The 56,272-nt window shown below is 40.9% G+C and carries 47 protein-coding genes, 1 tRNA gene and 4 pseudogenes; 41 read left to right on the top strand and 11 right to left on the bottom strand.

Annotation, left to right across the window (positions count from 1 at the left end; translation table 11 throughout):
* Window positions 1–89 precede the first annotated feature (89 nt).
* The 8 genes from scrK (at window position 90) to H9564_RS05350 (ending at window position 7,591) form a co-directional block, all read left to right on the top strand.
* Window positions 90–968, top strand: a complete 879-nt coding sequence (scrK, locus tag H9564_RS05385) for a fructokinase ScrK (RefSeq protein ID WP_191684480.1) — start codon at window positions 90–92, stop codon at window positions 966–968.
* A gap of 210 nt (window positions 969–1,178) precedes the next feature.
* On the top strand, window positions 1,179–1,589 hold the full coding sequence (locus H9564_RS05380; protein WP_191684479.1) for a VOC family protein: 411 nt from the start codon (window positions 1,179–1,181) through the stop codon (window positions 1,587–1,589).
* Between the two features lie 71 nt (window positions 1,590–1,660).
* On the top strand, window positions 1,661–2,680 hold the full coding sequence (locus H9564_RS05375; RefSeq protein WP_182581064.1) for a zinc-dependent alcohol dehydrogenase family protein: 1,020 nt from the start codon (window positions 1,661–1,663) through the stop codon (window positions 2,678–2,680).
* A gap of 157 nt (window positions 2,681–2,837) precedes the next feature.
* Complete coding sequence (locus tag H9564_RS05370; RefSeq protein ID WP_191684478.1) at window positions 2,838–3,104, top strand: hypothetical protein; 267 nt, start codon at window positions 2,838–2,840, stop codon at window positions 3,102–3,104.
* Window positions 3,105–3,309: 205 nt separating this feature from the next.
* A complete protein-coding gene (locus H9564_RS05365; RefSeq protein ID WP_191684477.1) occupies window positions 3,310–4,176 on the top strand; it encodes a PPK2 family polyphosphate kinase in 867 nt (288 codons plus the stop codon).
* A gap of 83 nt (window positions 4,177–4,259) precedes the next feature.
* Window positions 4,260–5,168 carry a hypothetical protein gene (locus H9564_RS05360; protein WP_191684476.1) on the top strand — a complete coding sequence of 303 codons (909 nt, stop codon included), beginning with the start codon at window positions 4,260–4,262 and terminating at the stop codon, window positions 5,166–5,168.
* A 152-nt stretch (window positions 5,169–5,320) separates the two neighbouring features.
* Complete coding sequence (locus tag H9564_RS05355; RefSeq protein ID WP_191684475.1) at window positions 5,321–6,646, top strand: MFS transporter; 1,326 nt, start codon at window positions 5,321–5,323, stop codon at window positions 6,644–6,646.
* 87 nt (window positions 6,647–6,733) lie between these two features.
* On the top strand, window positions 6,734–7,591 hold the full coding sequence (locus tag H9564_RS05350; RefSeq protein WP_191684474.1) for an NAD(P)-dependent oxidoreductase: 858 nt from the start codon (window positions 6,734–6,736) through the stop codon (window positions 7,589–7,591).
* Window positions 7,592–7,594: 3 nt separating this feature from the next.
* On the opposite strand, the gene nth is transcribed toward H9564_RS05350, so the two are convergent.
* Window positions 7,595–8,236, bottom strand: a complete 642-nt coding sequence (gene nth / locus H9564_RS05345) for an endonuclease III (RefSeq protein ID WP_191684473.1) — start codon at window positions 8,234–8,236, stop codon at window positions 7,595–7,597.
* Window positions 8,237–8,981: 745 nt separating this feature from the next.
* Here nth and H9564_RS05340 point away from each other — a divergent pair.
* The 6 genes and pseudogenes from H9564_RS05340 to H9564_RS05315 all read left to right on the top strand — a co-directional run bounded on the left by H9564_RS05340 (window position 8,982) and on the right by H9564_RS05315 (window position 16,269).
* Entirely contained in the window at window positions 8,982–10,406 is a 1,425-nt protein-coding gene (locus H9564_RS05340) for an APC family permease (RefSeq protein WP_191684472.1), read from the top strand.
* A gap of 188 nt (window positions 10,407–10,594) precedes the next feature.
* The gene (locus H9564_RS05335) at window positions 10,595–11,932 is read left to right on the top strand and encodes an aspartate aminotransferase family protein (RefSeq protein ID WP_404804686.1); all 1,338 of its coding nucleotides are present in this window, start codon (window positions 10,595–10,597) and stop codon (window positions 11,930–11,932) included.
* A gap of 162 nt (window positions 11,933–12,094) precedes the next feature.
* Window positions 12,095–13,416, top strand: a pseudogene (locus H9564_RS05330) (MFS transporter).
* A gap of 41 nt (window positions 13,417–13,457) precedes the next feature.
* Window positions 13,458–13,530: transfer RNA gene (locus H9564_RS05325), tRNA-Thr, on the top strand.
* A 459-nt stretch (window positions 13,531–13,989) separates the two neighbouring features.
* Window positions 13,990–15,138 carry a trans-sulfuration enzyme family protein gene (locus tag H9564_RS05320; RefSeq protein WP_191684470.1) on the top strand — a complete coding sequence of 383 codons (1,149 nt, stop codon included), beginning with the start codon at window positions 13,990–13,992 and terminating at the stop codon, window positions 15,136–15,138.
* Window positions 15,139–15,150: 12 nt separating this feature from the next.
* Window positions 15,151–16,269, top strand: coding sequence for a trans-sulfuration enzyme family protein (locus H9564_RS05315; protein ID WP_191684469.1), 1,119 nt, complete (start codon window positions 15,151–15,153; stop codon window positions 16,267–16,269).
* 68 nt (window positions 16,270–16,337) lie between these two features.
* On the opposite strand, the pseudogene H9564_RS09355 reads toward H9564_RS05315, so the two are convergent.
* A pseudogene (locus tag H9564_RS09355) lies at window positions 16,338–17,654 on the bottom strand (ClC family H(+)/Cl(-) exchange transporter).
* Between the two features lie 128 nt (window positions 17,655–17,782).
* On the opposite strand from H9564_RS09355, the gene H9564_RS05305 reads away from it, so the two are divergent.
* The 5 genes from H9564_RS05305 (at window position 17,783) to H9564_RS05285 (ending at window position 24,432) form a co-directional block, all read left to right on the top strand.
* Window positions 17,783–18,946 (top strand): cation:proton antiporter, encoded by a 1,164-nt coding sequence (locus H9564_RS05305; RefSeq protein WP_191684468.1) that lies wholly within the window; start codon window positions 17,783–17,785, stop codon window positions 18,944–18,946.
* Window positions 18,947–19,006: 60 nt separating this feature from the next.
* Entirely contained in the window at window positions 19,007–20,551 is a 1,545-nt protein-coding gene (locus H9564_RS05300; protein ID WP_191684467.1) for a gluconokinase, read from the top strand.
* A gap of 42 nt (window positions 20,552–20,593) precedes the next feature.
* On the top strand, window positions 20,594–22,906 hold the full coding sequence (helD, locus tag H9564_RS05295) for an RNA polymerase recycling motor HelD (protein WP_318241075.1): 2,313 nt from the start codon (window positions 20,594–20,596) through the stop codon (window positions 22,904–22,906).
* A 95-nt stretch (window positions 22,907–23,001) separates the two neighbouring features.
* The gene (gene ndk, locus H9564_RS05290; protein WP_191684466.1) at window positions 23,002–23,442 is read left to right on the top strand and encodes a nucleoside-diphosphate kinase; all 441 of its coding nucleotides are present in this window, start codon (window positions 23,002–23,004) and stop codon (window positions 23,440–23,442) included.
* Between the two features lie 213 nt (window positions 23,443–23,655).
* On the top strand, window positions 23,656–24,432 hold the full coding sequence (locus H9564_RS05285; RefSeq protein ID WP_191684465.1) for a VOC family protein: 777 nt from the start codon (window positions 23,656–23,658) through the stop codon (window positions 24,430–24,432).
* Between the two features lie 61 nt (window positions 24,433–24,493).
* Here the strand turns inward: H9564_RS05285 and H9564_RS05280 are convergent, their stop codons facing one another.
* Window positions 24,494–25,327, bottom strand: coding sequence for an AraC family transcriptional regulator (locus H9564_RS05280; RefSeq protein ID WP_191684464.1), 834 nt, complete (start codon window positions 25,325–25,327; stop codon window positions 24,494–24,496).
* Between the two features lie 290 nt (window positions 25,328–25,617).
* Here H9564_RS05280 and H9564_RS05275 point away from each other — a divergent pair, with 290 nt between their 5' ends.
* Window positions 25,618–27,840, top strand: coding sequence for an alpha-galactosidase (locus H9564_RS05275; protein WP_191684463.1), 2,223 nt, complete (start codon window positions 25,618–25,620; stop codon window positions 27,838–27,840).
* Between the two features lie 212 nt (window positions 27,841–28,052).
* Complete coding sequence (locus H9564_RS05270) at window positions 28,053–28,403, top strand: type II toxin-antitoxin system HicB family antitoxin (RefSeq protein WP_191684462.1); 351 nt, start codon at window positions 28,053–28,055, stop codon at window positions 28,401–28,403.
* Between the two features lie 55 nt (window positions 28,404–28,458).
* Here the strand turns inward: H9564_RS05270 and H9564_RS05265 are convergent, their stop codons facing one another.
* A complete protein-coding gene (locus H9564_RS05265) occupies window positions 28,459–29,358 on the bottom strand; it encodes a DNA-methyltransferase (RefSeq protein ID WP_404804685.1) in 900 nt (299 codons plus the stop codon).
* A gap of 345 nt (window positions 29,359–29,703) precedes the next feature.
* Between H9564_RS05265 and trpS the strand changes: the two genes are divergently transcribed.
* The 17 genes from trpS (at window position 29,704) to H9564_RS05180 (ending at window position 47,475) form a co-directional block, all read left to right on the top strand.
* Window positions 29,704–30,729 carry a tryptophan--tRNA ligase gene (gene trpS, locus H9564_RS05260; RefSeq protein ID WP_191684460.1) on the top strand — a complete coding sequence of 342 codons (1,026 nt, stop codon included), beginning with the start codon at window positions 29,704–29,706 and terminating at the stop codon, window positions 30,727–30,729.
* A gap of 370 nt (window positions 30,730–31,099) precedes the next feature.
* Window positions 31,100–32,050 (top strand): Ppx/GppA phosphatase family protein, encoded by a 951-nt coding sequence (locus tag H9564_RS05255; protein ID WP_191684459.1) that lies wholly within the window; start codon window positions 31,100–31,102, stop codon window positions 32,048–32,050.
* Window positions 32,043–33,311 (top strand): hydroxymethylglutaryl-CoA reductase, degradative, encoded by a 1,269-nt coding sequence (locus tag H9564_RS05250; RefSeq protein WP_191684458.1) that lies wholly within the window; start codon window positions 32,043–32,045, stop codon window positions 33,309–33,311. Before H9564_RS05255 ends, H9564_RS05250 begins: the two co-directional genes overlap by 8 nt.
* Entirely contained in the window at window positions 33,304–34,257 is a 954-nt protein-coding gene (locus H9564_RS05245; protein WP_191684457.1) for an IpaB/EvcA family protein, read from the top strand. Before H9564_RS05250 ends, H9564_RS05245 begins: the two co-directional genes overlap by 8 nt.
* A gap of 4 nt (window positions 34,258–34,261) precedes the next feature.
* Complete coding sequence (locus H9564_RS05240) at window positions 34,262–34,963, top strand: NAD-dependent protein deacylase (protein ID WP_191684456.1); 702 nt, start codon at window positions 34,262–34,264, stop codon at window positions 34,961–34,963.
* 441 nt (window positions 34,964–35,404) lie between these two features.
* Window positions 35,405–36,253: a DUF72 domain-containing protein gene (locus tag H9564_RS05235; protein ID WP_191684455.1), complete on the top strand. Its 849-nt coding sequence runs from the start codon at window positions 35,405–35,407 to the stop codon at window positions 36,251–36,253.
* Between the two features lie 76 nt (window positions 36,254–36,329).
* The gene (gene metG / locus H9564_RS05230) at window positions 36,330–38,357 is read left to right on the top strand and encodes a methionine--tRNA ligase (RefSeq protein WP_191684454.1); all 2,028 of its coding nucleotides are present in this window, start codon (window positions 36,330–36,332) and stop codon (window positions 38,355–38,357) included.
* Window positions 38,358–38,369: 12 nt separating this feature from the next.
* On the top strand, window positions 38,370–39,188 hold the full coding sequence (locus tag H9564_RS05225; RefSeq protein WP_191684453.1) for a TatD family hydrolase: 819 nt from the start codon (window positions 38,370–38,372) through the stop codon (window positions 39,186–39,188).
* Window positions 39,175–39,735, top strand: a complete 561-nt coding sequence (gene rnmV / locus H9564_RS05220) for a ribonuclease M5 (RefSeq protein ID WP_191684452.1) — start codon at window positions 39,175–39,177, stop codon at window positions 39,733–39,735. The genes H9564_RS05225 and rnmV overlap by 14 nt, the downstream gene beginning before the upstream one ends.
* On the top strand, window positions 39,732–40,625 hold the full coding sequence (gene rsmA, locus H9564_RS05215; protein WP_191684451.1) for a 16S rRNA (adenine(1518)-N(6)/adenine(1519)-N(6))-dimethyltransferase RsmA: 894 nt from the start codon (window positions 39,732–39,734) through the stop codon (window positions 40,623–40,625). Before rnmV ends, rsmA begins: the two co-directional genes overlap by 4 nt.
* A gap of 87 nt (window positions 40,626–40,712) precedes the next feature.
* Window positions 40,713–40,964 (top strand): Veg family protein, encoded by a 252-nt coding sequence (locus H9564_RS05210; protein ID WP_191684450.1) that lies wholly within the window; start codon window positions 40,713–40,715, stop codon window positions 40,962–40,964.
* A 140-nt stretch (window positions 40,965–41,104) separates the two neighbouring features.
* Window positions 41,105–41,956, top strand: coding sequence for a 4-(cytidine 5'-diphospho)-2-C-methyl-D-erythritol kinase (gene ispE / locus H9564_RS05205; protein WP_191684449.1), 852 nt, complete (start codon window positions 41,105–41,107; stop codon window positions 41,954–41,956).
* Between the two features lie 119 nt (window positions 41,957–42,075).
* Window positions 42,076–42,909, top strand: a complete 834-nt coding sequence (gene purR, locus H9564_RS05200; protein WP_191684448.1) for a pur operon repressor — start codon at window positions 42,076–42,078, stop codon at window positions 42,907–42,909.
* Window positions 42,910–42,918: 9 nt separating this feature from the next.
* On the top strand, window positions 42,919–44,283 hold the full coding sequence (glmU, locus tag H9564_RS05195; protein ID WP_191684447.1) for a bifunctional UDP-N-acetylglucosamine diphosphorylase/glucosamine-1-phosphate N-acetyltransferase GlmU: 1,365 nt from the start codon (window positions 42,919–42,921) through the stop codon (window positions 44,281–44,283).
* Between the two features lie 150 nt (window positions 44,284–44,433).
* On the top strand, window positions 44,434–45,417 hold the full coding sequence (locus tag H9564_RS05190) for a ribose-phosphate diphosphokinase (RefSeq protein ID WP_191684446.1): 984 nt from the start codon (window positions 44,434–44,436) through the stop codon (window positions 45,415–45,417).
* Window positions 45,418–45,852: 435 nt separating this feature from the next.
* The gene (locus H9564_RS05185; RefSeq protein ID WP_191684445.1) at window positions 45,853–46,527 is read left to right on the top strand and encodes a hypothetical protein; all 675 of its coding nucleotides are present in this window, start codon (window positions 45,853–45,855) and stop codon (window positions 46,525–46,527) included.
* Between the two features lie 60 nt (window positions 46,528–46,587).
* Window positions 46,588–47,475: a linear amide C-N hydrolase gene (locus tag H9564_RS05180; RefSeq protein WP_191684444.1), complete on the top strand. Its 888-nt coding sequence runs from the start codon at window positions 46,588–46,590 to the stop codon at window positions 47,473–47,475.
* A gap of 132 nt (window positions 47,476–47,607) precedes the next feature.
* On the opposite strand, the pseudogene H9564_RS09350 reads toward H9564_RS05180, so the two are convergent.
* From H9564_RS09350 to H9564_RS05155, 6 genes and pseudogenes are all read right to left on the bottom strand, one after another.
* Window positions 47,608–48,042: pseudogene (locus H9564_RS09350) on the bottom strand (transposase); the annotation flags it as partial.
* Between the two features lie 353 nt (window positions 48,043–48,395).
* A pseudogene (locus H9564_RS09410) lies at window positions 48,396–48,689 on the bottom strand (IS5/IS1182 family transposase); the annotation flags it as partial.
* Between the two features lie 74 nt (window positions 48,690–48,763).
* Entirely contained in the window at window positions 48,764–49,750 is a 987-nt protein-coding gene (locus H9564_RS05170; RefSeq protein WP_191684443.1) for an IS30 family transposase, read from the bottom strand.
* A gap of 192 nt (window positions 49,751–49,942) precedes the next feature.
* On the bottom strand, window positions 49,943–50,764 hold the full coding sequence (gene yidA, locus H9564_RS05165) for a sugar-phosphatase (RefSeq protein WP_191684442.1): 822 nt from the start codon (window positions 50,762–50,764) through the stop codon (window positions 49,943–49,945).
* Complete coding sequence (locus tag H9564_RS05160; RefSeq protein ID WP_191684441.1) at window positions 50,754–52,127, bottom strand: HD domain-containing protein; 1,374 nt, start codon at window positions 52,125–52,127, stop codon at window positions 50,754–50,756. Before H9564_RS05160 ends, yidA begins: the two co-directional genes overlap by 11 nt.
* Before the next feature lie 5 nt (window positions 52,128–52,132).
* Complete coding sequence (locus H9564_RS05155; RefSeq protein ID WP_191684440.1) at window positions 52,133–52,957, bottom strand: lipoate--protein ligase family protein; 825 nt, start codon at window positions 52,955–52,957, stop codon at window positions 52,133–52,135.
* Between the two features lie 74 nt (window positions 52,958–53,031).
* On the opposite strand from H9564_RS05155, the gene H9564_RS05150 reads away from it, so the two are divergent.
* The 3 genes from H9564_RS05150 to H9564_RS05140 all read left to right on the top strand — a co-directional run bounded on the left by H9564_RS05150 (window position 53,032) and on the right by H9564_RS05140 (window position 55,884).
* Entirely contained in the window at window positions 53,032–53,511 is a 480-nt protein-coding gene (locus H9564_RS05150; RefSeq protein WP_318241076.1) for a DUF1934 domain-containing protein, read from the top strand.
* A gap of 44 nt (window positions 53,512–53,555) precedes the next feature.
* A complete protein-coding gene (gene rpoE / locus H9564_RS05145) occupies window positions 53,556–54,101 on the top strand; it encodes a DNA-directed RNA polymerase subunit delta (RefSeq protein WP_191684438.1) in 546 nt (181 codons plus the stop codon).
* Window positions 54,102–54,273: 172 nt separating this feature from the next.
* Window positions 54,274–55,884 carry a CTP synthase gene (locus tag H9564_RS05140; protein WP_191684437.1) on the top strand — a complete coding sequence of 537 codons (1,611 nt, stop codon included), beginning with the start codon at window positions 54,274–54,276 and terminating at the stop codon, window positions 55,882–55,884.
* 169 nt (window positions 55,885–56,053) lie between these two features.
* On the opposite strand, the gene H9564_RS05135 is transcribed toward H9564_RS05140, so the two are convergent.
* The coding region (locus H9564_RS05135) for an IS30 family transposase (RefSeq protein ID WP_191684436.1) at window positions 56,054–56,272 on the bottom strand (219 nt) is incomplete at its 5' end.

The raw sequence follows: 56,272 nt of genomic DNA, 5'->3' as shown, positions 1-56,272 counted from the left end.
TGTTTGGCCTTCTTGGCAAGCCAGGATACGAAGAAGTCGGCAAGAAGTTGCGGGCTGAAATGGATGAGAATAAGTAAGGAGGAATTGTTATGTTATTAGGAAGCATTGAAGCCGGTGGGACAAAATTTGTTTGTGCCGTTGGTAATATCAACTACCAAGTTCAAAATTCGATTCATATTCCAACAACGACTCCTGAAGAAACGATCCAAAAGTGTATCGAATGGTTCGATCAATACAAAGATGATTTAAGTGCCATTGCTATCGCCTCATTCGGGCCAATCGAGATCCGGAAGAGTTCACCAAAGTATGGTTACATTACTAATACCCCGAAGAAGGGGTGGCAAGATACTGATTTTGTTGGCCCATTTAAAAAGCATTTCAATGTTCCGATTGCTTGGACAACGGATGTTAATGGATCAGCATACGGTGAATATGTCCTCTCAACTTTGTTTAATAAGCAGATTAATTCACTTGTTTACTACACTATCGGGACTGGTGTTGGTGCTGGTGCTGTAATTGACGGTAAATTTGTTGGTGAATTAGGCCACCCCGAAATGGGACATATCCGGTTAAAACGTCACCCTGACGACCTTGACTTTAAGGGAATTTGCCCATTCCATGGCGACTGTCTTGAAGGACTAGTTAGTGGTCCAACATTTGAAGCCCGCCTAGGCAAGAAGGGTAAAGACGTCCCGTTGACTAATCACGTTTGGGACATCATGGCTTACTATGTTGCCCAAGCTGCTGTTGACGCAACCCTGATGTTCCGCCCAGGACAAATTGTCTTTGGTGGTGGTGTTGTTAGTGAAGAATTCTTGAAGAAGGTTCGCCGTGAATTCAAGAAGCTTCTTAATGATTACGTTGAAGTTGGTGACCTTGATAAGTACATTACCATGCCATTAGCTCAACACAACGGTTCCGCTACCATCGGTGACTTTGCCCTTGCATTAAAGGCAGCAACAAATTAGAAAGTGTGAGCCCGTTAAAACTTTCCGGTGGCTAACGATTTCTCCACCGAACGGCGTCTTGTCGTCGGAGGTGGAGGTCGTTAGCTTGAGGAAAGTTAGGGCGAACAGATCTTGACTCAGTTGCAGTAGGAAATTCTGGTGAAGCGCAGTAGCGAATAACTTACTAAACTAAATAAACTAAAAAATAATCATTTAAAGGAGGTGAGACTTATGGCATTTAACAAGAGCTTAGCAGGTTACTATGACGATTTGGCCCACGTTGGGATCCCAACTGATGACTTGAAGAAGACAATTGCTTTCTGGGAAAAGTTAGGTTTCAAGAAGCAAGGTCAATTTGATACTGATGACCAAGGACACCAAGTGGTATTCATGAAGGTTGGTCACTTGATGTTGGAAATTTGGGACAGTGATGGTGCTGTTCACAAGACTGGCGCAATTAACCATATCTCATTAAACGTTGAAGACGCAGATGGTGCATTTAAGGCTGCTAAAGAAGAAGGATTCGATGTTAAGGAAGACGAAGTTCAACACCTTGATTTCTGGAAGCATGGAATTAAGTTCTTTAACATTGTTGGCCCAAACGATGAAACCATTGAATTTTGTGAAGTTGTTAAGGATTAATCCCCACTAAAGGTCTTATCCCTTAGTTCAGATCGACCCTAATCACTTTGTTAGTGTAGGAGGAATATCTGATGAAAGCTTTAGTAATGACTGGTAAGAAAAAGTTAGAAATTGATGACAACTACAAGAAGCCAGAAGTTAAGCCTAATGAAGTTTTAGTTCATACTGCCTGGGCTGGTATTTGTGGAACCGATAAGGCTTTGTATAATGGCCTTCCTGGTTCAGCTGATGCTGTTCCACCAATTGTATTAGGACACGAAAACTCTGGTGTAGTTGCTGCTGTTGGTAGTGAAGTTGAAGACTTTAAAGTTGGTGATCGGGTTAGCGTCGATCCAAACATCTATTGTCATAAGTGTTTCTATTGCCGAACATCCCGTCCAGAACTTTGTGAACACCTTGATGCTGTTGGTGTTACCCGTGACGGTGGCTTTGAAGAATACTTCACTGCTCCAGAAGAAGTTGTTTATCATGTTCCTGACAATGTTTCACTTGAAGCTGCAGCCGTAATTGAACCAATTTCATGTGCAATGCACGCTGTTGACTTGCTGACTACTCACCCATACCAAAACGCATTGATTATTGGTGATGGCTTTGAAGGTCAACTAATTGCTCAAATCTTGAAGGCTCGCGGTGTTCGTGAAGTTACTCTTGCCGGAACCGTTGACGAAAAGCTTGAAAACAACCGGAAGCACTTCGGTTTTAAGACCATTAATAACATGACTCACCCAGAAGAAGTAAAGCAGGATTCATACGACATTGTTGTTGAAGCTGTTGGTTTACCAAAGACCCAGGAACAAGCCGTTGAAGCTGCTCGCCGTGGTGGTCAAGTATTAATGTTTGGTGTTGGTAACCCTGATTCAGAATTTAAGGTAAATACTTACAAGGTTTACCAAAAGCAATTAACGATTCAAGGAACCTTCATCAACCCTTACACTTTCGAAGACTCAATTGCCTTACTTCAATCCGGTGACGTTGATCCATTACCATTAATTTCTAATGTTTTGGACTTCGCTCACGTTGAAGATTTTGTTAGTGGTAAGTTAGGTAATATTTCAAAGGCAATTGTTAAGGTTGCCGGCGAAGATGCCTAAGTTATGTTGTTAGGGTAAGCGTATTTTCTACATCTTATTTCAAATCTTTTTCCGAGGCTTTTTCACCATTTGGCGTGGACAAGCATGTCTTTCCAAATTTGAGCTTTCATTGATTAGATATAGAAAATTTATTTTATAAAAAGAGGAACGAGAGAGAATGAAAGAATCGAAGTTTATCAACTGGTTAGGACGGATTGCCAGTATAATTGCCATTTTAATGTATGTATCTTACATTGCACAGATTTACAATAACTTGCATGGAAATTATGGTGCACCGCTTCAACCGTTTGTTGCGGGTATCAACTGTACTCTTTGGAGTATCTATGCATTCTTTAAGGAGAACCGTGACTGGCCAGTGTTCTGGGCCAATTTCCCAGGAATCTTCTTTAGTTTTGCAACATTCTTGACTTGTTTCCCTTGGTAAAATAGGTCAAATAACTTCACATATTAATTCGACAAGGGAACGTGATTTTACTTTCACGTCCCCACAAGTAATAGGACTTCAGAGTTCGGTTTTATCGAGCTTTGGAGTCCTATTTGTATAGGCTGGCATATGTAGTTAAATGTCAGTAATGATTGTAATAACAGTGCTAGAATGAAGGTAATAATTGAATCTGGAGGCCAAAAGAATGGATTATAAGTTCACAGGTGATGATTTTGATATTAAAAAGGCGCCAACTAAAGTTAAAGACAGCGCTGATGAATTAGAGAAAATTAAGAAACAGATTGATGAAAATCTTTATCATATTCGCCATGCACAAAAGATGATGTACGCGCGGCATAAATATGGGATCTTAGTTGTCTTTCAAGCATTGGATGCGGCTGGTAAAGATAGTATGATCGCCCATATTTTCTCCGGTGTCGATCCAATTGGCTTTAAGGTTGCTAATTTCAAGCAACCGACATCGACAGAGCTCCGTCATGATTACCTTTGGCGGATTAATAAGGAATTGCCGTCCAGGGGAGAAATCGGTGTCTTTAATCGGTCATACTATGAGGACGTCCTCGTTTCTCGTGTTCATCCAGAAATTATTTTAAATGCCAATTTGCCAGGAATTGATTCTTTGAGTGATGTTGACAGTCATTTCTTTAAGGAACGTTACCAGGATATCCGTGATTACGAAAGGTACCTTTCACGAAACGGCTTTGTGATCTTTAAGTTTTTCCTTCATATTTCAAAGGGAGAGCAAAAAAAGCGCTTTTTGCGGCGAATTAACCTTCCCAAAAAGCACTGGAAGTTCTCTTCATCTGATATTCGTGAACGTCAATACTGGGATCAGTACCAAAAGGCATATGAAAAGGCAATTAATGCGACCGCAACCAAGAAGAACCCGTGGTACGTTGTTCCTGCAGATGATAAGTGGTATTCACGATTAATTGTTTCAGATATTCTAACCAAGGAAATTGAAAAGTTACCGTTAGCTTATCCAAAATTATCTCCAGAAGAAGCGGCTAAATTAGATTCAGCAAAAGAAGAATTATTGAACGAGAAGTGATTTTAGTTACAAAAAAATTCATTTTCTTTGCATTTGGGGTTATAATGTGATTCATGAAGTAACTTATGATTGGGGGATATTGAATGAAAAAGTGCCCATGGTGTAGGAAAAATGTCCCACAAGAGGATCGAATTTGTCCTTCTTGTGGATATGATTTTAGTCGCGGCGAAATGAGTTCTTTCTATGATCAACGGCAACAAAAGCAGGCTAAGAGTAAGATTCGCCATAAAAATGAAATGGTGATTGTTGCTGCTTTGGCAATTATTGCTGGTGGAAGCTATATTTTTAATAACCACCAGGAACAAACTGAGGCCCAACAAAATATTCAACAGACTACAAAAACCATTGCTGAATCTTCGACAAGTAGTGATGCGGCTGCAAATAATTCGAGTGAGAGTTCTGCATCAGAATCAAAGAAGTCTTCTTCACAATCAAAGAAGGTTGAGAGTAAGAAGAGTTCGACTAAATCTTCCCAATCCAAGAAGAGTATAAAGAAGCAGGCAGCTAAATCCTTATCTTCAAAAGCAACTAAAAAGAGTAAAGCAAATGCTACAAAGAAGAGTAGTGGAGAAGAATTAAAGGCCAACATGAAGCCAAATGAATTTGCGGCTGCAGTTGCTAGTTATGCTGCTCAAAAGAATGTTTCAAAATGGAAGAATGTTGTTGATAATTCGAATAATGGTATCCTGATTAAGGAAACTACAGAACCAAACATTGTAAATTACTTATCCGCAAAGGGAAGTGGCACGGTTTATGTTGCCTTTAACAGTAAGGATAGTAATAAGGAGGTTGTTTATTCAGCCTATACGATCAACCAGGATGGTAGTGTAAATATTTACGAATTTGGTACGCCAAATGCACCACATACAGGAGATATCTATAATCCAGTTGAGACTGTCTCACAGCAAGATTTGATTAAATACTTGAATAGTCATAAGCAAGCAAAGAATGTTCAACAAATGGCTCAAAAAGTTGGGATTGCTCACGAATAAGTACGAGTAATATCTAAAAAACGGTAACGTGATTAAAATTATTAGTTTTAGTCAAGTTATCGTTTTTTTAATGTCATTTTAGTGTATAATTCGCTATGTAAGCGCTGTATTGATGGGGAGAAAGTTTACGAAAAATGTAGGAGATGGTAATTATGTTAAGTTTTTTAAAACCGCGGCAAAAAGCACAAGTGCCTCCTAAGAAAGCTCACACCTTATTTGAGAGGTATAAGTGGATGTCGCTATTTGGAGTTTTTATTGGCTATGCTGCTTTTTATATTGTGCGGAATAATTTTACATTATCAACGCCACAGCTAAAGGCATCCCTAGATCTTTCTAAAGGACAAATTGGGATGTTATCTAGTTGCTTGCTGATTGCTTATGGTTTGGGTAAAGGTGTTATGAGTGCATGGTCGGATAAGGCTAACCCAAAACGTTTTATGGCTACTGGATTAATTATCTGTGCCCTGTTGAGTATGTGTTTAGCATTTTTTGGCTTTAGTCTGTGGTCATTAGCTATTATTTTAATTTTATTGGGGCTATTCCAGGGGATGGGAGTTGGGCCATCCTTTATTATTCTTTCAACCTGGTTTAGTAAAAAACAACGGGGATTTGTAACATCGATTTGGAATACTTCACATAACTTTGGTGGGGGATTAGTTTCACCACTTGCTGGTTTCATGTTGGGGATTGTTGGTGCTAGTCATTGGCGATTTGCAATCTATATTTTCCCGGCATTAGTTGCTATTGCAGTTGCATTAATCGTACTGGTTTTTGTTAAGGGTCGTCCAGAAGAAGAGGGATTGCCACCGCTAGACGAAACTAAAAAAGAGCAAGGGAATATAGATTATCATGATTTAAGTTCTTGGCAAATTTTAACAAAGTATGTCTTTAATAATCCTGGTGCTTGGCTTGTTTCATTTATGGATACATTTGTTTATATGATTCGTTTTGGAATTTTAACCTGGTTACCAATCTTCTTGATTCAAGCAAAAGGGTTCACCCATGGTCAAATGATGGTTGCTTTTGCCTTCTTCGAATGGGCTGCAATTCCGTCAACATTACTAGCAGGAATTATTTCTGATAAGTTGTTTAAGAGTTACCGGATGCCACCAGCAATGATTGCCCTCGTTTTAATTGTCTTTTGTATTTTTGGCTACTGGAATAGTAAGTCGGTAACGGCGGTTACTATTTATGCAGCGTTGGCCGGATGCCTAGTTTATATTCCTCAATTTCTTGATTCTGTTCAAACGATGGAAGTTGTTCCGCCATTTGCTGTTGGTTCAACCGTTGGGCTTCGCGGATTTATGAGTTATGTCCTTGGCTCAACGCTTGGAACCAGTCTTCTTGGGGTTGCAGTAGATCATTATGGCTGGAATGCTGGTTTAGTTCTTTTGATTGTTGCAACGGTTCTTTGCCTAGGATGTGCTATTGCATTACATATCTTCTCGTTAAAAGAACGACATATTACATCCAAATAAATAAAATAAGTCCTCAATATTTGAATTACAAACGTTGAGAACTTATTTGTATAATATTAGATAAGTAATATTTTAAGGAGTGATACGATGAAAATTGGTTTTATTGGTACTGGTGTAATGGGGACCGGAATTATTAATAACCTTCTTAAACACCAGGAAGTAACAGTATATAACCGAACAAAAGCTCATGCAGCAGCGGTGATGGAAAATGGTGCAAAGTGGTGTGATACGCCAGCTGAGCTAACAAGGCAATCAGATGTTGTTTTTACAATGGTTGGCTTCCCAACAGACGTTGAAGAATTATATTTTGGCGAGAACGGGATTTTAGCTAATGCTCATGCAGGCCAGTACCTTGTTGATATGACAACTAGTAAACCTTCATTAGCAAAGCAAATTGCCAAAGAAGGGACTAAACAAGGAGTCCATGTCTTAGATACACCAGTTTCCGGTGGTGATATTGGTGCGAAGAAGGGGACACTTACGGTAATGGTTGGTGGTCAAAAAAATGATCTTAACACATTACAACCATTATTCGAGCAATTCTCTTCCTCTGTCCAGTATTTTGGTGATGCAGGAAGCGGCCAAAATGCTAAGATGGCTAATCAAATTATGATTGCGGGAACAATGTTAGGGATGAGTGAGGCGTTGGTTTATGCGAAGGCTGCTCAACTTGATCTTCATGAGGTAATGAAAACACTTCAATCGGGTGCAGCCGAGAACTTTAGCCTCGGCACTTATGGTCCACGAATTTTAAAGGATGATTACACTCCAGGCTTCTTTGCTAAACACTTTCTCAAAGACTTACGAATTGCACTCGAAGAAGCACAAAAGATGGGAATCAAGGGACCGATGACAAGGGAAGCAACTCGGTTATACGAGAAGCTAGTTAATGCTGGTTATGGTAATGATGGAACCCAAGCATTAGTTAAATTATGGTGGGGTTAAATCCTAAAAGACATTATCTTGACCATATTTACAGATTGGTAAAAGAGGACATTTATTACATTTTGGATTTCTCGCTGTACATTGGTAACGACCAAAAAAGATCATTGCGTGGTGGGCGTCAAGCCATTCGTCTTTCGGGACAGCTTCCTTTAGTCGCTTCTCAATCTGAAGAACAGTTGCGTTTGGCTTAACCATTCCTAAGCGTCGTGCTACACGGCTAACGTGGGTATCAACTGGGAAGGCGGGAATGTGGAAACATTCAGCGAGGACAACGTTAGCAACCTTTCGGCCTACTCCTGGAAGACTTATTAATTCTTTCATGGTATGAGGAACCTGACCGTTAAAATTGGTGACAATTCCTCGTGCAGCATTAACAAGGTATTTAGCCTTATTGTGGTAAAGACCAAGTGATTGAATGTAAGGTTCAACATCTTCTGGTTGAGCCTTAGCAAGTGACTTGGGAGTTGGGAAACGAGCAAAAAGTGCTGGAGTAATCATATTCACTGATTTATCCGTTGATTGCGCACTTAAGATGGTTGCTAATAAAAAATGGAAGGTTGTATCAGCTTTTAATGTTGTTCCGGCTTCAGGATACATGGCACGCATTTGGTGAATTGCATCCACAATTTCCTTATTTGTAAGCATAGAGACATCTCCTTATAATTTGTCTTATTATAAAACAAATAATTACTTTTTAGAATGATTAGTTATATTAATCTATCGATTGATATATATGCAGCGGCGCGGGATTGCAGCATTTTAACAATAAATATTTCAAAAAATGTTGCGCTTTCATTTGACATCTATCCCATAAGAATGCATAACTAATAGTGAACAAGCAATAAATATTATTATTGCTTGGTTATAACTAGAAGATCTAGCGCTTTAGTGGTTTCACTAAAATATTGTAATATTGGCAAATGACTTCTAGTTATCATGTTTAAACTGAATTTAATTTAATTGGTAAATACTTTATCCTCAACTAGAATCATCGTCGCCTCCCCATGACTATGGTTTCATAAACATTAAGTGGTTGTTGCTATGACTTGGGTACACACTATCTAAACGCTTACCCCCTAAATAAACCTGAGTTATAAGTGGCCTTCAACCAGCCTAATTAAATTAGTGATGCTTAGACATGCTCAATGAGACCTGCTAGATTAATCTCTATACAAAGGCTTTCCAGAATCCCCCATTTCTGGAAGGCTTTTTTGTTTAAATAATTATTTTTTAATTAAATTGATAATTAGAATTTTTTCATAATTACTCAATTAAATAAAAATAGAACATTTATTTAAATTACAATTGACCAATGTGCAATCGGTTGTTAGAATAAGTTAATGTTTTCTTATTATTCTAATCTAAATTTAATAGAGAAGGAGGAATGGTTATGAGTTTTTGGAAAACAATTACCCGAAAAGAAGACCCGCGTGTCTATGCTAATAAAGACGGCCATTTGGTTCGTTCATTGAAGGTGCGAGACTTTTTAGCACTTGGGGTCGGTACAATTGTCTCCGCCTCTATTTTCACTCTTCCTGGTGAAGTAGCGGCAATGCACACCGGACCATCGGTTGCAATTTCATTTTTACTTGCGGCGGTGGTTGCCGGGTTAGTTGCATTTGCCTATGCGGAAATGTCTGCAGCGATGCCGTTTGCAGGTTCAGCATATTCGTGGATTAACGTTGTTTTTGGTGAATTCTTCGGTTGGATCTCTGGTTGGGCGCTTCTTGCAGAATATTTTATCGCGCTAGCCTTTGTTGGGTCTGGACTTTCGGCCAACTTCCGGGCACTGATTGCACCAATGGGGTTGAAGCTCCCGGCATCACTGTCAAACGCGTTTGGAACTGATGGCGGAATCGTCGACTTAGTTTCAGTTGTTGTGATCGCCTTGGTTGCTGCTCTGATTTCCCGTGGGGTTTCTCGGGCAGCACGGGTTGAAAATGTTTTGGTTGTCCTGAAGGTTTTCGCCGTTCTCCTGTTTATTGTAGTTGGTTTGACTGCTCTTCATGCTACCAATTATGTACCGTTTATTCCTAAATATCACGAAACGGCAAATGGTCCTTTCGGTGGTTGGCAAGGAATCTACGCTGGTGTTTCAATGATCTTCCTATCGTATATTGGTTTTGATTCAATCGCGGCTAACTCTGCGGAAGCAATTAACCCACAAAAGACGATGCCACGAGGAATCCTCGGTTCACTTGCGATTGCCGTAATCTTGTTTGTGGCAGTTAGTTTGGTCCTTGTTGGGATGCTCCCATACGGAAAGTACGCTAACAGTGCTGAACCAGTTGGGCTTGCGCTTCGTGCTGCTGGCCATGCTGGTGTTGCAACGGTGGTTCAGACTATTGCTGTTGTTGGTATGTTTACCGCATTAATTGGGATGAGCATGGCTGGTTCACGGTTGATCTACTCATTTGGTCGTGACGGGATGTTACCGAAGTGGCTTGGTAAGCTAGATGAAAGCAACCGACCAAACCGGGCATTGTGGACTTTGACCATTGGTGGAATTTTGATTGGGGCATTCTTCCCATTTGCTTTCCTTTCACAATTGATTTCAGCTGGGACTTTGATCGCATTCATGTTCGTATCAATCGGGATTTACCCACTGCGTCGTCGTGAAGGTAAGGACATCAATAACCCAGCATTCAAAGTGCCACTTTATCCTGTTCTTCCAGCTCTTGGTTTTCTTGCATCATTGCTGGTCTTCCTTGGACTGGATTATCAAGCAAAAATCTACGCCGGTGGTTGGTTCGTCCTTGGTTTAATCATCTATTTTGCCTATGGCATGAAGCATTCATACTTGAACAAAAAATAGAGTGCGAGCCAGCAGAGAACTTGCGGAAAGCTAGCGATTTCTCCTGACGGAGGCGTCTTGCGCCTAGGAAGGAGGTCGCTAGCTCTAGCAAGTTCCTGGCGAGCAGATCTCGACAATGCTGCCTGAGATCGCTGTCATCAGTATTTTAATCAAAAGCATAAGTAGGGGAGGGATTGCTAATGAGTTCAATGGAAAATAACCATCAAATCTTAGCGAAAGAAAATGAAGCATTTGCAACTGCAGCACGGGTTAAATATTACGATATCGTTATTGATAGTGGACGAGGCGCGATTTTAACCGATGTTGACGGTAACCAGTACATTGACTTATTAGCAAGTGCTAGTTCCACTAATACCGGTCATTGTCATCCGAAAGTTGTTAAAGCTATTCAAGAGCAGGCTCAAAAGATCATTCAATATACACCGGCATATTTTGCTAATAGTCAGGCAGCTCGTTTGGCACCACGCTTAGCAAAGTTAGCACCAATGTCAGGTCCAGTTGAAGTGGCATGGGGAAATTCTGGATCGGATGCAAATGATGCGATTATCAAGTTTGCACGAGCTTATACCGGACGCCAATATATTGTTTCCTTTACCGGGGCGTATCATGGATCCACGTATGGTTCAATGACACTTTCCAGTGTTTCGCTTAACATGGCACGGAAGATGGGGCCGTTGCTTCCAGGAGTTGTTAAGGTGCCGTTCCCTGATCCATGGGATAAACTTCCTGATGAAACCGACGAACAATTTGTTGATCGTTATTTCAAGATGTTTAAATTACCTTTTGAAACTTATCTTCCAGTTGATGAAGTTGCTGCAATCCTAATTGAACCGATTCAAGGTGATGGTGGGATTGTTAAAACACCACCGGAATTCATGAAGAAGATTTACCAATTCGCTAAGGATAACGGGATTCTTTTCGCAATTGATGAGGTTAATCAAGGAATGGGACGGACTGGTAAGTGGTGGTCAATCCAGCATTTCGGAATTGAACCAGATCTGATGTCAGTCGGGAAGTCTCTGGCTTCAGGGATGCCGCTTAGTGCCATTATTGGACGAAAAGAAATTATGGAATCTCTTGGTGCACCGGCCAATGTTTACACCACTGCGGGTAATCCAGTGACAACTGCTGCGGCTAATGCCACCCTAGATGTAATTCAAGAGGAACACCTCCTTGAACGATCAACAAAACTTGGTAAAAAAGCTCAGCAATTCTTTGAAGGCGAGCAAGCAAAGTACGATTTTATCGGTGATGTGCGAATGTACGGCCTGGACGGTGGAATTGATATTGTAGATCCGCAGACAGGTAAAGGTGATACTGAAGCAACAACGCGGATCATGTACCGTGTCTTTGAGCTTGGTGCCATTATTATTAGTCTGCGTGGGAATATTCTTCGTTTCCAACCACCGCTAGTAATTACTGAAGAAGAGCTGGATCAAGCTTTTGCAATGCTTGATCAGGCATTTGCTGAGGAAGCTGCTGGAAAGCTTTCCCTCCCAGAAAATGCTGAAGAACTAGGCTGGTAGAAACGAATAAATTCTTTATAACTAAAAATAATCCCTTATAATTATTTTGTTAGATAACTGACAAAAATTATAAGGGATTATTATTTTGGGGATGAGAAGAAAGTGAAAAAAGACGATCAAATTCCAGTAAAGGTAATTGCCGCAATTGTTGCAACGGGATTGATGTCCTTTTGTGAGGTAATCGTTGAAACCGCGATGAATGTAACGTTTCCGATCTTGATGTGGGAGTTTAATGTAACGACTAATATGGTGCAGTGGATGACGTCTATTTACCTGCTGGTTGTTGCCATTATTGTACCGTTATCGGCAGTTCTCAAGAGTTCGTACAGGACGAAAACTCTCTTTACGGTTGCTAATCTATTTTTCTTTAGCGGTCTATTAGTTGATGCCTTTGCGCTAAATTTTGTCCTGCTACTTTTTGGTCGAGCGGTTCAGGGGATCGGAACCGGAATTGCGTTACCCTTGATGTTTAATATCATTATGGAACAGGTCCCCCAGAGTAAGATTGGTTTCATGATGGGAATCGGAAACCTCATTACGGGAATTGCTCCAGCGATTGGACCGACTTTTGGTGGGAGCGTCGCTAGTAAATTGAATTGGCGGTGGTTTTTTTATATTCTGATTCCATTATTAATTATTTCGTTTCTTCTTGGTCGTTGGGGGATCCAACAAAATCTGCAATCAGGAAACAATGGCTTGATTTTCTCAGCCTTTTGATGATTATCTTTATGTTTACTGGGCTGGTTGACGGCTTTAGTAATGTTGGAAGTATGCCCCTAGTGAGTTGGAATGTCCTCGGTGCCTTTATCTTAGGAATAATTGGGCCGGTTAGCTTAACCTGGCGTTCTTTAACGATCACTACGCCAACGCTGGATCTTCGTTTGTTTACAAATTATCGTTTTACGGGACATGTTATTGGATTCTTCTTAACCCAGATTATGTCACTTGGCTTTGCATTTCTCTTGCCAAACTATATCCAGTTAGTTAATGGTAATACATCAATGGTTGCGGGTTTGGTGGTTCTTCCAGCGGGCTTTGCCGGAGCAATCTTTGCACCACTTGGCGGAAAGATTTTTGACCGATTTGGTGCTAGACGGCCAATCCTTTTTGGAATGACACTTTGTTTCCTTTCTCTTCTTAGTTTTGCTGTAATTAGTCGACAGATGAGTAATACGGCGATTGCACTTATCTATATTTTTTACATGGCCGGAATGGGGATGTGTATGGGATGCGTAATGACGAGTGCTCTTCAGAGTGTTGGTTCCACAAAAACGACTCAGGGGAATGCCATCTTAAATACCCTTCAACAATTCGCTGGTGCCATGGGAACGTCAATTTCCGCAATGATTGTTGCTAGCAGCCAGTCACAGTTAAAGGTTAGTCGTTCACTTTCAACAGCAATCGGAACGCAGCACGCATTTATTGTTCTGACAGTCCTTAGTTTAATTGTTTGGGTGAGTTATTACCGGAGCGTTAAAGACTAGCTTACTTGCAAGTGATTAACAATTTCGGTTATACTTTAATCGCCGTCTTAGCTCAGATAGGTAGAGCACATCCATGGTAAGGGTGACACGGCGGTTCAACTCCGCCAGACGGCTTTTTATTTGACACAATTTTCTCACAGAAAAAGCAGAATATTCTAAAAACGTGTTGCAACAAAAAGGTCACCATACAAATAAGAGGATCTAATATATTTTGAGTTGATTTTTACTTGACATTTGTATAATTAGGTCCTATATTATTAGAAAATTCTAATTATTTTATAATAATGTGTTGATGAGAAGAGTAAGGGTAACTAACTTCTAACAGTGACTACTAATAGTGAGAAGGTAGGTAGTTGGTTACCGTGAAGATGAGCTCGGAGCAATGATGAATGGTCAGAACGACTGGCTATGATTCCGGAAGGATCCGTTACCATCCCTGGTATTTAAGAATACTTTCTTAAGTACTGTTGAGGCTGATAGTAATATCAGTGAATTTGGGTGGTACCACGTTATTGACGTCCCTAGGTGAGATTTCTTGCCTAGGGCTTTTTTTAGTTAAGGGGGGAAATAACAATGACTGAATTTAATACCAAATTAGTCCATCAACCGGTGCAACATGATAATAATACCGGTGCCGTTACCGTTCCAATTTATAAGGCTACGACCTTTAAATATCCTGCGGTGGGTGCACAGGTCAAAGACGATTATTCACGTTCAGGCAACCCGACACGACGAGCGGTTGAAGAGCAATTAGCTACTTTAGAGGAGGGAAATTACGGCTTTTGTTTTTCATCGGGAATGGCAGCGATCCATGCCGCACTGGCAATCTTTAAAAAAGGTGATCACCTGATCGTTGGTGACCAGATTTATGGCGGGACATTTCGGCTACTTCATGAATTTTTTAAGCGGTGGGGGTTAACGATTACCGCTGTCGATACTCGGGACTTAAGTGCGATCGAAAAGGCAATTCAGCCAAATACCAAGGCAATCTATTTCGAACCAGTTACTAATCCGTTACTTCAGGTAAGTTCAATCAGTCGGGTTTCCCAGTTAGCGCATCAATATAATTTATTAACAATTGTTGATAATACCTTCTTAAGTCCTTATCTGTTGCGGCCACTTAATCTTGGCGCAGACATCGTCATTCATAGTGCAACAAAGTATCTTTCGGGGCATTCCGATATTTCCGCAGGAGCAGTGGTAGTTAGAGACCAATCTTTGGCAGAACGGGTTTACTTTATTCAAAATGCTCTGGGTGCAGTTCTTTCTCCTGAAGACAGCAATGAGCTAGCACGGGGAATCAAAACACTGGGAATACGTCTTGAACGTCAAATGGAGAATGTAAAAAGGATTATTCATTACCTTCAAGAATCAAATGCGGTTCAAAAAATTTACTATCCTGGGCTAGCCGATCTTCCGGGATACCAAGAATTACGAAAAGAGGCCCGGGGAGCTGGAGGAGTATTTTCATTTGAGCTTACTGAACAGGTTAACCCGAGTGAGTTCGTTAACCACCTTCAACTATTTAAGTTAGCAGTTAGTTTAGGTGCCGTAGAAAGTCTAGTGGAGCTTCCAAGTAAGATGAGTCATGCTGAGTTAACCCTTGAAGAACAACTTGCTGCTGGGATTAAGCCGGGATTAATTCGGATGTCTGTCGGAATTGAAGATTACCGTGACCAAATTATTGATATTCAACAGGCACTTGAAAAGGCCCATAATTAGGAGGAAATCTTTATGTGTAAACAATCAATTGAAACAATTACTGCCCAAGCAGGAAGTCACTTAGATGGAAATAAGGCGGTTGCTTTACCGTTGTATTTTTCCTCAAATTATCGTCATGAATCACTAGCGGAGGCGAAAAGTTTTGATCCTCATCAAGGCTACACTTATTCACGAGTTGCTACGCCTAACCGTTCTGTCCTTGAGCAAACAATGGCAAAACTTGAAGGTGGCACTGCTGGATTTGCTCTTAGTTCAGGGATGGCTGCTATTCAACTAGCTCTCAGTATTTTGAAGACAGGTGATCAATTAATTTCTTTGGATGACTTGTATGGTGGAGACTTTCGTTATTTTCGTTATCTTCATAAACATGTTGGGGTTGATTTTGAGCAGTGGGATGGTCAACGAATTAGTGATTTACTGCAGAAAATTACTCCACGAACAAAGATAATTTGGTTAGAAACGCCGTCTAATCCGACAATGAAAAAACTGAACATTACCAAAATTACGGCAGCGGTTCACCGTAAAAATGCGCAAATTTTGGTGATCGTTGATAACACTTTCTATACACCGGTTTATCAGCGACCACTAACTGAAGGGGCGGATGTGGTTGTTCACTCGGCAACTAAGTACCTTTCTGGACATAATGATCTTTTGGGCGGGATTCTGGTTTGTAAGGACCGGAAGTTGGCAAAAGAATATTTTGAGTACTATATTACGACTGGTGATACGCTTGATTCTTTTGATTCATGGTTGTTATTGCGAAGTCTGAAAACTCTAATAATCCGAGTTAAGCAGCACACGAAAAATGCCCAGGCAATTGTTAAATACTTAAAGGATGAACCCCGGATTGAAAAGGTCCTTTATCCGGGGCAAGGTGGCATGATTAGTTTCTATGTAAAGGATGAAGCGGATGTAACAAAACTCCTTGATAATGTAAAAATTATTACTTTTGCCGAGAGCCTTGGTGGAGTTGAAAGTCTAATTACAATCCCGTACTACCAGACACATGCCGATGTTGAAATTGAGCAACGGCAACGGTTAGGAATTACCCCAAAGTTGCTTCGGTTGTCGGTAGGACTTGAAGCAGCTGATGATTTAATAGAAGATTTAAAACAAGCATTGAATTCTTGATAAAAATAATGACCTTTAGAGTTCAGACTTTGCCAAGCTCTAAAGGCCTTTTACGTATTATATAAATTTTATTTCTTGAATATTTCCTTCCGCAATGAAGCATAGATTGGTTGACCACCAAGTAAATTGCTAATGATGTAAGCAATGAACGTTAAGATTGTCATTGGAAAGACTTGATCAACGGAGCCAACCATTTCGGTTAACAAGGTAATCGCGGTGAAGGCTGCTTCTTCAATTGCACCAAAATAAGCAGCCATTGAAATGACAACGATGTTAAGAAAACAACTTGGAGTGATGATTCCCTGGTGAATCAAGATGACAGCGGCGATTGCTCCTAACAGGGCACCAAGGACAAGAATCGGCATGAAAATCCCGCCTGGTACTGAAGCACCATAACTAATCATTGAAAAATAGAACCGAATAACTAAAAATAATACAAGGATGGGTAATAATTTTAATATATTTCCGGAAGTGTTAAGACTACCAATATAAGCAATGAACTTATGACTTCCGCCAAGGATTTTAGTGTTCCATAACCCAATTGGATAACACTGTGGTAGATATTCGGAAACTTTACTTTGCTGTACCACCAACGAAGGTTTAGGAGGGCATATTGGTAAACATAGGCTAAGATACCAAGAATGACACCTAGGACGATTAGCCAAAGATAATTTCCTTCTGGGAGGTTTTGGTGAAGTGGCAAGTATAAACAAGGACGAACGCCAAAAAAAGAGAATCGTAACAAGATCCGCTGAAATTGCCGAAGCTAGCGCAGTAATACATGTCTGAGGTTGAAAATTAAACGTAATTTCTTCCATTAAAAAGATGGTGCTAGCAAGTGGGGAGCTAAAGGCAGCCTAAAGTCCCGCGGCAACGCCACATTCTAGCAAGAACCGTTTTTCCTGGGAACTAATCTTAGAATGTTCGCCAAATAATTGCCCAACACAAGCACCCATTTGAATACATGGTCCTTCTCTTCCAATAAATAACCCAGGACAAATTGCCAGTAAGCCACCGACGAATTTTCGCCAAAGGACGCTTCCAGCATTCATGTGGTGCTCATTTAAAAGGACTGCTTCAATTTGCGGTACACCAGAACCAACTAGGTCAAGGAGACATGGCTTTAAGATTTTACTGAGGAGAAAAACGATTAATAAGGTGACTAAGATATAAGGGACTAGTGACCAGAGGTGGTTCGCCATTAGTGGGTAGATAAAGGCAAGGAAGGAAAATGTTTGATCGATAATCCACCGAAAGGCACTAACGATCAAACCAGTAATTAAGCCAACAAAAATCCCTCTTATAATCAAAGAAACGAAGCTTAATGACATAAGGCTATTTAAAATATCACGGGATCGTTTAATTGACTGTATTGTAGTATTCATAATAATGCTCCCCCTAAATATTAGCCTAATTATAACACTCAGCTCGACTGGAATTGAGATGTTGGGCTATGGTAAACTTGAAATTATGATAGAAACAGTTCGTAATTCCGTGTTAAGGAGGTAGTTAGATGGAGTTTATCGCAACGCTAGCTGGGTTGCTTTTGGCAACACAGCTAGTTGCCCACTTATGTCGACGGGTTGAAATCCCTGAGGTGATAGGACAAATCCTAGTAGGGATTGTTGCGGGGCCAGCGCTATTAAACTGGGTACACCTTAATTCAATGATGAATGAATTCCAAGAAATTGGGGTAATTATCCTGATGTTTATTGCTGGGCTGGAAAGTGATCTTTCACTATTAAAAAAGTATCTTAAACCAGCAGTAATTGTTGCAATTATTGGTGTTATTGTTCCGGTTATTGTAATGGCTCCTGCAAGTTATTTCTTTGGCTTTACACCACTTGAGTCAATGTTCATTGGGGTTATCTTTTCCGCAACTTCGGTTAGTATTTCGGTGGCGGTCCTTCGTGAGTTCAAACGATTAGATAGTCGTGAAGGAGCAACGATTTTGGGAGCGGCAGTTGCCGATGATATTATCGGGGTAATCCTTCTGAGTATTATGATTAGTGTGGTTAACCAAGCTGAAGGAAAAACCGGTGGACAGCCGCTTTGGATGATCCTCCTTTTACAGGTACTGTTCTTTGGAGGAACTTACCTTGTTGTTAAGTGGTTAGCACCATACTTGATGCATCTTAGTGAACGACTATTAACAGTAGCATCCCCATCAGTAATGGCGATGATTATTTGTTTAGGGATGGCAGCAATTGCTGACTATGTTGGCTTGAGCGGTGCTGTTGGTTCCTTCTTTGCCGGAATTGCAGTTGGAAGTACTCACCGAAAAGAAACGATCAACCGCAGCTTTATTCCAATTGGTTATGCAATGTTTATTCCACTATTCTTTGTTAGTGTTGGGTTAAACATGCGTGTTGATCGTTTGAGTGAATCAATAATCTTTGTAATTGTGATGACTATTTTAGCTTGCTTAACTAAGCTTGTTGGTTGTGGTGCTGGTGCCTATATTTCTGGGTTTGATTTCAATAGTTCGTATGTTGTTGGTAGCGGGATGATTGCCCGGGGTGAAATGGCACTGATTACTGCACAAATTGGTTACCAAGCCCACTTGTTGTCCCCAATGTATTACTCTGATGTAATCACAGTAATCATTGTGGCTACTGTATTAGCACCATTTATTTTGAAACATTCATTGGTTAAGGCAAGAGAAATTACCGCATAAAATCTTATATCATTTAAGGGCTGAAAAAACGGCTCTTTTTTAATTAGAGAGGGAAAATAGATGAAGTATTTATTAGGAGTTGACGTGGGCACGACCACGACTAAGGCAGTCTTGTATGATGAAAATGCCACAATTATCGGTCACTTTTCTAAGGGCTACCCGCTTTACCGTGATCCACAAGGGATGGCAGAACAGGATCCCGAGGAGATTTTAGCAGCGGTTGAAACGGTAATTCGAGAAGCGGTATCCCAGGCAGATTTAGAAAAAGGCCAACTACTAGGAGTATCTTTTTCGACTGCTAACCAAAGCCTCCTTCTATTGGATAAGTATTTTCATCCCTTAACCCGGATAATTACGTGGGCCGATACTCGTGCTTGTCATGTTGCTTCACAATTGAAGGGCTCTTCGGTGGGAAAGAGCATTTACCAAACAACGGGGACACCAATCCACCCGATGTCGCCACTGACTAAATTGATTTGGTTACAAAAAGAACACCCGGAACTTTTCCACAAAATGACTTATGTTGCGGATATTAAATCATATATTTTCTGGCGACTATTCAAAAAATTTAAAGTGGATATTTCTGTTGCAAGTTGTACGGGATTGATGGATATTCATTTCGGAAAGTGGGATAAGGAAGCTCTAAAGGTAGCTGGGATTAGTGAAGACCAGCTACCGGAGATTGTTGAACCGACTGCTCAGGAAACGACCATGGTAGAGGAAGAACGGCGGAAGATGGGAATTCCACCCGAGACACCATTTGTATATGGAGCCTTCGATGGAGCCTTGTCTAATATTGGTGTGGGGGCAACTACGGCTAACCAGGTTGCCATAACAATTGGGACTTCGGCGGCAGTGCGGGTAATGACTGATCACCCGGTGATTGATCCCAAAGAACGACTGTTTTGCTATGCAGTAGATCGGAAACACTGGCTCGTTGGTGGCCCGCTAAATAATGGTGGGGATATTTTTCAATGGGCAACTCATCAATTAGTCGATCAAGAAGTCTTAGAAAAAGAAAAGTTTGATCGATATACCTTAGCTAACCGCATAATTAAGGATACGCCAGCTGGAGCACATGGGCTCCTATTTCATCCATACCTTGGCGGCGAACGCGCTCCAATTTGGAATGCCAACGCCAGGGGGGATTTCTTTGGCCTAACTGTCTTACATACCCGAGCCGATATGTTACGAGCAGTTCTTGAAGGAATTAATTTGAATATTGCCCTTGTTTTTGAAACGGTAACGAGCCTAGTTGGTAAGCCAGCGATCGTGACAGCAACAGGTGGCTTTGCTCGTTCGGTGGTATGGCGGCAAATGTTAGCCGATGTTCTTGACTATCAGGTTAATGTTCCCGACGCGTTTGAATCAGGATGCCTAGGTGCAGTTAACTTATTGATGCAGAGCTTGGGGATGGTAAAGGGCTACCAGGGCGTGACTAATTACATTGGCCGGGAGAGTAAGTATCAACCGGCTCCAGAACAGGTGACGATTTATCGAAGGCTTTTACCAGTATTTCGTCAGGTTGAAGAGCTTCTTACCCCTGCTTATTCGAAAATTGCTAATCTCCAGGATGAAATCGGATCGCTTCATTTGCCAGATTAAAGAGTGCTACAATAGTAAGACTAGTTTAAGGAGGGGTTTGAAGTGAATGAAGACCAAGAGCGACAATTAGAACAGCAACGGGTTGATTTAGTGATGAAGCAGATTGATAAGCAGATCACTGAAACCAAGAAGGCCCTTGCTGACGCCCATCAGGAAACACGGGCAGTTGAAAAGAACTACAGCGAAAACGCCTCAATTAACCGGTATGAAATTGATGATATTGCCGAATCACGGGCCATGATTGAACAGCAGCGGCAGTTGGTTTCGCGGGCAGTTGAAAGTGAAACGATCCTCCGCCGGCAATTAAAGACGTTACAAAACCTTAAGCGAACCCCCTACTTTGGTCGGATTGATATTCAGGATCCGGGAAAAGATAAGCCAGAAACGTTGTATATTGGGACTGCGTCGTTAATGAACGATGATAAGACTGCGTTCTTGATATATGACTGGCGGGCACCGATCTCTGGTGTTTACTATAATGGAACTCTTGGTGAGGTCCGGTACGAAACGCCAAATGGTAATCGGGAAACCATCCTTGTTAAGAAACGGCAATTTACGATTAAGGATGGTCGAATTATTAACATGTTTGATACGAATGAAACGGTGGGGGATGAGCTTCTTCAGGCTGCCCTCGGTGAGCAAAATGATCAATACATGCATAATATTGTGGCCACAATTCAACAGGAACAAAACGATATTATCCGCGATACCCATAGTGATCTCCTGTTAGTCCAAGGGGTTGCCGGTTCCGGGAAGACTTCGGCAATATTACAGCGGATCGCTTATTTGTTGTACCATAGTCGGACCGCGTTAAATGCTGATCAGATTGTGTTATTTAGTCCTAACCGCCTGTTTAGCCACTATATTTCGCAAGTTCTTCCTAGCCTTGGTGAACGAAACATGCGTCAAGTAACAATGTCAGGTTTCGTTCGTCGGCGCTTTGAAGGCTTACAGGTAGAAAATATTTTCGAGCGGTATGAGAAACGTCAACGAGCATCAAAACAGGATCGACGAATTGCGGATTTCTTAGAAAGCAAAACAGCAATGTATGATGTCCACCGGTACGCAACCCACCTACTTGATGAACAGCTACAATTTAGCAATATTACATTTGAGGGACGGGTCTTCTTTACCGCTGAACATATACAATCACTGTACCGAAGCCAACCTAATGCCATGAAGGCTGCTAATCGCATGGTGCAGTTAAAGAATCAATTAATCCGGGAATTACAGCGTCGGGTGAAGGTGGAGGCAAAAAAAGATTGGGTTGCTAAGGAACTTGATAGCCTTGACACCCAACAACTTCATAACCTGTATGGTAAAAAGTCGGTTGACGATTTCAAAGATGAGAATGAACAATATGCTTACTTAGCCTATCGTTGGACTAAGCGGCGTCTCCGGATTGTTGCTGATGCCATCTATAATGACTACTTTATTGATATTTATAGTCAGTACGCTAGCTGGCTTCGTCAGTTGCCGCTTCCTGATGACATTCAACGAGTTGAATGGGATAAGATGATCGCTAATTATGATGATGAATTGGAATTACACCGTTTAGAAATGATGCATGCAGCTCCATTAATGTACTTACGTGACCTATTGATAGGGACGGGGCAAAACCATTCCTTTAAGTATGTCTTTATTGATGAGATGCAAGATTATTCTGTAGCAATGATGATGTATCTTCGCCATGCCTTTCCGGGAGCAAAGTTTACCGTTCTGGGCGATAGTGAACAAGCCCTATTTAAGCCACTTGAGTTACCCGAAAAGATGCTGGAGCGGTTAAGTAATACCCTGGCTGCCAAACACCCTAATTTAATCTCGTTACGGCGAAGCTATCGTTCAACAAAGGAGATTACCGACTTTGCTAAATCTCTGCTACCGGATGGGGACCAAATAATGTCATTTACCCGCCATGGGGAACGACCGGCGCTCTTGGTTCGTTATTCCGATGAGTCTGTTGATCAGGCTCTCCAAATGAGGGTCGGAAAGTATCATGAACAATACGAAACGGTAGCTGCCCTCACTAAGAATCAGGAACAGGCCCAAAAAGTTTATCGTCAGTTACGGCGACAATTTACCAAGGTCCACTTATTAGATATGAATGATACAGCGTTACCGGACGGAATTTTAGTTCTGCCGGTTTACTTAGCGAAGGGACTCGAATTTGATTCCGTAATTGCCTATGATGTATCCCAAACGAACCTTCAGGGAACCGATGAAGTGGGGATGATTTATACAATGGCTACTCGGGCAATGCATGCTCTCACGATGATTAGTAACGGAAAAGTAAGCCCGGCAATTAATGAAAAAGCTAGTCAGCAGCTCACAATTGAACATGAGTTAACCAGGTAAAATAGTAGTAAAATTCGTGAAAAAGCGCTTTCATTACGTATAAAGTTATGTTAGTCTGTATATGTTAGATTGATATGTGAGGAGATGTTTTCGCCATGGTTAAAGACGAATACACATTAGTTTTAGTAAAGCCCGATGGTGTTAAAACCCGTCATATCGGGGAAATTATTACCCGGATCGAACGCAAGGGCTACAAGATCGAAGCACTAAAGATGATTCAACCAACAGAAGAATTACTTCGCCAACACTATGCCGATAAGGTTGATAAGCCATTCTTCCCAGAATTGCTGGAATACATGACTGAAGGACCAATTGTTGGGATTGTTGTTTCAGGAACTAACGTTATTAAGGCAATCCACAACATGGCTGGTGCAACTAACCCTGTTGAAGCCGAATGGGGAACTATTCGTGGTGACTATGGTCGTGAATGGCCAGATGGTAACCTTCGTAATATTGTCCACACTTCTGATGAACCAGCATCCGCTACTAAGGAAATTAAGATTTGGTTCCCAGAATTTGAATTTGAACAAGGCTAATCCAAAAAAATAGCGAATTAATTAAAGATGAAAAATGATTCGAATGGAGTCATTCTTCATCTTTTTTATTTTTTAATTTATAAAGTAAAACTTATTGTTAGTGTCTTTCACTCAAATGGATTAGGATGAAATTAATTAGACTAGGAACCGAGTCAGATCCTCGGATCTTTCTAACTAAAATAAAGGAATTGAGTAAAGGAGCGGTGATTAGTGATGACAGAGACATTAAATTGGGATCATACTGTGGCTGATGTAACGGATTTGCCAGCTGCAATTGATTATTTCAACAGTAAGGGTTTAAGATTTATCGCTGGTGGAAAATACGAAGCGTGGGGAACTGAAGATGCCCGTGACTATTTTGGGTTAAACTATTTAGAATTGATTACTGTAGCTAACCCGGAAAGGGCACACTCGTTCACGTATGAGAATAATTCAAGTATTTTTACTGCGGTTGAAGATTATTTTAATGGCCTACAGAGATTTACCACGATTGCCATTTGGACAAATGATATTGCTGCTACTCTTCAGCGACTCCAAGAATTAGGATTAGAGGTTGGTGAAATCATCAATGGTGAACGGTTAACACCAACTGGTAACCTTATTCAGTGGCAAATGTTTTGCATTAATGGTGAGCTCGCCCATTACCTACCAGCACCATTCTTCATTCAATGGGGACGAGACGATGATTCACGACGCGAAAACCTCAAGAGTCAAGGAATTATTAAGTTCCACCCAGCCGGTGAATTATTTGTAAAGCGGGCCATTTTCTACGTTACTGATCCGCAAGAAGCAGCTAAGCAATGGTCAGCGATTTTACAAAGTGAAGTTACTCGTGAAGGAAAAGACTTTATTGTTACGCTGGGTGACAAGGAATTAAAGTTTGAACATGGTGATGAGAACCGCTTATTTAAGTTGATCTACCATGGTGCAAAGGAATCTCAACAATTAAGATTAGGTCAGATTCGGTTAGATCTAGAAAAAGAGAAATAGAATTTAAAATTAAGAAGCTGGAAATTAACTCTTTTGAGAAGGCTAATTTCCAGCTTTCTGATTAGTATGGTCGGTTTTGACGATACATTTTTGGACTAAAGCCACTATAGCGTTTGAAGGCCTTAGAAAAGGTAAATTCGTCCTTATAGCCGACACGGCGAGAAATGATCTGAATCGGATCATCAGTGTTCCTCAATTGCTGTTGTGCATCTGTCATCCGTAAGTGCGTTAAATACTTTTGTGGTGAAATATTCATCTGCGTTTTGAAAAGGGAGTAGAGGTAGCTTCGTGAGATGTTAAGGTGGTGGCAAAGCTCCTTGATGGTACAATTGCTATCTTGATAGTTTTCTTTTAAGTGGTAATTGGCAAGTTGAAGTGATTGCTGTGCTTTAGTAGTAGCGCGCGAACTCTTAGACGGATATTCTGTAACCAGGTGATAAAACATCTGATAGTTAAGTGCTTCGACAAGAATATCGTTAGCAAGGGAGCTTGGCTTTTGTAGAGTAGTGAATAATTGGTGAAGACTAGCGAAAAATTGACTATTTTGAACTTGCCGTAAGTATCGTTGTTTACCCAGTACAGAACCATTAAGCATTGTTTTAATCTTGGTCCCAGAAAGACCAATCCAAAAATATTTCCAGGGATTTTGACCATCGGCTTGGTAAAAACAGGGAACACCCTTTGGCAAGATGAAGAGATCACCCTTCTTGAGGGTGACCGCAGGATGATTAGCGGACGAAAAGGTGCCCTCACCATCCAAAATATAGTGAATGACGTAATTATCCCGGACGTTATTACCACGATAAAAATAATTAGGGGGACAGGCATACTGACCAATAAACAGGATATTATTTTCAAAACTTTTTCCGGTGAGACTCTTGTACTGATCGTCCATTAGAAAAGCTCCTTTACCTTTGAATATGGCTATTTGTTAATAGTAATTATCTAAATACTGGTTATTATATTACGATTAATAAAGATAACATGTCAATTTGTCCTTAATAATGTATGCCATTTTTTACGATAAAATCGCCATGGAATGGTTAAGTAAAATTCAATACAATATATTTAGAATATGTAAGCGGCTACAATAACGAAAAACACTAAGAAATTAACTAGTGATCCGGTTTAATTAAGACTATAATTGAAATGTAAATGCTTACAGAAATAAAGAGGTTATTAAAAATGGGCATCCATGTTAATGAAGAACATAAATTATTCCATCTTCAAACAAAGAAGACTAGCTATATTTTTAAAATCTTAGAAAACGGTAATGCTGGTCAGCTATATTATGGGCCACGGATTCCGGTAAAGGCTGACTATGCTAACCTAGCCAGTCGGGAAGAACACGATTGTACCAATACCCTAACGGTTGAACAAAGTGACTTCCAACTAGAATTGATTAAGCAGGAATATGCAGGTTTAGGTAAGGGTGATTATCGTTACCCAGCTTACCAAGTTACATATCCTAATGGCTCACGGACTTCTGAATTTGAATACACTGGCTATGAAATTAAGGATGGTAAGGAACGACTTGCTAATATGCCATCATCATTTGATGATCAGGGAGACGATTCACAAACTCTTACGGTAACCTTTAAGGATGAATTAGCTAACCTTATTCTCCAGCTCCATTACACCGTTTTTGAAAAAGAAGATGTAATTGTTCGGAGTGCGACCTTCATTAACCATGGTCAAGAATCCGTTATTCTTGATCGTGCTCTAAGTCTGCAATTAGACTTACCAGATCATGATTATGATATGCTTCAGTTCTCAGGAAGCTGGGCGCGTGAACGTCACTTAATCCGGACATCACTTCGTTCAGGAATTCAAAGTATCGGAAGTTTACGGGTTGCTTCAAGCCACCAACAAAATCCATTCTTTGCTTTAGCCCGTCCTCATACTGATAATAACCAAGGACCAGCTTTTGGGTTTAACTTTATTTACTCCGGTAATTTCCTTGACTCTGTAGAAGTGGATCAATTTGATACTACCCGTGTATTGGTAGGAATTAATCCAGATGACTTTAGCTGGAAGCTAACTAATGGTGAGAGTTTCCAGACTCCGGAAGCGGTAATGACTTACACAAGTGATGGCTTGAACCAAATGAGTCAACAATTAGGGGCATTTTACCAAGATCACCTCATTAACCAGAACTTTGCCCACCAGGATCGCCCAATTTTGATTAACAATTGGGAAGCGACCTTCATGGACTTTAATGAAGCTAAGTTGATGAAGATTGTTGATAAGGCTGATGAACTTGGAATTGAAATGTTTGTCCTTGATGATGGTTGGTTTGGTCACCGGGATGACGACAAATCAAGTCTAGGTGACTGGTTCGTTGACCAAAAGAAGTTTAGTAACGGAATCAGTGGCTTTGCAAACAAGGTTCACGAAAAGGGAATGAAGTTTGGCCTCTGGTTTGAACCAGAAATGATTTCAATTGATAGTAAACTTTATGAAAAGCACCCAGATTGGATGATTGCTACGCCAGGACGTCACGGGACACCGGCACGAAACCAATATGTTCTTGATATGACGCGCCAAGAAGTCGTTGACTACCTATACGACCATATTAGTGCAATTATTAAGCAGACAAAGCTTGACTACATTAAGTGGGATATGAACCGGAATATTACCGAAATGTATGGCGCTAAGTTGGCTGCAGATCAACAACTTGAGTTCCCACACCGTTACATCCTAGGAGTTTACCAACTGTATGCTCGTCTAACCGAAGCATTTCCAAAGGTCCTCTTTGAATCATGTGCTTCAGGTGGTGGCCGGTTTGACCTTGGAATGATGTATTACGCTCCACAAGCTTGGTGCAGTGATGATACTGATGCTATTGAACGTATCAAGATTCAAGACGGAACTTCTTATGGATACACCCAAAATATGTGGGGTGCTCATGTTTCAGCAGTACCAAATGATCAAGTTGGTCGTCTAACTTCACTAGATACCCGTGCAGCAGTTGCCTACTTTGGTGACTTTGGATATGAATTAGACATTACTAAGATGTCGGCTGATGAATTAGCCACGATTAAGAAGCAAGTAGCCTTCTACAAACAATATCGGCACCTCTTCCAGTTTGGTAAGTTCTACCGTCTCGATAACCCAGATACCAATAACGATAATGTTTATGACTGGGAAGTCGTTAATAAAGACAAGAGTGAAGCCATCTTAGCTCGCTTCCAAATTCTTAACGGTGCTAACCCAGCTTATATTCGGGTTTACTTTGAAAGACTCGATCCAGAAGCAACTTACACCGTTAATGACGGTAAGGAACGTTTCTCCGGTGCTGAATTAATGAACGCTGGTTACTTTGTTTCCCGGATTATGGATCGGACTAAGCCGGAGAAGGATCCTTCTGATTTCAGCAGTCGGCTATTTATCGCAAAGAAAGCATAATAACTAATAAATATTCAGTGAATTGAAAAACACGTTGCAGTGGTTGCAGCGTGTTTTTTAATTGTCCTTTTTTGCAACTATAATATAGTTGCAAAACTAGTGTGAATAAAATATCCTTAGAGTAAGATCATTTAAGGAATAGCTTAATGAGCAAAAAAGAGAAGTTATCAAGTAAAAGATATTGTTAATCATCTTAAGAGGGAGGGACTGCTATGACTAATAAGCTATTAAAATATAAGGGGTATCAAGGAACAGTTGAATATTCGTTAGAGGACAAGGTACTTTATGGTAAAGTTATTGGCATTAGGAGTCTGATTTCATATGAAGGAAAGACAATTGATGAATTAGAAACAGACTTTCGCGAATCGCTTGATGATTATCTTGAGATGTGTGAGAAACATGGCAAAAGACCAGAAGTTAGTTATAGTGGAACCTTTAATGTAAGGATTCCTTCAAAGTTGCATGAAAAGGTTGCAATTTATTCGGCAGCTAATCACCAGTCTTTAAATGCTAGTGTAGAAGAAGCACTTAAAGATTTTATCGATAAAAAAGATGAACAGTAAAGAAAGGCTACAGACATATTTGGATTGTAATGTCCGTAGCCTTTCTTCAACTTAATTAATCTTTCTCTTTCAAATACTTCTTTTGGAGTGCCAGACTGTTTCGTGGCCAGAAAACTCCATCGGCGTAACCTTGAATATGGGAATCATCACTAGCTTTATCAAGACGATATTGTCCCCAAGCACAATAAAGGAGACTTTGTTCAATCCCGATAAAGTGACGGTCAAGCTTTTTAGCAGTGACTAAGCTGGATCCTGCGCCGGCAAATGGATCGAGAATTAAATCTTCAGGGTTAGAACTGGCAAGGATTACCTTTGCCATTAGCTTTTCTGGCTTTTGGGTAGGGTGGTTAGTGTTCTCGGGCATTGACCAATACGGAATTGAAATATCATCCCATAAGTTGCTGGGCATGGTATCACGAAATTTACCAGCCTTAGTCACTTGCCAGTCCTTAGCATGGCCATCTTCTTTGTAGGGGGCAATTACCGGACGACGTTGTTTAACCTGGTCAACATTGAAGGCATAGTTATGAGGATCAACAGTTAGGAACCAAATATCTTCGGAACTATTTTTCCAGTTAGTGAGGGCGCCCCGTCCCTTTTCACGTTGCCAAGTAATACGGTTCTTGATCGTAAAGTATTTCTCAAGGACTGGAGCAAGTACGATACTGGTTTCCCAATCCGCAAAAACATAAATGCTAGCGGTAGTCTTTAAGAGTGGCTTCAATTTCTTAATCCACTTTTCGGTATATTTTTGGTATTCGGCAGGCTTCATTTGTTTGAATGTCATCCCATCATACTTCTTATTAAGGTTGTACGGTGGATCGACAAGGGCAAGATCGATTGAATTAGCAGGTAAGTGGTCCATGATTTGAAAGGAATCCCCGTTAATTACCTTATCAGTAGCTTGGGCAAGAGAGAGATTCTTTTCTTTTTTGAACTGAATAATCTTTGCTATTAAGTCTGCTGGTGCATCAGCTAAACTAAAGTCAATCGTTTTGTTGCGCTTGGATTTCACAATGTTGCCTCCCGTATCAATGCTAAATCATACTTCCATTATACAAGATTCGCTGCCCTAATCTTGATTTTTCATCAGAGAATGGCTTAAAATAATTGGTAAATAAGTAGTGCGAGTGAAGCGAGGGATGGTTGGTGAAAAGATCCCCAAAGCACGAATTGGTTACAATTAAAAATAATCTTTGAGTGGCAGCAATGCGCTGCAATTTAGGTGGTACCGCGCAAATGATGCGTCCTATTAGTTTAAATGACTAGTAGGACGCTTTTGATTTAAGGAGGAAACATTATGGCTGAAGAAAAGAAACACACGATCTTAACTGGTGACCGACCAACCGGGAAATTACATATTGGTCACTATGTTGGTTCATTGAAAAACCGGGTTCGTTTACAAAATACTGGTGATTACGATACCTTTATCATGATCGCAGACCAACAAGCGTTAACTGATAATGCCCGCGATCCAGAAAAGATCCGGAAGAGTTTACACCAGGTAGCTCTTGATTACTTAGCAGTTGGAATTGATCCTAAGAAGTCAACAATCTTTGTTCAATCACAAATTCCGGCCTTAAGCGAATTAACAATGCACTACCTTAACCTAGTAACTATTTCACGGTTACACCGGAACCCAACCGTAAAGACTGAAATTAAACAAAAGAAGTTTGGGGAAAGTGTTCCGGCCGGCTTCTTTATCTACCCAGTTAGCCAAGCAGCTGATATCACTGCCTTTAAGGCTGATACTGTACCAGTTGGTGATGACCAAGAACCAATGCTGGAACAAACTCGGGAAATTGTTCGCTCATTTAACCGGATTTACAATGAAGATATTTTGGTTGAACCACAAGGAGTCTTCCCACCAAAGGGTGAAGGGCGAATTCCTGGACTTGATGGTAATGCTAAGATGAGTAAGTCCTTAGGAAACTGCATTTACCTTTCTGATAATGCTGATACTGTTCAAAAGAAGGTAATGTCAATGTACACTGACCCAACCCACATTAAGGTTAGTGATCCGGGCCATGTTGAAGGTAATACGGTCTTCACTTACCTTGATATCTTTGATCCTGATAAGGAAAAGGTTGCTGAATTAAAGGAACAATACCAAGCTGGTGGCCTTGGTGATGTTAAGATCAAACGTTACTTAAATGAAGTTCTTGAAGCTAAATTAGAACCAATCCGTAAGCGTCGTGAAGAATACGCCAAGAACATCGATTACGTTGATCAAATCCTTCAAGAAGGTTCCGCTCGCGCCAATCAAGTTGCCAACCAAACTCTCAAACAAGTCCGCGATGCAATTGGGATTAATTACTTTGATTAGAGTGCGAAGCCGCAAAAACCTTCCGGTGGCTAACGATTTCTCCACCGAACGACGTTTCGTCGTCGGAGGTGGAGGTCGTTAGCTCGAGGAAGGATCGGCTGAGCACATTTCTACTCAGTTGCCTAGAACCGCTAGCTCTAGCAAGCCCCTGGTGAGCAGATCTCGACTCAGTTACCTACGAACGAAAACTCTAACTTAACAAAAATGACCTCTTGTTTTGAATAAACGGGAGGTCATTTTTGTTAAATCGTAAAATTCCGCATTCTTCCAATTGTTAACAGCTCCCACTTGGTTGAAGAACATGGTATCATTAAAGGGATATTGAATTTCGCTTTTTTTCTAAACAAAATACAAATTATCGGAGGTGAAAATGGTGGAAGAAAACCTCGCGATTGTTGATCTCGGCTCTAATTCGACAAGAATGGCAATTACTAAAATTTCTCCTGATGGTCGTTTCCGTGAAATTAAACGGGTAAAGGAGAATACCCGTCTTTCTGAAGGGATGGGCCGAGAGAAAATGCTTCAGAAAAATGCAATGGATCGAACGATTGCTGCACTAAAAAAGTTCAAAAAGATTTATTCTACAATCCCTAATATTAAGGTGCGGGCAATTTCAACTGCGGCAGTTCGCCAAGCCAAAAATCGCCAAGAATTTTTGAACCGGGTTGAAAATGAAGTTGGTATTCATCTGCAGATCCTTTCCGGGAAGAAAGAGGCATATTACGATTATTTGGGTGTCATTCGGACACTTAAGCTCAACCACTGTTTAATTTTAGATGTTGGCGGTGCGAGTTGTGAATTGATCTTGGTTCAGCAACGACGGGCGCGGGACTTGATTTCGCTTCCTGTGGGTGCTGTTAACCTCTCTGAGCAATTTCATTTAGGGGGATATGTTCGTTCCGCTGATCTTTTCCGGGCACAGGTTTCAATGAATAACCGTCTGACAAAGATCCCATGGCTTCGTTACGCAACAAGAGTTCCAATCGTTCTCTTGGGTGGAGCTAACCGGACATTGGCACGAATGACACGGGCGTACCACCATCGTGGTCGACGACATATTTCTGGATCAATTCATGGATACCAATTATCTTCACGGGTTGTTTTTGCAACTTATCGAGAATTATTAAATAGAAATCTCGCCCAGCGACGACGGATGCCAGGTTTGGAACCAGAACGGGCCGACATTATCATTGGAGGAATGTTACCGCTAGTATCACTTCTTCAACGGAATAGTGATGGTCGAGTGATCTTTTCTGAAAGTGGTGTCCGTGAAGGAATTATTACGGAGTACGTTAACCAAAGGAAGAAAAATCATGAGTAAGACACAATGGTCACACGGCTTTTACAAGCTAACTCCAGAACAACGGCGACAAATTTTAGCCGATCAATACCACTTTTCTTCAGCCGAACAGTCATTGTTAGTTGAGCATGCAAGTGAGTTAGGTAATGATCTAGTTGAAAACTACATTACTGATTATTCCTTACCTGAGGGTGTTGTTACTGGTTTAGTGGTTAACAGTAACAGCTATACTTTACCCTTAGTTGTTGAAGAGCCGTCAGTAATTGCAGCAGCAAATAATGGTGCTCGGCGGATTGCAAAGTCGGGGGGGTTTCATACTGAAACTTCTTCCCGTGCATTAGTTGGCCAAGTGGTAATTGATCAAGTTAATGATCCGGTAAAGAAAATTGCTTGGTTGAAGAATCATGAAACAACTTTTCTTGAGATTGCCAACGCCGCTCATCCATCAATGCAAAAGCGCGGTGGCGGTGCTAAGAAGGTCCGCATTCGGCAAGTAGGACGTTTTATAAGTGTCGACCTGTTAATTGATGTTTGTCAGGCAATGGGAGCCAATACGGTTAATACGATGGCAGAAGCAGTTGCCCATTATTTAAGCGAAAACGGGAATAATGTAGTTACTGCGATTCTCAGTAACTATGCCACAGATAGTTTACAGACAGTTACTTGTCAGGTTGCCTACCCAGATCTTGCTACTAAGCAAATGGGTGGTACTGAAGTTGCTAAACGAATTGCCGATCTAAGTGAATTAGCTCAGGTGGATCCATACCGTGCCGCAACTCACAATAAGGGAATTATGAATGGGATTGACGCTGCTCTGATTGCCAGTGGTAATGATTGGCGGGCAATCGAGAGTGGAGCTCATGCTTATGCAAGCCACGATGGCCAGTACCGTAGCCTGAGTACCTGGAAAGTTGTTGATGATCATCTTGAAGGAAGGATGACCCTTCCGATGCCGGTTGGTGTAGTCGGTGGTTCAATTGGCTTGAATTCGCTAACTAAACTGAATTACCATTTAACTGGAATCAAGACTGCTCAGGAATTAGCTGCCGTAATTACTAGTTTGGGGTTAGCACAAAATCTTGCAGCAATTCGTGCCCTAGCAACTACCGGGATTCAAGCAGGACACATGAAACTTCAGTATCGTTCTCTTGCAATTAGCGTCGGTGCTAAGCAAACAGAAGTTGAACAACTAGTAACAAAACTTAGTCAGCAGTCACATGTTGATCAAGAAGTTGCCAAGCAGCTTTTGGCAACCATACGAAAGGAGTCTTCCAATGAGTGAAGAGCAAGAAATTAAATTAAATGAGGCGAACAAGGCCCTCCTCGATCAGGTAAATGAATTATATCCAGAAGGTTCGGTTTTCGTTCAATTTAAGGGTGAAAAATCCGGTTACGTTCGTCACGATCAAGCAACCCAACAAACAATTCCTGGAGCATTAATAATCTTGGTAACCGACTTAACTGAGCCAAATTACACCGCTTCTCACGAACTTCTTCATTTGCTAATGCTTCTTCGGGGCTTCCCACAAATCTTCTTCCAACTTTCTCTTGGAGATCGAGAATTAGATGAACAGATGATGATTATGTCGACTGATCTCTATAATGTTGCGATGCACCGGGTAGTAGTTGCTGAACAGCGGAAGCACGGTTTCATTAACGACCAGGTTGAAGAAGAATACCTAAAGGGGATCAAACACACCTTAACTCCCGAAAGTGAGGATGACGATGAACGAGCATTACGGTTACTAACCCTGTTAGATGCTCTTGTTTTCTTTGGGGATCACCTTGCTAAGTATGAGGAAACGTTAGAAACTAATTATCCGCAAGCTTTGGCAGCTGCCAAAAAGATCTATGCTGAAATTACCAAGAAGCAGATCAAGAATGCCTTTGATATGTGGCGGTTAATTGTCAAGATCTACTCCTTGTATGATCAGCAAATGGAAGAGTGGGGATTGCCTGCATTAAACAATAATAAGTTTACAACCCTTTCCCCAGTGCTAAGTGAACGGCAACTACGTCTTGAAGTTCGTCAAGTCTTTGAAATTTTTAATTCTGGGATGAAGGATCGTAAGACAGGAAAACCAGCTTATGTTGGCCTTCGGCGGAATATTGACCAAAACTCCTTCACGACTGCCAAACATTCACCTGAAGAATTTAAGAAGATTTATGATCAACCAGTAAAGGAATTCTTAGAACAAAACCATATTCCATATATCATAAGGAAGTAATTTGATGGAACAAAAAGTACAACAATTATTTGATGATGCACAACGAATTGTTTTCTTAACGGGTGCTGGTGTATCAACCGCTTCTGGGATCCCCGATTTTCGGTCCGCAAATGGTTTATACACAAAAGACCGAAATGCGGAGTATTACTTAAGTCACCGTTACTTTGAAAGTGACCCAGAAGGATTTTATAAATTTTGCAAGGAAAATTTATACTTTCCGGATGCTAAGCCAAATGTTATTCACCAAAAGCAAGCGGCATTGACCCAGCAGGATCGGGCCACAGTAATAACCCAAAACATCGATAACCTTTATGAAGAAGCTGGTACAAAACACCTGATTGATTTTCATGGGAACCTCTTCAATGTGTACTGTGAGAAGTGTCACGAGACGGTACCAGTGGAGGGGTATTTGAAGAGTCGTCTTCACCAAAAAGATGGTGGTGCTTTGCGGCCTGATATTGTCCTTTATGATGAAGGAATAAGGCAAGAGGACATTATTAACTCTGTTCGGGCAATGCAAGCAGCCGATCTGGTAGTAATTGTTGGTACTTCAATGAAGGTCTACCCGTTTGCAGGACTATTGGAATACCGAAATCCTGCCGCAAAAGTCTTGGCGGTAAACCAAGAAGCCCTTCAGTTACCGTGTGAGTTCGAAATGATCCAAACGGACGCGACAAAGTTCTTTGACGAACTAAAAGTTAAATAAAAAAGAAGCTGCCGGACGCAAATCAATAGGACTAAACGCAACCAAGCAGCTTCTTTTTTAATTAGAATAAATAATTAATCGAAATGGATCACTTTGCCAGCGACCTTAAATGGCACCCCTAGATGACGTTTTTCGTTACCACGCTTCTTTAGTGAAAATACATCCCGAATAGTCTTTGTAGTTAATGACATTTTGATCGCTCCTTTCATATTTGGACACTTATTGTTTCCATATTCAAGATATCATGGATAATTCCAGAATGGAACAACTCTAAGAGACCGTTTCATCTTGAGAAATGGCAGTTTTTGTATATTTTGCGCTGAAATAAGGGAAATGTGCATAAAAGTTATCAAATCAGCACTAAAGGTAAAGAATAAATGAGTATAAATTTATTTTAGGAAAAATAAGAAATTACTGAGAATGGATGGAGGAAAAAAGTAAATGAAAATTACGATGGGACTAACAACCTGGACTGAACACCCAGCGTTAATTAATGAGCAGCAACGTCCCGTAACGCTAAATGAATACGCACAGCATATGCCAACGGTTGAAGTTGATACTTTTTTCTATGCTTTACCTCAGATGGCGACAATTCAAAAGTGGCTGTCCCAAGTCCCCAGCGAGTTTCAATTTATCATTAAAGCACATCAGGGGATGACTCTTCACCAGCGAAACCAAGAAAAGGGTGAATTAGCATTATTATTTCAACAATACCGGCGGACAATTGCACCACTGATTGCTGCAGGACAGTTGAAAACAATCCTCTTTCAATTTCCACCATACTTTGATTCTGAAGTAAAAGATATTGAATATTTAAAGCTAATTCGTGATTGGATGGGTGACTTACCAATCGCGGTTGAGTTGCGGAATAATTCATGGTACCGTCCAGGAGTGATTGATTCACTGGTTTCGTATTGCCAAGACCTGAAGTTTACGTTGGTAGCGGCGGATGAACCTCATGATACGGTAACCTCTGTGCCGTTTTACCTTGCAACTACTAACCCTAAACTAGCGATGATCCGTTTACATGGGCGGAACCGGAAAGGCTGGGATAATGCGGGAAAAGAATGGCGAAAGACCCGGACACTCTACCGTTATAACCACGAAGAATTAGGTGACCTTGCAAAGAAGATTAATCAGGTTAAACCACAACCACAGGAACTCTGCGTAATCTTCAATAATAATTCTGGCGGGGATGCAGCACCCAACGCCCTCCAACTACAAAAAATAATGGGGGTTAAGTTTACTGGACTTGCTCCACGTGATCCCCAACAACTTGATCTCTTTTAAGGTTGGAGTAGGTTGTGGATAATGCTATACTAAAGGTTAATTGAAATTAGGAATTGATAAGAAAGAGGGGCCTCATATGGCTGAACAAAAACCAACTTATTACATTACGACGCCAATATACTATCCATCTGGTAAATTACATATTGGTAATACATATACAACCGTTGCTTGTGATGCTGAAGCACGTTACAAGCGCTTAATGGGTTACGATGTCTTCTATTTGACGGGGACTGATGAACACGGTTTAAAGATTGAACAAAAAGCCGAAAAGCTTGGAATGAAGCCACAAGAATACGTGGATAAAATGGCCGCAGGAATCAAGCGACTCTGGAAGACAATGGAGATCACTAATGATAAGTTTATCCGGACAACGGACGACTTCCATGAAAAGGCTGTTCAAAAGATCTTCCAAAAGTTTATTGATCAAGGCGATATCTACAAGGGAAAGTACAAGGGCTGGTATTCAGTTGATGATGAAGAGTACTTTACCGAAAGTCAATTAGCTGAAGTTTACCGTGATGACAACGGTAATGTGATTGGTGGAAAAGCCCCATCTGGACACGAAGTTCAACTGGTTGAAGAAGAATCATACTTCTTCAAGATGAGTAAGTATGCCGATTGGTTGATGAACTACTATAAGGAACATCCTGACTTTATCGAACCCCACACCCGGGTTAACGAAATGGTTAATAACTTCTTGAAGCCAGGTCTAGAGGATCTTGCTGTTACCCGGACTTCCTTTAACTGGGGGGTTAAGGTACCAAATGATCCAAAGCACGTTGTTTACGTTTGGATTGATGCTTTATCCAATTATATTACGGCCCTTGGTTACGGTTCGGATGATGACAGCTTGTTTAAGAAGTACTGGCCTGCTGATGTCCACATGGTCGGAAAGGAAATCGTCCGCTTCCATACAATTTACTGGCCAATTATGCTCCATGCTCTTGGACTACCACTACCTAAGCACATCATTGGTCACGGTTGGTTGACGATGAAGGACGGTAAGATGTCAAAGTCAAAGGGGAACGTGATCTATCCTGAAACCTTAGTTGAACGCTACGGCTTAGACGCTACTCGCTATTACCTTTTGAAGGCAATGCCATTTGGTAATGATGGGGTCTTCAGTCCAGAAGACTTTGTTGATAAGGTTAACTTTGACTTAGCAAACGATCTCGGAAACTTGTTAAACCGGACTGTTGCTATGATTAATAAGTACCAAGATGGTAAGTTAGTTGCCCAAAATGATGCGACAACTGAATATGATGCTGACCTTGAACAAACAGCTGAGAATGCAATTGCTGAATTCAAGGAAGAAATGGATAAAGTGCACTTTGCGGATGCCTTATCAGCAGTTTGGAAGTTAGTTGCCCGGGCTAATAAGTACATTGATGAAACCGAACCATGGGTATTGGCTAAGGACGACAGCAAGAAGGCAGAGTTATCAGATGTAATGACTCACTTGGCCAAGAGCTTACGGGTAATTGCAGCTTTGATCCAACCGGTAATGACCCATGCACCAAAGGAGATTATTACCCAATTAGGTCTTGAAGGTACTAACCTTGACCTAACTGAACTACAATTCAATGATTTCCCAGAAACTGCTCAAGTAGTTGCGAAGGGAACACCGATTTTCCCTCGGCTTGATGTTAAAGAAGAGGTTGAGTTCATTAAGAGTCAAATGAGCGCTAACCAAAAGCAAAAGGGACGTAAGGCAATGGAACAAGCAAAAAAGGAAGCGCAAAAGACGATGAGTGAAGAAGAAACAACTGGTAAGAAGCAGATTCGGTTCGATGTTTTTGAAAAGATTGAACTAAAGGTGGCCCAAATTACTTCGGCAGACCACGTTGAAGGTGCTGATAAACTTTTGAAGTTCCACATGGATGACGGAACTGAAGAAGGACGGCAAATTCTCTCAGGAATTGCCCAATGGTACCCAGATCCGTCAGTCCTTGTTGGGAAGAAAGTTGTGATTGTTGCTAACTTGAAGCCACGGAAGATGCGTGGAGAAATTAGCCAAGGGATGCTTTTATCTGCCGAAAAAGATGGCAACGTTACTGTTGTGACCGTTCCAGATTCATTGATTCCTGGAATGAGTGTCGAATAGTCGGACTTACTAATGAGTAAACAACATAAAAACTGGCGTCAGGTTTACGATTCGCATACGCATCTAAACGATGACGCCTTTTATGATGATGTTCCAGCATTCGAAGCACGTGCAGCTCACTATGGGGTCACCCAGATGAATATTGTTGGTTCGAACACGGTTTTAAATGAACGAGCATTAAAGCTAGCTCATGAATATGAAAACCTGCATGCGATCATTGGTTGGCATCCGGAAGATATTCGTTCTTACAATGAGGAAGCTGAAAAGAAACTGCTTAGTCAATTAAGCGATCCCCAAGTCGTTGGCATTGGTGAAATTGGGCTAGATTATTTTAATGATCAGGAGTCACCGCACGACCGACAACAGGAAATTTTTGCCCAACAACTGGAAATTGCTCGACAATTGCACTTACCAGTTTCAATTCACGTTCGTGATGCCCTCGATGATGCTTATGCAATCCTGCGTGATTCTCATATTGACGAATTTGGTGGAGTAATGCATAGTTTTAACGGTTCGCCCGAAATGGCTGAAAAGTTTATGGATTTAGGGATGGCAATTTCTTTTAGTGGTGTGGTTAGTTTTAAAACTGCAGAAGACGTTCATAAAGCAGCATTAGCTGTTCCACTAGAACGGATGATGGTTGAAACAGATGCACCTTACTTAACGCCAATCCCGTATCGGGGGAAAGAAAATGAACCGGGCTTCACTAAGTTTGTGGTGGATGCAATTGCCAAATTAAAGAACGTTGATGCTGAATTGGTAGCATATAAGACCTTCCATAACGCAGAACAACTATTTTTAACAAAGAGAGAGCTAAATGAAAAAGATTAAAGAAGTAATCGTCGTTGAAGGAAAAGACGATACCAAACAAATCTTAAAGGCAGTTAATGCTGATACTTATGAGACGAATGGTTCGGCATTATCAGAAGTAGATATTGCCCGATTAAAAAAGCTTCAAGCAACTCGGGGGCTGATTGTGTTTACTGACCCCGATTTTAATGGGGAACGGATCCGCAAAATGATTAGTAATGCTATTCCAGGAGTTAAGCACGCGTTCATTCGTCGTGATCAGGGGGTTCCGGAATTTAAAGGTAGCCTTGGTGTTGAGCACGCAACGCCAGAAGTGATTCGGAACGCCTTAGAAAAGCTTTATACCCAAGGAACAACAGAAAACGCGGAAATAACCAGTGCTGATTTAAAGGCGGCCGGATTAACCGGAAGAACAAATTCACGTTACCGCCGAGAACGTCTCGGGCAGCTTCTTGGAATTGGCTATGGAAACGGAAAGCAACTTTTGAAACGGTTAAATATGTTTCAAATTCGTCGAGATGACTTTGAAAATGCAGTTCAACAATTAGACCAGGAGGAAACAAAATGAGTGAGTCAACACAAATTGGTAACCGCAAAGCGACCTGTTCAATTTTGAATGAGTATGGGATTCACGCTAAGAAGGGGTTTGGTCAGAATTTCTTGACCGACCCAGAGATCCTTCACCGAATTGTTGATGCTGCAGAAGTAACAAGGGAAGATAACGTAATTGAGATTGGTCCCGGAATTGGTGCCTTAACCGAACAACTGGCTAATGCTGCTAGTCAGGTTGTTGCGGTAGAAATTGATCAGGATTTAATTCCGGTCTTGGAAAAGACGTTAGCTGATCATGATAACGTAACGGTGATCAATCAAGATATTTTGAAGGCAAACTTACCTGAATTGATTCAACAACAATTTACTGATCCGACTAAGCCGATTAAGGTGGTTGCTAACTTGCCGTATTACATTACTAGCCCAATTTTAATGGGGCTCCTAGCTAGTCCCGTTGAATGGACATCAATTACAGTAATGATGCAAAAGGAAGTAGCCCAGCGATTAACCGCCAAGTCGGGGACAAAACAGTATGGAGCATTAACATTAGCAATTGAATACCAAATGGATGCAGAAATTGCCTTTAATGTTTCGCGACATTCGTTTATTCCAGCACCGAATGTTGATTCTGCGATTGTGGTTCTTAAGCAACGTCAACAACCACTAACGGTAAAACCATTTGATAAGCAAAAATTGATGGGCTTTATCCGGGGATGCTTTGCTCACCGGCGGAAGAGTCTGTGGAATAACTTACAAAGTGTAATTGGTAAAGATGCCGAAACAAAAGAAAAAATGACAAAAGTTTTAGAACAACTTGAGCTCTCACCACAAATTAGGCCAGAAAAGCTAACTTTAAGCCAATTTATTGAACTATTAAATGCACTTCATCAAGAAAATTTAATTTAAAATACGATTGAATTATTAATATAGTTGTGATAAAATTTTGACTTTTAAGCTAAATGAGCGTATAGTTCAGCCTGTGAGGTGAGATGTGTGGCTAAAAGTATTTTAGAGATTAAGCAAGAACTCGAAGGGCGTGTTGGTCAACGAGTTTTAGTAACTGCTCAAGCAGGCCGTAAACGGGTTGCTAAGCACCGCGGAGTACTTAGTAAGACGTATCCAGCAATCTTTGTTGTTCATGTTAATGAAGGACAAGGAGAGATTAATCGGATCACTTACAGTTATACTGATCTCTTAACACAAAATATCGCGATCGATTTCGAAGATGAAGAAGCACAAGCGTAATATAGTAAGAGGATTATGAAAAATATTCATTTTTTTCATAATCCTTTTTATTTTTAGAAGACATTCTACATAACTTCTTTACTAAGGCCTCCTCTGCTATAATCAAGATAACTATTTGATTAAACTGGGAGGTGTTTTGGATGCTGATCACTGAAAAAGCGCCAGCGAAACTTAATTTAAGCTTGGATTCACCAATGCGGTACCTTGATGGGATGCCCAAGTGGGATATGGTAATGGTTTCGGTTGATTTGGCAGACTACGTTTCAATCGAAATCTCCGATCAACCAGGAAATATAAAGGTTTATACAGACAGTAGCTTTCTTCCAAATGATCAACGAAACCTCGCGTTTCAAGCAGCTAATATTTTACGAAATCGATTCCACAGACGAGAAGCATTAACGATCAATATTAAGAAAAAGATTCCGGTTGCGGCTGGGTTAGGTGGTGGCTCATCGGACGCCGCTGCAGTATTGAGGATCCTTAATTCGGCATGGAAACTTGGCCTTTCACTAGAAGAATTGGCGCGTTTATCATTATCGATTGATTCAGACGTTCCATATTGTGTTTATGGAAAGTTAGCACACGTGACTGAGCATGGCGAAAAGATCGAACTATTGCCCCAGCAACCTCATTACTGGGTGGTTATTGCTAAGCAACAAATAAGTGTATCGACACCACAGATGCTTCGGCAGATTGACTATACGCAGATTAATCACCTGGAGAACGAAAAATTAATCCAAAATTTACAAAATGGTGATTGGCAGGAGGCAACTAAGTATATGGGAAATGTATTAGAGCCTCTGACAATGCGTTACTATCCAGAAATTAAACGGTTAAAAGATAAGATGTTGTCGTTGGGAGCGGATGTTGCCCAGATGAGTGGGACGGGTCCTTCGGTTTTTGCAATCTGCCATACAGAATCACGAGCACGGCGAGTTCAAAATGGGATCCGTGGCTTTTGCAGAAACGTCAATATCGTTACTCTTTTATAATTTCACTGACTGGACTTTTCTAATGCTGAAGAAAAGTCCAGTTATTTTGATAAATATTAAGTAAAAGCCGAACATTTATGTTAAAATCAAAGGCGATTAATACTTTTGGAGGATTAGATATGAAGGTTAGACGTAGTAACCGCCTTGTCGATATGACAAGATATTTAATGGAACACCCTCGTTCCCTTGTTTCCCTCAAATTCTTCGGGGAACGGTACGATTCTGCTAAGTCTTCAATTAGTGAAGACCTTAGTATTATTCGTCATACTTTCCATTCATGGGGAATGGGACGATTGGAAACAATTCCTGGTGCAAGCGGTGGTGCCGTATTAACACCGTTTTATTCAAAGGAAAATGCGGAAAAGGCCATTGCTGATCTTGTTGATGCGGTAAGTGATGATACCCGGCTATTACCTGGGGATTATGTTTACCTTTCAGATTTGATTGGTCGGCCTGATATCTTACGTCGTGTTGGTCGGTTAATTGCTACCCAATACGTTGATAAAGATGTCGATGTGATTATGACAGTAGAAACTAAGGGAATTCCGATTGCCCAAAGTGCTGCGATGTATCTGAATAAGCCATTTGTAATTGTGCGGAATAGTTCTCACATTACAGAAGGGCCAACAGTTAGTGTTAATTACGTTTCGGGTTCTGTAAAACGAATCAAGAAGATGGAATTATCACGGCGGACCCTTTCAGCTGGAGCAAACGTGGTCGTGGTTGATGACTTTATGAAGGGTGGCGGAACCCTTAACGGGATGAAGTCATTGATTAAGGAATTTGACGCGAACTTAGTTGGAATGACTGTTTTAGCCGAGGGAGAAGTTTCCGGTAAGCGACTGGTTGATAACTGCACTTCACTGATTAAGGTAAATGCGGTAGACGATGAGAAGAAAACGATCCAGGCTAGATCAGGAAGCTTTATTAAAGATGTTTTTGAGAAGGAGTAAGGTAGCAAAATGAAGCGGAACGCGATTATTTTGGCAGCCGGTAAGGGAACCCGGATGCGGTCAAAGTTATACAAGGTTTTACACAAGGTATGTGGCAAGACAATGGTAGAGCACGTGGTTGGTCAACTCGAAAAGGCTGATATTAATAATATTGTGACTATCGTTGGCTTTGGTGCTGAAAGGGTTGAGGAAGTTATCGGCAACCGGACTAAGTTTGCTTTGCAAAATGAACAGTTAGGAACCGGCCATGCGGTGATGCAAGCTAAAGACCTTTTAGGAAATGAAGATGGTGAGACCGTTGTGGTTAGTGGTGATACACCATTATTTACCGCTGATACTTTTAAGAAGTTATTTGAATATCATGAACAACGTCATGCTGCTGCAACGATTTTAACTTCTGTCGCCCCTGATCCAACGGGTTATGGCCGGATTGTTCGGAATGAAGTTGGGATCGTTGAACGGATTGTTGAACAAAAAGATGCCACTCCTGAGGAACAGGCAATTCATGAAATTAACACCGGTGTTTATTGCTTTGATAATGAGAAGCTTTTTGCTGCATTAAAGAAAGTTAATAATGATAATGCACAGGGTGAATACTACCTTACTGATGTAATTGAAATCTTGAAGAAGGAACAAGAGATCGTTACTGCTTATAAGATGGCCGACTTTGATGAATCAATGGGGGTCAACGATCGCGTTGCCCTAGCCCGTGCTAATAAGATCATGCGTAAGCGGATTAATACCAAGTTAATGAAATCTGGTGTTACAATGATTGATCCAGAAACGACATACATTGATGATGGCGTTAAGATTGGTCAAGATACTGTTATTGAGGGTGGCGTTGTGATTAAGGGGAACACCACGATCGGTAGTGACTGTTACATTAGTGCTCATTCACGAATTGAAGATTCAACAATTCATGATGGGGTAACAATCACTTCATCTACGCTTCAAGAAGCCGAAATGCATGACGGTAGTGATATTGGCCCTAATAGTCACCTTCGTCCAGCTGCAGAAATTGGCAAGAATGTTCATATTGGTAATTTCTGTGAGGTTAAGAAGGCCTTTATTGGCGAAGGGACTAAGGTTGGTCACTTAACTTATATTGGTAATGCCACCCTTGGTAAGAACATTAACGTTGGTTGTGGAGTTGTCTTTGTTAATTATGACGGTAAGAACAAGCACCACACAAACGTTGGTGATCACGCCTTCATCGGTAGTAATAGTAACCTGGTTGCTCCAGTTAACCTTGCTGCGAATGCCTTTGTTGCAGCTGGCTCAACAATTACGAATAACGTTGAAGAATACGACATGGCAATTGCGCGTGCACGTCAGGTTAACAAGGAAGATTACGCCAAGAAGTTGCCTTGGTAAGATTTCTGCTCTTGCTTTTTATGCGGCAAATTTATATTATTGAAGTGTTGATATGATAATGTTTACCGCACACGTAATATTATTTAATCCGAAGCTGTAGGCATTGATGTCACAGCTTCCCAGTTTTGAATTAATCCAGTGGAGGATGCAATGACTACTAATCATTATTTTGACCCTAAGTTGAAGATTTTTGCTTTAAATTCAAACCGGCCGCTTGCCGAAAGTATCGCTAAGCATGTTGGTGTTGAATTGGGTAAATTGTCTGTTGACCGTTTTAGTGACGGTGAAATCCAAATTAACATTGAAGAAAGTGTTCGTGGTGATAATGTTTATGTTATTCAATCCACGTCAGCACCGGTCAATGATAATTTGATGGAATTGCTGATCATGGTTGATGCTTTGCGTCGTGCAAGTGCCAATACCATTAATGTGGTAATTCCTTACTATGGTTACGCACGCCAAGACCGGAAAGCGCGTAGTCGTGAACCAATCACTGCTAAGTTAGTTGCTAACATGCTACAAAACTCTGGCGTTGACCGGGTAATCGCTTTGGACTTACATGCTGCTCAAATTCAAGGGTTCTTTGATATCCCTGTTGATCACTTGATGGGAGCACCATTATTAGCTGAATACTTTATCAAAGAAGGCGTTGCTCAAGATGCCGTTGTTATTTCACCTGATCACGGTGGTGTTACTCGGGCACGGGCATTGGCTGAATTCTTGAAGTCACCAATTGCGATTATTGATAAGCGTCGTCCACGAGCAAACGTTGCCCAAATTATGAACATTATTGGGGATGTTAAGGGGAAGAAGTGTATCATGATTGATGATATGATTGATACCGCCGGAACGATTACCCTTGGTGCTCAAGCATTAATTGATGCTGGTGCCAAAGAAGTTTATGCTTCATGTACTCATGCGGTCCTTTCTGGCCCAGCAATTGAACGGTTATCTAAGTCACCAATTAAGGAAGTTGTTGTGACTGACTCAATTCAATTACCAAAGGAAAAGCAGATTGATAAGATTAAGCAAGTTTCCGTTGCCCCACTTATTGGTTCTGCAATTAAGCGGATTAACGAAAACCGTCCTGTTAGTCCTTTGTTCAAGCAAGTATTTAAGAGTGCTGAACTTTAATATATTGAAAATGAAAAAAAGTGGTTGCTGTTGAATCGGCAATCACTTTTTTATTTTCTGTTGTTTCATTGCAATATGGTCAAAATGTTGGAGTAAACTAGAAATTGATTTATCAATTTCGTCTGTGAACCCCACGCAAGGATGAGTAGGTTTTTGGCTATCAACTTGTTGATGACAAAAGCCACTCAGTTACTGCGCTTCATCTGAGTTTCCTAGATTTTCTTCTAGGCAACACAGTAAAAATGTGTTCGCCCTAGCCTTCCTCGAGCTAACGACCTCCACCTCCGACGGCAAGACGCCGTTCGGTGGAGAAATCGTTAGCCACCGGAAGGCTTTAACGGGCTCACACTCTAATTTTTTCTTAAGCCTTTCTCTCAGGAAGGTTGGTAGAAAGTGGGAATGGTATAATTAGGGATGGAAAAAGGAGGAGTAATTATGACAGTAAATAAGTTCTTCAAGAATATTTCGGTAGGGGCTGCGGCGGTAACGTTAGCTTTGACACTGGCTGCTTGTGGTAATAGTCAATCAACTAGTTCAACGAAGAGCTCATCTACTAGTAGTGCTCAATCGTCTGAAAGTGATTCAACAAAGGCAGTTCGTTCAGCAAATCGTTCAATTCATAATAATGATTTTCAAGCTGCTTACGATAAGTTGAATAATACTGAGAACCGTTCGACTGAGGCTAATAACTTAAAGGGCGATTTACAAAACTACCTAACTGCAAAGCAGGCATATGATAATGGCAATTACCAAACTGCAGCGAATAGTTTAAAGCCGTTGAAATCTACTAGTACCGCAATGCGTGATGCATATACGAGCTTACGGTCAAAGATTAACAAGAAACAAAACGTTAAGGTAAAGAACTCCTCATCCAGTCAACAAGTAGCTAACCAACAGGCATCTGATAAGACAAGCGATAGTGTTATTGAATCATTTGCTAACAAGATGGGCTTCACAGGAGAAAAAGGCTACTCAATCACGCCAACTTCTGCTAACGGCAACGTATATAAGTTAGAAGTACGGCAAAATAATAGTGATAATACGGTTGCTAACTTAATCGGAATTTACCAGTACAATAGTCAAACTGGCGCCGTTACTAAATTGCAATAATTTTAATTTCAAGGTAGGGCGAAACCCCTGCCTTTTTCTTTAGAAGGTGGGGAAAAGCTAATGTGTACAGTATTAACGTTAGATCAGGGAAAATTATTCGGGCGGACGATGGATTTTCCACCGCGGACTCCATGGCGATTGACATTTCTTCCTGCTGGTCATAAGTGGTCACCTGTGGGTCAGACATTACAAATTCAGGATCAATACGCAATTCTGGGAGGAATGCGTCTCGTTGGTGATCACTATCTGATCGGTGATGGAATTAATGCGCGTGGGCTTATCTGTGCTGAGCTATTTTTCCCTGTTGCTGCTGATTATGGTTCACGCCAACAGGGTAAATTAACATTAACTCCGCAAGACCTTATTCATTGGATCCTGGCAAAACACGCGACTGTTCAGGATGTGGTTAATGATTTGCAAAATGTAAGCGTGATTAAGGAAAAATGGTTTGATAATCAGCAATATCCATTCCACTGGTTGCTGATGGACTCGACCGGGACATACGGAATTGAACCTTTGAATGGTCAATTAGTAGTTTTCAAAAATTCGATTGGTGCGTATACAAATACTCCTGCTTATCCAGAACAAGTAAAAAAACTCAATGATTTCTTTGGTAATGGAGAAGATCCCAAGTTTACTTCACAGACAAAGACTTCATTATTAACAATGAAAAAGTCGGTTACTGGTCGTAATTCTAGTGATCGCTTTATCCTTGCAGCCCAGGCACGGTGGCAAAATAAAATTTCAACAACTAAGGAGCTATCTTCATTTCTTCAATCAGTGACGGTTCCCAAAAATGAACACCACCTGCATAACTATACCCATTATCAAGCAATCATTAACCAGCAAAGCGGGGAGTACCGTTTTCAGAATCAGATTACGGGTGAGATAACTAGCTATAACGTTAAGATAAACGCGGACCAGAAGGAAATTCAGCGTTTTGAATAGTAAAAACCGAAGAGGTTGGGAAAAAACTAATAGTTTGCTGGCTTCCAATAAGAAAATCTGAACTATAATTTTCAGTTTTATGAAATTACAGTTCGGATTTTTTCTTTTTTCAATCAATTTGACTCCCTAATGAGCCATTAATTTCCCTAATTTAGTTAAATTCATGGTCATTAAGACCAAGCCAATATCATTTTCCACACCTTGTTGTCCACGAAGATGGGTTCGGCGTACGCCAAAATCCCTCTTCATTCTGCCAAAGACTGGTTCTACGTCAAATTTTCGACGACGATAGATTGCTTTGCCTTCTTCAGAAGAGAGGGTATCCTTAATTTTAGATTTGAAGTAATTCCAAGTGGGGTTAACGTTCATTTGACGTTGGCGACCACTTGGTGTTTTCGCCAATTGATCTAACCTGACGGTTAGTTGATGCTTATCGGCACGATAAAGTTTAAAGTCACGTTTAAAACCATACTTATCTGTCCGTCGACTATAGCGATAGAAGCTAAAACGCACGCCCTGATAATCAATGAAATAATCATCTTTGGCGTTATATTGCCAGTTTTGTGGCCGAGTTGGATCTTTTTTAAGAAACGACGACGTTGTTTCTTAACGGAACAACCTTTAATCACTTTAGGTTCTTGTTTAATTTCTTCGTTTAATTGATCGATCTCATTTTCGAGCTGTTCGGTAATCTCTTCCATACCAGTTGAAGACTTAAGTGTTTCCGGTTTCATTGCCTGAACAACTTTCTTTTCAACTAACTCATCATAAAGTTCAGCAACGTTTGCTTGGAGCTTAACATGATATTTTTCAACTGCTCGTCGCCAGGTAAAGGAGTATTTATTGGCATCAGCTTTTACTTTAGTACCATCAATGAAAAAGGCATCATGTTTAATCAAACCATGGTCAGCTAATGCCATAGTGAAATAAACGAAAGAACGTTTAATTAATCTCGCCGCATAATTACTACCGCGGAAGTTATTAATAGTATGATAACTGTAGGTCTGACGAGAATAAGCAAAAAGTAAGATTTTCAGCATAATAGCTGGATGGGAAAGCGGGCGACCAGTAGTCGCCACATCTGCTTCTAGTAAAACTTCTTGAGGAATTGAATCAACAAAATCATCAATTAAACGTGTAATATGATCTTTGGGAACTTTAAACTCATAACTTAGTGCGAATTCAGTTTGCCCTGTGATATAATTTTGATACATGTAAATCATTCCTTTATATTTGTTTTTAGGGGTAATTACATCATATCAGGAACGATTTTCTGTGTGGCGAATTGTCAAACTAAGTGCAACGGTTTATCAAAAAATACTTCATATGGGGTTTCATAATTTAACACTTTGCGCGGACGTTGATTTAACTGCTTTTGGTAGTGTTCAACGTCCTGTTCTGTATAATTATCAATATCTGTTCGCTTGGGAAAATATTCCCGGATTAATCCATTTGTATTCTCATTTGTTCCACGCTGTTCAGGGGAATATGGATTGGGCCAATAGACAGTAACGCCTAATCTTTCGCTGATTTCATCAAGATGAAGAAATTCGGTCCCATGATCTGGTGTAATAGAATGAACAAATTCTTTAGGAATGGCCCCTAACAGTTCAACTAAGCCTTTATTTATCTCCTGCGAGGCCTTTCGCGCAACCTTTTTGATAGGAGTAAGCCGACTAAGCCGATCGACAACCGTTAAAAGGATGGAATGACCCGTTCGCCCAATCACAGTATCGATTTCCCAGTCACCAATACGTTGACGCTGGTTGATAAAACCAGGGCGCTCATGAATTGAGATGTAGTCCGTCTGTACTTCTCGATGTCGTCTAGTATTCTTTGAATGCCGCGTCCGATGTTTATGTCTGAGATGGCGCTGAATACCGGTATCGCCATGTGAGGAGTACTTCTTACCTAAATTGTGTTGATAGGTATGACGGTAGATTGTGTTGTAGCTAACACACCATTGATGTTCCTTATTAAAGCGAGCGGTAATCTGCTCTGGTGACCAGTGCAGATCTAAGATGTAATGAACAATTTGACGGCGTAGTTGTGGATGGCTGTCTAATAGCCGCTTCTTGTGACAATTCTTTCGCTTTTGATGATAGTCATTTTCTGCTTTACTTGGGGAATAATGACCTGCACAACGTTTTAATTCTCGTGAAATAGTGCTTGGATTTCGCCCTAGCCGTAACGCAACAGCCCGGATAGATAACCCCTTAGCTTGTAAAAACATAAGCATTTCACGTTCTTTTATAGTAAGATGGTTATAGCTCATACCGGATACCTCGAATTGTTTGATTTGGTCGTTAAACATATTCTACCCGGTATGGGTTTATTTTTTTACTTTGTGTTGCATTTCAATTGTTAATTCGCCGTATACAAAAAGCCGAATAATGAATCAATTTTAGATTCATTATTCGGCTTTTTAATTTGATCGGGAGTTTTTTCCCAGCCTCTTCGGTTTTCTTTAACGTAATACATATTTTTCAACGGCCTTACCAACACCATCATTATTATTGGTATCGGTGATTACATCAGCAACGGCCTTAGTTTCTGGGACTGAATTACCCATTGCAACGCCGATGCCAGCGTATTCGATCATTGAGTTATCATTTTGGGCGTTACCGAGAGCCATGACTTCGCTTTGCTTAATACCGAGCTCCTTAGCCAGAGCCTCAAGGGTACTTCCCTTGCTTGCTCGGTGGTTGACGATTTCGAGGTAAAAGTCTTCGCTCCGAATAATTGTAAAGCGTCCAGCAAACTCTTTACTGAACTTTTGCTGAATCTTATCTAACTCTTCCTTATCGCCGAGCATCATTCCCTTAGCCAGAACGTATTGATCCTGCGAGTGGGCCATTTCATCAAGTGACCGTACCCGAACCGGCATGCTTACCAAATCAGATTCGTGGATTGTCCACGGACTGAGATCGCGGTTGGTTGTGTAAATATAGTCGCGTGATTCAAATTGTGACTTAACGTTATTCTTGGTGCAAAATGCTTGCCAATCAACATAATCATTAAAAGATAGGGTATAGTTAACAATTACTTTTTCGTTCGTTGACTGTGCAAGGGCACCGTTAAAACTAACCACATATTGATCATCCTGGTGGTTTAGCCTTAATTCAGTAAGATAGGCGTCCACTCCCGTCATCGGACGACCTGTACATAGGACTACTTTAACACCTTGTTGTTTAGCTGCCTCAAGGGCTTCCTTTGTTCGAGGGGTAATTTGACGTTGATCGTTAATCAACGTTGCGTCAATATCAATTGCGATTAATTTAATTGCCATTATTATTCTCCTTTGGATTAACGACGTGGTTATTTTGAATATAGCTTTGAAATTCTTCGTAAATTGGTTCGAAAATTTCAATATCCTGGTGTTCGTTAAGCATTTCTTTCGGGAAGAAGAACCGTTGATCCCCAGCTTCCTTACCAGAAACACTCGCAACTAGGGTACTAACTTGCGATAGTTCAATAAGTTTGCCATTAGGTTGGATCAATTCAATTTGGGTTTGCGGATTTGAATCTTGCGGATTGTAGGTATCGTAGGGAAGCTTAAAGCTATCATTGACGGCGGTGTAGTAATCGCTATTAAATCCAGCCGTCTGAATAAGCTTTCGCAGCTTTGGTAAAAGCGGTTTTGATTTTTTGTCATAAAGGGCGGATTTAAGTGGCCGCCGATTAAGGAACCTTCTTGCAAGGTCATTTAAGATGTCATCCCGTGACTGGGTCCAGTGGTTAAAGTAGGTTGTGAGGACCCCGTCATCAAGAGCAAGGTAGTCGTCCAAGGTAAAGTGATTATTGAAAAACGGCATCAGCATATATGGTGTGAATTCTGGCTCGAACTCGCTCGGGTGCTGGTAGATATAGTTTGCCCGCTTCAATAGGTGGTCGAGAATTACTTCCATTGAACGGGAAACCGGGTGGAAGTAAATCTGGAGGTACATTTGTAGACGACTGATGATGTAGTCCTCAACCGCGTGCATTCCTGAAATATCAAATGCAATCCCACTTTTAATTGGACGCATCATTAGGAGCACCCGGTCAAGATCAAACTTTCCGTAGTTCGTCCCGGTGTAGTAGGAATCGCGTTGCAAATAGTCCATTCGGTCGGCATCGACTTGACTAGAAATCATTTGAACGACTTGCGGATTATGGTAGGTGTGGTCGATGACACTGGCAACATCTTCGGGGAAAGTCGGTGAAACCCGACGAAGAATCCGGTTTACGTTAGTTGATGGACTAGTAATAATTTCCCTGGTAATTGCTTCGTGATTTGTGTGAAAGATATGTTCAAAAGTGTGTGAATACGGTCCATGCCCGAGATCGTGTAGAAGGGCAGCACAAAGAGCAACGGGACGTTCACGATCGTCCCAAAGTCCATCATTTGGTTCTCTCGTTGGGTAATTACGCTGAAACCTGTTGCACATCCGGCGGGTGATTTCATATACACCAAGGCAATGACCAAACCGTGAATGTTCAGCACCATGGAAGGTTAAAGATGACGTTCCTAATTGTTTGATCCGGCGTAACCGTTGAAATTCAGGGGTGTTAATTAGGTCAAGCAGGATCTGGTTATCAACGATAATCTGGCCGTGAATTGGATCCCGAAAGACCTTTTCCTTAGCTAATTGTTCATCCTGAAAGGACATTTTGCTTATTCCTCCTTATGAAGGCGTTCTTGAAGTCGATTGATTGTGGTCGATTCTTGCTGAAGATACTGGATAAATTTGTTTGACCACATTACCTGTTGCAGTTGTTGGCTTCCCCGATCGGAAAAGACATTCAGTAGACGTTGATTAGCTTCTGTTAGGCTAAGTGGTTTACCAAGCAATTCTTCAATTGTTGTCATCGCGGTTGGCCAGATGTCAGGGAAATGCCACTTGTTTTCGACATTTTGAAGCCCACGGGTATAGAAGTCACGAATGGTTTCACCACGAAGCATTTGGGGACCGTTAATGCTTAGGTACAGCATAACGACTACTCCTGACCGATTCCGCCGTTGGGACATTCCGCCAATCTTTTGACCATTGACGCTGAGATCGAAAGTTCCCGGGCAATATGAATGTGTGATTTCACCAGTCTTAATTGTGATTTCAGGGAAAGCAGCACTAACGACATCAGTCATTACTTGGTAGGCTCCGTCAATTTCTAATTCACTACCGTTAACGTGCCAGGGAATAAAAATGGAAAAATTAAGGATCCCTGAATCACTGGCAACGGCGAGGCCTCCAGAGTTACGGATAAAATAATGGAGACCTTTACCATCAAGATAGTTCAGAGCTTTCTGGAGGTAAGGAAGTCGCTGGTCCTTCAATCCTAGAATCACGGTATCCTCTAGAGTCCATGAGTGGAGAACTGGGGATGATAGCTGTTCACTTGCCCGCAATAAGGCGTTTGTATACGCGAACGAAGCAAGGTTATTTTCCGGATTAAGTGGTTGAGAAAATGTTTCGACGTGTTGGTTTGAGATATTAATCATAGCTAATTCTTCTTTTCTATAAATACTGGCATTATTTAACATTTTCATTATACTAAACTAGGCAGAATAATAACATTCGGAGACGAAAAACAGTTATAATCAGGACAAGAAGCTATAAGGAGGTCCTAAATATCAAACGTTCAGTACCAGTTCATGTTCGGTTAACGACCACGATGGAGCAGGATGGTCAACGGGATCAATATCGGTTTGATGAAGAAGGGCAATTCGTTGAATTAAACGGGAAATATTACCTCCGTTACCAAGAACACCAAGATGGAACCGTCACCCCTGTTCAATTCCGTTTAGATACGGACCAACTTCACCTAAGACGAAGCGGGGTTCGTGAAACTGATTTTGAATTTCAATTAGCCGAGCCAACCAAAGCTCGTTACCGGACAGAATACGGAATTATTGGAATGATGGTCACAACAAACCGTCTAGAAGTAGAATTTGATCCCCAAAATGTTAATGGATCAATTGATTTGGAATATCAACTAACTGCAAACGATCAATTAATCGGAACTTACCAAGTTCAATTGCAATTTGCTGCTTAGCATTGTATACTGTAATTTAGACTTTTGAAGGGATGTGCACCAATTTGGATTTAAAGATTTTTGACGGCCAAGACAAATCAGAACTTTCAATGATCGAAGTTGCCCACGCTATTCTCGCACACCACGGCGAGGCAATGGCATTTGTTGATTTAACTAACGAAGTTCAACAATACCTTGGTAAGAGTGATGAAGAGATTCGTGAACGACTTTCACAGTTTTACACTGATTTGAACATCGACGGCAGTTTTATCTCCCTCGGTGATAACACTTGGGGTCTACGTGCATGGTACCCATATGAATCAATCGACGAAGCAACCGTTGGTGAAAATGAAGACGAAGAAGAGGACGATCGTCCAAAGACGAAGCGTCGTAAGGTTAATGCTTTCTTAGCTGATTCTAATTCTGATGATGACGTGATTGATTACGATAATGATGACCCTGAAGATGAGGATCTCGACGATCAAGATGATGACGACAACACAGATTATGATGATGACGACGATGATGATTACAGTGATGACGGTCTTGATGACGGCATCGAAGGTCAATTATCTGAACTACATGACGATGACGACGATGATGAAGAATAATTTTTAATATTTTGTTCTTGACTATCTAGTGGCGAGCCTGTATTATCTTTCTTGGGCGCTTGTGAAATGCAGGTAATCGTTCGTTAAAATGATGGCTCCCTGTTTCAATGGAAATGGGGAGTCTTTTCTGTTTATTAACCCCATTAAAAAACAAAAAGGAGAAAATTACGCGATGACTAAATACATTTTTGTAACCGGTGGAGTTGTATCATCACTAGGTAAAGGGATTGTTGCTGCTTCCCTTGGTCGCCTATTAAAGAACCGTGGCTTAAAGGTTGCCATTCAAAAATTCGACCCTTATATTAACGTTGATCCAGGAACTATGAGTCCATATCAACACGGGGAAGTTTTTGTTACCGATGATGGTACTGAAACTGATTTGGATTTAGGTCATTATGAACGATTTATTGATAACGACTTAAACAAGTACTCAAACGTTACTACTGGTAAGATTTATTCTGAAGTATTGCGCAAGGAACGGCGGGGTGATTACTTAGGACGGACCGTACAAGTTATCCCTCACATTACTAACGCTATTAAGGATAAGATTAAGCGTGCCGGTGAAAGTACTGATGCCGAAGTTGTTATCACTGAAATTGGTGGGACAGTTGGGGATATTGAATCTCAACCATTCATGGAAGCAATTCGTCAAATGAAAGAAGAAGTTGGCGATGACAATGTCTTATACATCCACACAACATTAGTTCCATACCTCCGTGCAGCTGGTGAAATGAAGACTAAGCCAACACAGCACAGTGTTCGTGAATTACGTGGCTTGGGTATCCAACCTAACATTCTGGTTGTCCGGACTGAAAAGCCAATCACTGATGAAATGCGGACTAAGATTGCATTGTTCTGTGATGTTGATCCAAAGGCTGTTATTGAATCAATGGATGTTAATACCCTTTACGAGATTCCGTTGAACTTACAAAAGCAAGGGATGGATCAATTAGTAGTTGATCACTTTGATCTTGATTGCCCAGTTGCTGATATGCGTGAATGGACTAACATGGTTAACCACATTGAAAATGATCTGAAGAAGACTGTTAAGATTGCCATGGTTGGTAAGTACACTGACTTACAAGATGCTTACATTTCAGTTAACGAGGCTCTTCGTCATGCGGGATACCCAGTTGATGCTAAGGTTGATATCGATCACTTCAATGCTGAAAACATCAACGAAGATAATGTGGTTGATACCCTTAAGGATTATGATGGGATCCTTGTTCCTGGTGGATTCGGAAGCCGGGGAATTGAAGGAATGATTACCGCAATTAAGTATGCTCGTGAAAACGATGTTCCTTACTTGGGAATTTGCCTTGGAATGCAAACAGCATGCATCGAATACGCACGGGATGTTCTTGGATACAAGGATGCTAATTCAACTGAATTTGATCCAAACACTAAGCACAACATCATTGACTTGATGTCAGACCAAGAAGATGTTGAAGATATGGGTGGAACACAACGTTTAGGTGCTTACCCATGTAAGTTAAAGCCAGGAACAGTTGCAGCAGCTGCTTACGATAATCAAAAGATGATCAGTCAACGGCACCGTCACCGTTACGAATTCAATAATGATTACCGTCAAGAAATGGAAGACAATGGTTTAGTTGTTTCTGGTGTTAATCCAGACCGAAACTTAGTTGAAGTGGTTGAATTACCAGACAAGAAGTTCTTTGTTGGTGCCCAATACCACCCAGAATTTAAGTCACGGCCAAACCACCCAGAAGGATTATTCAAGGCCTTTGTTAAGGCAGCTGTTGAAAACCAAAATAATTAATTTTTAAGTGCTCTCAAGGTAGGTGAGAATTCCGATTTATCTTGGGAGCTTTTTTATAAAAAATAACCGGGTATCTGTCAACTGGTATGGTTGACTAAAAATACTTCCTACGAAAATGTAGGGGTATTTTTTTATGAAAGGCAGATTGCAAGAAATAACTTGAACGAATTTAGTAATGTAGATTAAGCAAGAAGAACTCGATTGGTGTATGCCAATTAAGACATTTAAGTGGCCGGGAATTCAGATACCAATTGATTTGAACCAGTTGGTAATCACTTAGTTCTTCAATGGCTTGTCCCTTGGGAATAAACCGTCGCAAAACTCGGTTACGGTTCTCATTACTACCGCGTTCATGTGGTGAATAAGCATGGGCAAAATAAACCGGAGT

It is taken from the genome of Limosilactobacillus avistercoris (assembly GCF_014836425.1).
GTDB lineage: Bacteria > Bacillota > Bacilli > Lactobacillales > Lactobacillaceae > Limosilactobacillus > Limosilactobacillus agrestimuris.
Note: the sequence above shows the minus strand (reverse complement) of the source record. Positions and strands in the feature narration are given on the sequence as shown.

Bases quoted from the DNA above. Each gene is read 5' to 3' on its own strand.
- trpS (WP_191684460.1), top strand. From the start codon at position 29,704: ATGGCTGAAGAAAAGAAACACACGATCTTAACTGGTGACCGACCAACC.
- yidA (WP_191684442.1), bottom strand. From the start codon at position 50,764: ATGGCAATTAAATTAATCGCAATTGATATTGACGCAACGTTGATTAAC.
- rnmV (WP_191684452.1), top strand. From the start codon at position 39,175: ATGAAAAAGATTAAAGAAGTAATCGTCGTTGAAGGAAAAGACGATACC.
- H9564_RS05170 (WP_191684443.1), bottom strand. From the start codon at position 49,750: ATGAGCTATAACCATCTTACTATAAAAGAACGTGAAATGCTTATGTTT.
- purR (WP_191684448.1), top strand. From the start codon at position 42,076: ATGAAGGTTAGACGTAGTAACCGCCTTGTCGATATGACAAGATATTTA.
- H9564_RS05275 (WP_191684463.1), top strand. From the start codon at position 25,618: ATGGGCATCCATGTTAATGAAGAACATAAATTATTCCATCTTCAAACA.
- ndk (WP_191684466.1), top strand. From the start codon at position 23,002: ATGGTTAAAGACGAATACACATTAGTTTTAGTAAAGCCCGATGGTGTT.
- nth (WP_191684473.1), bottom strand. From the start codon at position 8,236: ATGCTTACAAATAAGGAAATTGTGGATGCAATTCACCAAATGCGTGCC.
- H9564_RS05255 (WP_191684459.1), top strand. From the start codon at position 31,100: ATGGTGGAAGAAAACCTCGCGATTGTTGATCTCGGCTCTAATTCGACA.
- H9564_RS05140 (WP_191684437.1), top strand. From the start codon at position 54,274: ATGACTAAATACATTTTTGTAACCGGTGGAGTTGTATCATCACTAGGT.
- H9564_RS05340 (WP_191684472.1), top strand. From the start codon at position 8,982: ATGAGTTTTTGGAAAACAATTACCCGAAAAGAAGACCCGCGTGTCTAT.
- H9564_RS05225 (WP_191684453.1), top strand. From the start codon at position 38,370: ATGAGTAAACAACATAAAAACTGGCGTCAGGTTTACGATTCGCATACG.
- H9564_RS05270 (WP_191684462.1), top strand. From the start codon at position 28,053: ATGACTAATAAGCTATTAAAATATAAGGGGTATCAAGGAACAGTTGAA.
- rsmA (WP_191684451.1), top strand. From the start codon at position 39,732: ATGAGTGAGTCAACACAAATTGGTAACCGCAAAGCGACCTGTTCAATT.
- H9564_RS05250 (WP_191684458.1), top strand. From the start codon at position 32,043: ATGAGTAAGACACAATGGTCACACGGCTTTTACAAGCTAACTCCAGAA.
- H9564_RS05370 (WP_191684478.1), top strand. From the start codon at position 2,838: ATGAAAGAATCGAAGTTTATCAACTGGTTAGGACGGATTGCCAGTATA.
- H9564_RS05285 (WP_191684465.1), top strand. From the start codon at position 23,656: ATGACAGAGACATTAAATTGGGATCATACTGTGGCTGATGTAACGGAT.
- H9564_RS05185 (WP_191684445.1), top strand. From the start codon at position 45,853: ATGACAGTAAATAAGTTCTTCAAGAATATTTCGGTAGGGGCTGCGGCG.
- H9564_RS05335 (WP_404804686.1), top strand. From the start codon at position 10,595: ATGGAAAATAACCATCAAATCTTAGCGAAAGAAAATGAAGCATTTGCA.
- glmU (WP_191684447.1), top strand. From the start codon at position 42,919: ATGAAGCGGAACGCGATTATTTTGGCAGCCGGTAAGGGAACCCGGATG.
- H9564_RS05380 (WP_191684479.1), top strand. From the start codon at position 1,179: ATGGCATTTAACAAGAGCTTAGCAGGTTACTATGACGATTTGGCCCAC.
- H9564_RS05350 (WP_191684474.1), top strand. From the start codon at position 6,734: ATGAAAATTGGTTTTATTGGTACTGGTGTAATGGGGACCGGAATTATT.
- H9564_RS05300 (WP_191684467.1), top strand. From the start codon at position 19,007: ATGAAGTATTTATTAGGAGTTGACGTGGGCACGACCACGACTAAGGCA.
- H9564_RS05245 (WP_191684457.1), top strand. From the start codon at position 33,304: ATGAGTGAAGAGCAAGAAATTAAATTAAATGAGGCGAACAAGGCCCTC.
- H9564_RS05180 (WP_191684444.1), top strand. From the start codon at position 46,588: ATGTGTACAGTATTAACGTTAGATCAGGGAAAATTATTCGGGCGGACG.
- H9564_RS05365 (WP_191684477.1), top strand. From the start codon at position 3,310: ATGGATTATAAGTTCACAGGTGATGATTTTGATATTAAAAAGGCGCCA.
- H9564_RS05235 (WP_191684455.1), top strand. From the start codon at position 35,405: ATGAAAATTACGATGGGACTAACAACCTGGACTGAACACCCAGCGTTA.
- H9564_RS05375 (WP_182581064.1), top strand. From the start codon at position 1,661: ATGAAAGCTTTAGTAATGACTGGTAAGAAAAAGTTAGAAATTGATGAC.
- H9564_RS05280 (WP_191684464.1), bottom strand. From the start codon at position 25,327: ATGGACGATCAGTACAAGAGTCTCACCGGAAAAAGTTTTGAAAATAAT.
- H9564_RS05240 (WP_191684456.1), top strand. From the start codon at position 34,262: ATGGAACAAAAAGTACAACAATTATTTGATGATGCACAACGAATTGTT.
- ispE (WP_191684449.1), top strand. From the start codon at position 41,105: ATGCTGATCACTGAAAAAGCGCCAGCGAAACTTAATTTAAGCTTGGAT.
- scrK (WP_191684480.1), top strand. From the start codon at position 90: ATGTTATTAGGAAGCATTGAAGCCGGTGGGACAAAATTTGTTTGTGCC.
- H9564_RS05360 (WP_191684476.1), top strand. From the start codon at position 4,260: ATGAAAAAGTGCCCATGGTGTAGGAAAAATGTCCCACAAGAGGATCGA.
- H9564_RS05355 (WP_191684475.1), top strand. From the start codon at position 5,321: ATGTTAAGTTTTTTAAAACCGCGGCAAAAAGCACAAGTGCCTCCTAAG.
- H9564_RS05315 (WP_191684469.1), top strand. From the start codon at position 15,151: ATGTGTAAACAATCAATTGAAACAATTACTGCCCAAGCAGGAAGTCAC.
- H9564_RS05305 (WP_191684468.1), top strand. From the start codon at position 17,783: ATGGAGTTTATCGCAACGCTAGCTGGGTTGCTTTTGGCAACACAGCTA.
- metG (WP_191684454.1), top strand. From the start codon at position 36,330: ATGGCTGAACAAAAACCAACTTATTACATTACGACGCCAATATACTAT.
- H9564_RS05155 (WP_191684440.1), bottom strand. From the start codon at position 52,957: ATGATTAATATCTCAAACCAACACGTCGAAACATTTTCTCAACCACTT.
- H9564_RS05190 (WP_191684446.1), top strand. From the start codon at position 44,434: ATGACTACTAATCATTATTTTGACCCTAAGTTGAAGATTTTTGCTTTA.
- H9564_RS05160 (WP_191684441.1), bottom strand. From the start codon at position 52,127: ATGTCCTTTCAGGATGAACAATTAGCTAAGGAAAAGGTCTTTCGGGAT.
- H9564_RS05320 (WP_191684470.1), top strand. From the start codon at position 13,990: ATGACTGAATTTAATACCAAATTAGTCCATCAACCGGTGCAACATGAT.